50 protein-coding genes and 2 tRNA genes (2 of these 52 cut by a window edge) are annotated in these 57671 nt (G+C 36.5%); 17 read left to right on the forward strand and 35 right to left on the reverse strand.

Annotated features, from left to right (window positions below):
* The 3 genes in view from ACH2AZ_RS09425 to ACH2AZ_RS09435 are tightly spaced (at most 21 nt apart) and all read right to left on the reverse strand, a layout consistent with a single transcriptional unit that may run on beyond the window.
* A protein-coding gene (locus tag ACH2AZ_RS09425; protein ID WP_394907652.1) for a DUF4136 domain-containing protein crosses the window boundary here: on the reverse strand, positions 1-16 show its beginning. 512 nt of this gene lie to the left of the window's left edge; only the first 16 of its 528 coding nucleotides appear in the window; the start codon lies at positions 14-16; its stop codon lies beyond the left edge, outside the window.
* A 12-nt stretch (positions 17-28) separates the two neighbouring features.
* A complete protein-coding gene (locus ACH2AZ_RS09430) occupies positions 29-2014 on the reverse strand; it encodes a urocanate hydratase (RefSeq protein WP_394907653.1) in 1986 nt (661 codons plus the stop codon).
* 21 nt (positions 2015-2035) lie between these two features.
* Complete coding sequence (locus ACH2AZ_RS09435) at positions 2036-2194, reverse strand: DUF5522 domain-containing protein (RefSeq protein WP_187240747.1); 159 nt, start codon at positions 2192-2194, stop codon at positions 2036-2038.
* Between the two features lie 218 nt (positions 2195-2412).
* Here ACH2AZ_RS09435 and ACH2AZ_RS09440 point away from each other — a divergent pair, with 218 nt between their 5' ends.
* From ACH2AZ_RS09440 to hemL, 3 genes are read left to right on the forward strand one after another with little or no spacing between them, the layout of a single operon-like run.
* Positions 2413-3339 carry a 1-aminocyclopropane-1-carboxylate deaminase/D-cysteine desulfhydrase gene (locus tag ACH2AZ_RS09440; protein WP_394907654.1) on the forward strand — a complete coding sequence of 309 codons (927 nt, stop codon included), beginning with the start codon at positions 2413-2415 and terminating at the stop codon, positions 3337-3339.
* Positions 3336-4190 (forward strand): glucosaminidase domain-containing protein, encoded by an 855-nt coding sequence (locus ACH2AZ_RS09445; protein WP_394907655.1) that lies wholly within the window; start codon positions 3336-3338, stop codon positions 4188-4190. The genes ACH2AZ_RS09440 and ACH2AZ_RS09445 overlap by 4 nt, the downstream gene beginning before the upstream one ends.
* Before the next feature lie 14 nt (positions 4191-4204).
* Positions 4205-5488 (forward strand): glutamate-1-semialdehyde 2,1-aminomutase, encoded by a 1284-nt coding sequence (gene hemL, locus ACH2AZ_RS09450; protein WP_394907656.1) that lies wholly within the window; start codon positions 4205-4207, stop codon positions 5486-5488.
* 202 nt (positions 5489-5690) lie between these two features.
* Here hemL and ACH2AZ_RS09455 read toward each other — a convergent pair whose 3' ends face one another.
* Positions 5691-7211 carry a GH3 auxin-responsive promoter family protein gene (locus ACH2AZ_RS09455; protein WP_394907657.1) on the reverse strand — a complete coding sequence of 507 codons (1521 nt, stop codon included), beginning with the start codon at positions 7209-7211 and terminating at the stop codon, positions 5691-5693.
* A gap of 74 nt (positions 7212-7285) precedes the next feature.
* On the opposite strand from ACH2AZ_RS09455, the gene ACH2AZ_RS09460 reads away from it, so the two are divergent.
* Positions 7286-8080, forward strand: a complete 795-nt coding sequence (locus ACH2AZ_RS09460; protein WP_394907658.1) for a DUF2797 domain-containing protein — start codon at positions 7286-7288, stop codon at positions 8078-8080.
* 77 nt (positions 8081-8157) lie between these two features.
* Here the strand turns inward: ACH2AZ_RS09460 and rpsU are convergent, their stop codons facing one another.
* The 4 genes from rpsU to ACH2AZ_RS09480 all read right to left on the reverse strand — a co-directional run bounded on the left by rpsU (position 8158) and on the right by ACH2AZ_RS09480 (position 12768).
* Entirely contained in the window at positions 8158-8352 is a 195-nt protein-coding gene (gene rpsU, locus ACH2AZ_RS09465; protein WP_147861194.1) for a 30S ribosomal protein S21, read from the reverse strand.
* Between the two features lie 234 nt (positions 8353-8586).
* On the reverse strand, positions 8587-9450 hold the full coding sequence (locus tag ACH2AZ_RS09470) for an RNA polymerase sigma factor RpoD/SigA (RefSeq protein ID WP_394907659.1): 864 nt from the start codon (positions 9448-9450) through the stop codon (positions 8587-8589).
* Between the two features lie 40 nt (positions 9451-9490).
* Positions 9491-12130, reverse strand: a complete 2640-nt coding sequence (locus ACH2AZ_RS09475) for an AsmA-like C-terminal region-containing protein (RefSeq protein WP_394907660.1) — start codon at positions 12128-12130, stop codon at positions 9491-9493.
* On the reverse strand, positions 12127-12768 hold the full coding sequence (locus tag ACH2AZ_RS09480) for a queuosine precursor transporter (RefSeq protein WP_394907661.1): 642 nt from the start codon (positions 12766-12768) through the stop codon (positions 12127-12129). Before ACH2AZ_RS09480 ends, ACH2AZ_RS09475 begins: the two co-directional genes overlap by 4 nt.
* A 155-nt stretch (positions 12769-12923) precedes the next feature.
* Between ACH2AZ_RS09480 and folK the strand changes: the two genes are divergently transcribed.
* Positions 12924-14042: a 2-amino-4-hydroxy-6-hydroxymethyldihydropteridine diphosphokinase gene (gene folK / locus ACH2AZ_RS09485; protein ID WP_394907662.1), complete on the forward strand. Its 1119-nt coding sequence runs from the start codon at positions 12924-12926 to the stop codon at positions 14040-14042.
* A 10-nt stretch (positions 14043-14052) separates the two neighbouring features.
* Here folK and ACH2AZ_RS09490 read toward each other — a convergent pair whose 3' ends face one another.
* Entirely contained in the window at positions 14053-14589 is a 537-nt protein-coding gene (locus ACH2AZ_RS09490; RefSeq protein WP_394907663.1) for an RNA methyltransferase, read from the reverse strand.
* A gap of 203 nt (positions 14590-14792) precedes the next feature.
* Between ACH2AZ_RS09490 and mutS the strand changes: the two genes are divergently transcribed.
* From mutS to ACH2AZ_RS09505, 3 genes are all read left to right on the forward strand, one after another.
* On the forward strand, positions 14793-17372 hold the full coding sequence (mutS, locus tag ACH2AZ_RS09495) for a DNA mismatch repair protein MutS (RefSeq protein WP_394907698.1): 2580 nt from the start codon (positions 14793-14795) through the stop codon (positions 17370-17372).
* A 177-nt stretch (positions 17373-17549) separates the two neighbouring features.
* A tRNA-Gly gene (locus ACH2AZ_RS09500) sits at positions 17550-17622 on the forward strand.
* 35 nt (positions 17623-17657) lie between these two features.
* A tRNA-Leu gene (locus tag ACH2AZ_RS09505) sits at positions 17658-17741 on the forward strand.
* Between the two features lie 177 nt (positions 17742-17918).
* Here ACH2AZ_RS09505 and ACH2AZ_RS09510 read toward each other — a convergent pair.
* Together ACH2AZ_RS09510 and ACH2AZ_RS09515 are read right to left on the reverse strand one after the other, a co-directional pair.
* Positions 17919-18269 (reverse strand): hypothetical protein, encoded by a 351-nt coding sequence (locus ACH2AZ_RS09510; protein ID WP_394907664.1) that lies wholly within the window; start codon positions 18267-18269, stop codon positions 17919-17921.
* A gap of 118 nt (positions 18270-18387) precedes the next feature.
* A complete protein-coding gene (locus ACH2AZ_RS09515) occupies positions 18388-19635 on the reverse strand; it encodes a 3-deoxy-D-manno-octulosonic acid transferase (RefSeq protein ID WP_394907665.1) in 1248 nt (415 codons plus the stop codon).
* Positions 19636-19730: 95 nt separating this feature from the next.
* On the opposite strand from ACH2AZ_RS09515, the gene ACH2AZ_RS09520 reads away from it, so the two are divergent.
* Positions 19731-20861 (forward strand): DegT/DnrJ/EryC1/StrS family aminotransferase, encoded by a 1131-nt coding sequence (locus ACH2AZ_RS09520; RefSeq protein ID WP_394907666.1) that lies wholly within the window; start codon positions 19731-19733, stop codon positions 20859-20861.
* Positions 20862-20907: 46 nt separating this feature from the next.
* On the opposite strand, the gene ACH2AZ_RS09525 is transcribed toward ACH2AZ_RS09520, so the two are convergent.
* The 6 genes from ACH2AZ_RS09525 to ACH2AZ_RS09550 form a co-directional block, all read right to left on the reverse strand.
* A complete protein-coding gene (locus ACH2AZ_RS09525; protein ID WP_394907667.1) occupies positions 20908-23304 on the reverse strand; it encodes a hypothetical protein in 2397 nt (798 codons plus the stop codon).
* 50 nt (positions 23305-23354) lie between these two features.
* Positions 23355-24236, reverse strand: coding sequence for an ACP S-malonyltransferase (gene fabD / locus ACH2AZ_RS09530; protein WP_394907668.1), 882 nt, complete (start codon positions 24234-24236; stop codon positions 23355-23357).
* A 123-nt stretch (positions 24237-24359) separates the two neighbouring features.
* Complete coding sequence (locus tag ACH2AZ_RS09535) at positions 24360-24860, reverse strand: pyridoxamine 5'-phosphate oxidase family protein (protein ID WP_394907669.1); 501 nt, start codon at positions 24858-24860, stop codon at positions 24360-24362.
* Positions 24861-24938: 78 nt separating this feature from the next.
* On the reverse strand, positions 24939-25784 hold the full coding sequence (locus ACH2AZ_RS09540; RefSeq protein ID WP_394907670.1) for a fructosamine kinase family protein: 846 nt from the start codon (positions 25782-25784) through the stop codon (positions 24939-24941).
* A 6-nt stretch (positions 25785-25790) separates the two neighbouring features.
* Positions 25791-26273 carry a dihydrofolate reductase gene (locus ACH2AZ_RS09545; protein WP_394907671.1) on the reverse strand — a complete coding sequence of 161 codons (483 nt, stop codon included), beginning with the start codon at positions 26271-26273 and terminating at the stop codon, positions 25791-25793.
* A 4-nt stretch (positions 26274-26277) separates the two neighbouring features.
* Complete coding sequence (locus tag ACH2AZ_RS09550) at positions 26278-26730, reverse strand: 2TM domain-containing protein (protein ID WP_394907672.1); 453 nt, start codon at positions 26728-26730, stop codon at positions 26278-26280.
* Between the two features lie 60 nt (positions 26731-26790).
* Between ACH2AZ_RS09550 and ACH2AZ_RS09555 the strand changes: the two genes are divergently transcribed.
* On the forward strand, positions 26791-27876 hold the full coding sequence (locus ACH2AZ_RS09555; protein ID WP_394907673.1) for an aminotransferase class V-fold PLP-dependent enzyme: 1086 nt from the start codon (positions 26791-26793) through the stop codon (positions 27874-27876).
* Between the two features lie 5 nt (positions 27877-27881).
* Here ACH2AZ_RS09555 and egtD read toward each other — a convergent pair whose 3' ends face one another.
* The 8 genes from egtD to ACH2AZ_RS09595 all read right to left on the reverse strand — a co-directional run bounded on the left by egtD (position 27882) and on the right by ACH2AZ_RS09595 (position 35919).
* Positions 27882-28853: an L-histidine N(alpha)-methyltransferase gene (egtD, locus tag ACH2AZ_RS09560; protein WP_394907674.1), complete on the reverse strand. Its 972-nt coding sequence runs from the start codon at positions 28851-28853 to the stop codon at positions 27882-27884.
* 17 nt (positions 28854-28870) lie between these two features.
* A complete protein-coding gene (gene egtB / locus ACH2AZ_RS09565; RefSeq protein ID WP_394907675.1) occupies positions 28871-30037 on the reverse strand; it encodes an ergothioneine biosynthesis protein EgtB in 1167 nt (388 codons plus the stop codon).
* 243 nt (positions 30038-30280) lie between these two features.
* A complete protein-coding gene (locus ACH2AZ_RS09570; protein ID WP_394907676.1) occupies positions 30281-30679 on the reverse strand; it encodes an energy transducer TonB in 399 nt (132 codons plus the stop codon).
* A gap of 9 nt (positions 30680-30688) precedes the next feature.
* A complete protein-coding gene (locus tag ACH2AZ_RS09575; protein ID WP_394907677.1) occupies positions 30689-31513 on the reverse strand; it encodes a thymidylate synthase in 825 nt (274 codons plus the stop codon).
* Positions 31514-31740: 227 nt separating this feature from the next.
* Positions 31741-33432 carry a NupC/NupG family nucleoside CNT transporter gene (locus ACH2AZ_RS09580; RefSeq protein ID WP_394907678.1) on the reverse strand — a complete coding sequence of 564 codons (1692 nt, stop codon included), beginning with the start codon at positions 33430-33432 and terminating at the stop codon, positions 31741-31743.
* Between the two features lie 2 nt (positions 33433-33434).
* Positions 33435-34067 (reverse strand): bifunctional nuclease domain-containing protein, encoded by a 633-nt coding sequence (locus ACH2AZ_RS09585; protein WP_379042650.1) that lies wholly within the window; start codon positions 34065-34067, stop codon positions 33435-33437.
* Positions 34068-34167: 100 nt separating this feature from the next.
* A complete protein-coding gene (locus ACH2AZ_RS09590; RefSeq protein ID WP_394907679.1) occupies positions 34168-35136 on the reverse strand; it encodes an electron transfer flavoprotein subunit alpha/FixB family protein in 969 nt (322 codons plus the stop codon).
* Between the two features lie 36 nt (positions 35137-35172).
* Positions 35173-35919, reverse strand: a complete 747-nt coding sequence (locus tag ACH2AZ_RS09595) for an electron transfer flavoprotein subunit beta/FixA family protein (protein ID WP_394907680.1) — start codon at positions 35917-35919, stop codon at positions 35173-35175.
* A 163-nt stretch (positions 35920-36082) separates the two neighbouring features.
* Between ACH2AZ_RS09595 and ACH2AZ_RS09600 the strand changes: the two genes are divergently transcribed.
* From ACH2AZ_RS09600 to ACH2AZ_RS09620, 5 genes are all read left to right on the forward strand, one after another.
* Complete coding sequence (locus ACH2AZ_RS09600; protein ID WP_394907681.1) at positions 36083-37066, forward strand: pyruvate dehydrogenase complex E1 component subunit beta; 984 nt, start codon at positions 36083-36085, stop codon at positions 37064-37066.
* Positions 37067-37119: 53 nt separating this feature from the next.
* Entirely contained in the window at positions 37120-39612 is a 2493-nt protein-coding gene (locus ACH2AZ_RS09605; protein WP_394907682.1) for a DUF5686 family protein, read from the forward strand.
* Between the two features lie 86 nt (positions 39613-39698).
* Positions 39699-40208, forward strand: a complete 510-nt coding sequence (locus ACH2AZ_RS09610; protein ID WP_147861112.1) for an inorganic diphosphatase — start codon at positions 39699-39701, stop codon at positions 40206-40208.
* A gap of 109 nt (positions 40209-40317) precedes the next feature.
* A complete protein-coding gene (locus ACH2AZ_RS09615) occupies positions 40318-42555 on the forward strand; it encodes a sodium-translocating pyrophosphatase (RefSeq protein WP_394907683.1) in 2238 nt (745 codons plus the stop codon).
* Between the two features lie 30 nt (positions 42556-42585).
* The gene (locus ACH2AZ_RS09620; RefSeq protein ID WP_394907684.1) at positions 42586-43593 is read left to right on the forward strand and encodes a phosphatase domain-containing protein; all 1008 of its coding nucleotides are present in this window, start codon (positions 42586-42588) and stop codon (positions 43591-43593) included.
* Positions 43594-43626: 33 nt separating this feature from the next.
* Here ACH2AZ_RS09620 and ACH2AZ_RS09625 read toward each other — a convergent pair whose 3' ends face one another.
* Genes ACH2AZ_RS09625 through ACH2AZ_RS09660 form a run of 8 tightly spaced genes read right to left on the reverse strand, consistent with a single transcriptional unit; the run spans position 43627 to position 50508 of the window.
* Positions 43627-44304 (reverse strand): sterol desaturase family protein, encoded by a 678-nt coding sequence (locus ACH2AZ_RS09625; protein ID WP_147861109.1) that lies wholly within the window; start codon positions 44302-44304, stop codon positions 43627-43629.
* 11 nt (positions 44305-44315) lie between these two features.
* A complete protein-coding gene (locus ACH2AZ_RS09630; RefSeq protein ID WP_379042629.1) occupies positions 44316-44930 on the reverse strand; it encodes a deoxynucleoside kinase in 615 nt (204 codons plus the stop codon).
* 3 nt (positions 44931-44933) lie between these two features.
* Positions 44934-45704, reverse strand: coding sequence for a hypothetical protein (locus ACH2AZ_RS09635; RefSeq protein WP_394907685.1), 771 nt, complete (start codon positions 45702-45704; stop codon positions 44934-44936).
* 1 nt (position 45705) lies between these two features.
* Positions 45706-46047 (reverse strand): DUF6122 family protein, encoded by a 342-nt coding sequence (locus ACH2AZ_RS09640; protein WP_379042623.1) that lies wholly within the window; start codon positions 46045-46047, stop codon positions 45706-45708.
* Positions 46047-46373, reverse strand: coding sequence for a DUF202 domain-containing protein (locus tag ACH2AZ_RS09645; protein WP_147861105.1), 327 nt, complete (start codon positions 46371-46373; stop codon positions 46047-46049). Before ACH2AZ_RS09645 ends, ACH2AZ_RS09640 begins: the two co-directional genes overlap by 1 nt.
* Before the next feature lie 12 nt (positions 46374-46385).
* Positions 46386-48146 carry an SLC13 family permease gene (locus tag ACH2AZ_RS09650; protein ID WP_394907686.1) on the reverse strand — a complete coding sequence of 587 codons (1761 nt, stop codon included), beginning with the start codon at positions 48144-48146 and terminating at the stop codon, positions 46386-46388.
* A gap of 44 nt (positions 48147-48190) precedes the next feature.
* Positions 48191-49126, reverse strand: coding sequence for a 2-hydroxyacid dehydrogenase (locus ACH2AZ_RS09655; RefSeq protein WP_394907687.1), 936 nt, complete (start codon positions 49124-49126; stop codon positions 48191-48193).
* 20 nt (positions 49127-49146) lie between these two features.
* The gene (locus tag ACH2AZ_RS09660) at positions 49147-50508 is read right to left on the reverse strand and encodes an acyl-CoA dehydrogenase family protein (RefSeq protein WP_394907688.1); all 1362 of its coding nucleotides are present in this window, start codon (positions 50506-50508) and stop codon (positions 49147-49149) included.
* 139 nt (positions 50509-50647) lie between these two features.
* Here ACH2AZ_RS09660 and ACH2AZ_RS09665 point away from each other — a divergent pair, with 139 nt between their 5' ends.
* Complete coding sequence (locus tag ACH2AZ_RS09665; RefSeq protein ID WP_394907689.1) at positions 50648-52783, forward strand: Tex family protein; 2136 nt, start codon at positions 50648-50650, stop codon at positions 52781-52783.
* A gap of 521 nt (positions 52784-53304) precedes the next feature.
* On the opposite strand, the gene ACH2AZ_RS09670 is transcribed toward ACH2AZ_RS09665, so the two are convergent.
* Both ACH2AZ_RS09670 and metK read right to left on the reverse strand, forming a co-directional pair.
* On the reverse strand, positions 53305-53952 hold the full coding sequence (locus ACH2AZ_RS09670; RefSeq protein ID WP_379042607.1) for a MarC family protein: 648 nt from the start codon (positions 53950-53952) through the stop codon (positions 53305-53307).
* Between the two features lie 174 nt (positions 53953-54126).
* Entirely contained in the window at positions 54127-55383 is a 1257-nt protein-coding gene (gene metK, locus ACH2AZ_RS09675; protein WP_394907690.1) for a methionine adenosyltransferase, read from the reverse strand.
* 289 nt (positions 55384-55672) lie between these two features.
* Between metK and ACH2AZ_RS09680 the strand changes: the two genes are divergently transcribed.
* On the forward strand, positions 55673-57671 hold the start of the coding sequence (locus tag ACH2AZ_RS09680; RefSeq protein ID WP_394907691.1) for a GEVED domain-containing protein. It continues 2945 nt past the right edge of the window; 1999 of the gene's 4944 nt are visible here — the first part of the coding sequence; its start codon is at positions 55673-55675; its stop codon lies off the right edge, out of view.

Raw genomic sequence — 57671 nt, forward strand, 5'->3', positions numbered from 1 at the left:
TTAGAAAAGCTTTCATATTTAATAGTATTTAAAGATTATTCAGCAAATCTTCATCAACCATTTGGGGTAGAGTTACTTTAAGGTTAGGCTCATTTTCCATAGCTCTTTTAATGGCAAAAATAGCCCCCTCATTTCTGGCCCAAGATCTTCTGGCAATGCCATTATTTACATCCCAGAACAACATTGATTTTAAGCGATTTGCAGCTTCTTTAGAACCATCAAGAACCATACCGAAGCCTCCATTTATTACTTCGCCCCAGCCTACGCCTCCACCGTTGTGTATACTCACCCAAGTGGCTCCTCTAAAGCTATCACCTATTACGTTATGAATGGCCATGTCTGCCGTAAATTTACTTCCGTCATAGATATTTGAGGTTTCTCGATAAGGCGAATCTGTTCCAGAAACGTCGTGATGATCTCTACCTAAGATGACAGGACCAATTTCGCCTCTTTCTATTGCTTCATTAAAGGCCTCAGCGATTTTCATACGGCCCTCGGCATCTGCATATAAAATACGTGCTTGTGAGCCTACCACCAATTTGTTCTCTTGTGCGCCTTTAATCCAAGTTATGTTGTCTTGCATTTGTTGCTGAATCTCTTCCGGTGCGCCCTGCTTTAAGCTTTCTAACACTTGAGTGGCAATAGCATCTGTTTTTACGAGATCTTCTGTTTGGCCCGATGCACAAACCCATCTAAAAGGACCAAATCCGTAATCGAAGCACATAGGTCCCATAATATCTTGTACATAACTGGGATATTTAAAGTCAATACCATTTTTAGCCATTATATCGGCGCCCGCGCGGCTAGCTTCAAGTAAAAAAGCATTGCCATAATCAAAAAAATAAGTTCCTTTGGCGGTATGTTTGTTTACTGCATTTGCGTGCCGTATTAAACTGCGTTGAACTTCTTTTTTAAATTGGTCTGGGTCATTAGCCATCATTGCATTTGACTCCTCATAGCTTAGTCCTACGGGGTAATAACCGCCGGCCCACGGATTATGCAAAGAGGTTTGGTCACTGCCCAAATCAATATGAACATTTTCTTCATCAAATTTTTCCCATACCTCGACAATATTTCCAGCGTAAGCTATCGAAACCGCTTCTTTATTTTTTAAAGCATCTTTAACACGCTTTACTAGTTCATCTAAATCGCTTATTACCTCTTTAACCCAACCTTGCTCGTGTCTTGTTTTGGTGGCTTTTGGGTTTACTTCTGCGCAAACGCTAACGCAGCCTGCAATATCTCCTGCCTTAGGTTGTGCTCCACTCATACCACCTAATCCTGAAGTTACAAATAAACCTCCTTTTGGCGATTTTTTAATCTTTCTAAATCCGTTTAAAACGGTTATAGTGGTTCCGTGAACGATACCTTGCGGTCCTATGTACATATAGCTTCCGGCAGTCATTTGCCCGTATTGGGTCACGCCCAAAGCATTAAATTTCTCCCAATCATCTGGTTTAGAATAGTTCGGTATCATCATACCGTTAGTTACCACTACTCGAGGAGCTTCTTTGTGCGAAGGGAATAAACCCATGGGGTGCCCACTGTACATCACTAGCGTTTGCTCATCATTCATTGTGGCTAAATATTGCATCGTTAATCGGTACTGTGCCCAATTTGAAAAAACCCCACCGTTACCGCCATAAGTGATTAATTCGTGCGGGTGTTGGGCAACCGCGTGATCTAAATTATTTTGAATCATGAGCATTATGGCCTTAGCCTGTGTAGACTCACCAGGATACTCATTTATATCACGAGCGTATATTTTATAACTGGGTCTAAACCTATACATGTAGATTCGGCCATAATCTTCCAATTCTTGTTTGAACTCAGGTAGGAGCGTAGCGTGATGTTTTTGATCAAAATAGCGTAAAGCATTTTGCAACGCCAGAACTTTTTCGGTTTCGCTTAAAATTTCTTTCCTTTTAGGGGCATGGTTAATACTCGGGTCGTATGTTTTTACAGGAGGTAAATCGTCTGGGATTCCTTGTAGTATTTCTTCTTGAAAAGTCATGGTTATTTGGAGTTTGCTTTTTTAATCTCTGTTTTTATTAAATCCGTAAGGGCAATGCCTACAGCCGCTCTTGCAACAATACCCGCGTTTGAGGTGGTATTGCTCTGTAAAGCATTTATACCCTTGGGGCGTTAAGTAGTAGTCCCCTTCGGTTAAAGGTATTCGTTTCTTAATATTCATAATGCTCAAAAATACATTTTTTTAAATTGAAACTGAAATAGAATGCAAAGCCTAAATCTAATTTGTTTCATTAACTAGATCCGTAAAATTAAGTAAAATGCTTATTGGCTTCTTTTGAAGCTTAAAGCGGATTTGTAAACGATTTAATAAAAAGAATAACGGCTGTTTTTCATCTCATGACCTGTATAAAGGCTAACCGAATTTTATATTTTTGTAAAATGTTACACTGCCAAGAAAAATCGAAAAATCAATTTGTCTTTAAAGATGAAAAACGAAAAGTGGAACTCTATATAAAACGCGAGGACCTACTGCACCCACTTGTTTCTGGAAATAAGTTTAGAAAATTAAAGTATAATTTGAAAAGGGCGCAAAAAGAAGGTCACACGCAGTTGGTCACTTTTGGCGGTGCTTTTTCAAATCATATTCTGGCCACTGCTGCGGCTGCGAATGAACTTGGTTTTAAAAGTATTGGGATAATACGCGGAGAAGAATTGGGTAATGGAAATTTACCTAAAACTCTTGAAAGTAATAGTACTCTAAGACAGGCGGTAAACTTAGGGATGCAACTATATTTTATTTCGCGGCAGGATTACCGTAATAAAAATGAAAATGATTATTTAGAGAAGTTAGAACAAAAATTTGGTTCATTTTATCTAATTCCTGAAGGCGGTACCAATGAATTAGCGGTTCAAGGATGCGAAGAAATTTTAACACCCACAGATATACATTTTGATTATGTGGCCGTTGCCGTAGGTACTGGCGGAACCATAAGCGGAGTAATTAACTCCTCGTTTGAAAGTCAACAAGTATTAGGTTTCCCTGCTCTGCGCGGAGATTTTTTAAGAGCAGAAATACAACGGTTTGTTAAAAAAGATAATTGGCAACTTATACTAAATTATCATTTTGGGGGTTATGCTAAGGTAAATGAAGAACTTATTTCATTTATTAATACTTTCAAGCAAGATTATCAACTTGCTTTAGACCCTGTGTATACTGGTAAAATGATGTATGGACTTTTAGATTTAATCAAAAACAATTATTTTTCTAAAAATACCCGTATTTTAGCGCTGCATACTGGAGGTTTGCAAGGTATTTATGGAATGAACGTAAAATTAAAACAAAAAGGATTAAGCCAATTACAATGACAAAATCAATTCACATTAAGCTGCTTATTGCTGTGGCTGTAATTTTAAGTTCTTGCGGAACGCAAAAAAAAAGTGTAAACAATTCGCGTAAAAATTCGACTCAAGAAGTAGTTTCTAAAAAAGAAATAGATCAAAGTGTAAGCCGAAATCAGACAACCAAAAAGCTGCCTAACTACAAAAAACCTACAAGCCAAAAACCGGTTTTTAAAGATAATAATGAGCGTTATGTTTATGATTACGCACAAATAGCTAAAGATGAAATGGCACTTTATGGTATTCCTGCTAGTATTACTTTGGCCCAGGGTATTTTAGAGTCTTCTGCAGGCAATGGAGAACTCACGCTAAAAAGCAATAATCATTTTGGCATAAAATGCAACGGATGGCAAGGAGAAAAAGCATACCACGATGATGATGCTTTACAAGAGTGTTTTAGAAAATATAAAGATCCTAAATATAGTTTTAGAGACCATAGTTTGTTTTTGAAAGAAAGAAAGCGCTATGCTTTTTTGTTTGACTTGGATAAAGATGATTATAAAGGTTGGGCACACGGCCTAAAAAAAGCGGGATATGCTACAGATCCTAGATACCCGCAAAAGCTTATTAGTATTATAGAGCGTTACCAATTACACCAATATGACGACCATGTTCTTGGTAATGGAAGCCGCAAAGGCAATCGTAGAAAAGCCGTTCGAGCAGATCATACCAGTATACGTTACACCGTTCAAAAAGGGGACACCTTGTATACCATCGCAAAGCGATATGATTTGAGCGTAGATGAACTGAAGGCTTTAAATAAATTAAAAGACAATCATTTGAGTATTGGTCAAAAACTTTATGTAAAATCACTGTAAAACAATAAAATTTCATGTATAAACGTAGTAGTGCATTATTTGCTGAAGCTAAAAAGTACATACCTGGCGGGGTAAATTCTCCCGTTCGTGCTTTTAATGCTGTTGGAGGAGATCCTATTTTTATCAAGGAAGCCAAGGGAGCTTATTTATATGACGAAGATGGAAATGAACTCATAGATTATATAAATTCTTGGGGTCCTATGATCTTAGGTCATGCGTATCCTCCAGTGGTAAACGCAGTAATTGAGCGCACAAAAAAAGGAACTAGTTTTGGTACGCCAACAGAGATCGAAACTGAGATTGCTAAATTGGCAGTAGAAATGGTTCCCGGTATAGATCAAATAAGAATGGTAAATAGTGGTACAGAGGCGTGTATGAGCGCCGTACGTCTTGCACGCGGATTTACCAAGAAAGATAAAATTATAAAATTTGCGGGTTGTTATCACGGGCATAGCGATTCTTTTTTGATACAAGCCGGTAGTGGTGCGGTAACATTCGGTAGTCCTAATAGTCCTGGGGTAACCCAAGGCACAGCAAAAGATACGCTTTTAGCCACTTATAATAATTTAGATAGCGTTGAAGCTTTAATCAACGCTAATAAAAATGAGATTGCTTGTATTATTTTAGAACCAGTTGCTGGTAATATGGGGTGTATTCCTCCTCAAGAAGGTTTTCTAGAAGGCTTACGCAGTTTGTGTGACGATAACAATATCTTATTGATTTTTGATGAGGTGATGACTGGCTTTAGATTATCGGCTGGGGGGGTGCAAGAAAGAAAAAACATCTCTGCAGATATCGTTACCTTTGGTAAGGTAATTGGCGGTGGTTTGCCTGTTGGTGCATTTGCAGCAAGACAGGAAATAATGAATCACTTAGCTCCCTTAGGTAGCGTTTATCAAGCTGGCACTTTGAGTGGAAATCCATTAGCTATGTCTGCTGGTTTAGCTATGTTACAAAGCTTAAAAAACGAACCAGAAGTATTTAAACGTCTTGATGAAAAAACAGAATATTTACGAGATGGTTTATTTAAAGTGCTAGAGCAAAACCATATTGATTTCACAATCAATCAATTTGGCTCTATGCTTTCAGTTCACTTTTCAAAAGAACCAGTAGTAGATTTTGATTCCGCTGCTAAAGCTAATAATGAGAACTTTAAAAAGTTTTTTCACGGCATGCTTGACGAAGGGGTTTATATTGCTCCAAGTGCTTTTGAGACTTGGTTTATAACCGATGCCCTAACTTATGCAGATTTAGATAAAACTATTGCTGCCGCGGATAGCGTTACGGCCAACTGGTAAGGGTAGTTTACGGACCTTACCTCTATAGCTAAAGGGGAATTTGAAAAAACGAAGAGAAAATTAGTTTAAAAAATCAGCTGTAGTTATGATTACAGCTGATTTTTTTATTCAAAAATTTAAATTTTAATAAAAAAAGTGTTTTTATATAGCTAATTCGAAAATCAAATTTTGCTTATGGCTTCAAATCAGTGATATTTTGTTTTTACAAACTATCGTTTATACGTAAAAGCTCCTCGATATAATCACGTTTGTTTGATAATCTTGGTATTTTATGCTGGCCCCCTAATTTATTGTGCTGCTTACTCCAAGCGTAAAAAAGCTTTGGTTTAGCCGCGTGTAAAACAAGTGGATTCAGTGTAACATTATTTTTCCGCTTAGCTTCATAATCGCTGTTTAGACGTTGTAATTCTAAGTCTAATTTAGCTTTAAAATTGGTTAAACTATCTGGTAATTTATTAAATTCAATAATCCACTCATGGGCCCCTTGATCTTTACCTTTCATAAATACAGGGCCAGCGGTATAATCTACAATTTCGCAATGTAATTCTTGGCAAACGCGCTTTAATGCTGTCTCTGCATTTTCTATAATTAACTCTTCACCAAAAACATTAATATGATGCTTTGTACGGCCGGTCACTTTTATTCGGTAGGGGGAAAGGGATGTGAATCTTACCGTGTCTCCTACTTTATAGCGCCATAAACCAGCATTGGTGGTAATTACCACCGCATAGTTCTTGTTTAGTTCAACCCCGTCAAGCGGAATAATTTTCTCGTTTGCTGTACCATATGTCTCCATAGGTATAAACTCATAAAAGATGCCATAATCTAGCATCAATAGTAACTCTTTAGATTGATTTTGATCTTGTACCGCAAAGAAACCTTCAGAAGCATTGTAAATTTCATAATACCTGAATTGGTCTCTTGGTATTATGCTTTGGTATTGTTGCATGTAGGGTTCAAAACTTACACCGCCGTGAAAATAAACTTCTAGATCAGGCCAAATATTGATTAAATTGGTTTCATCTTTATAAGACAAAACACGATTAAGTAAAACCAGCATCCAAGAGGGAACGCCTGCTAAACTTGTTACATTTTCTTTTATTGTGCTTTTGACTGTAGCCAACATTTTGGCTTCAAAATTACTCATTAAAGAAATTTCATTATTAGGTGTTGAGCTGTATGACGCCCAAAAAGGCATATTGTCTATTAAAATCGCCGATAAATCACCAAATGAAGTGCCGTTTTCTTTGTACAGTTCTTTACTTCCGCCTAAGCGTAGACTTTTTCCTGTAAATAGTTTAGAGTTCGGATTGTTGTTAAGATATAGACACAATAGATCTTTACTTCCTGCATAATGACAATCTTCTAAAGATTCTGAGCTCACAGGAATAAACTTGCTTTTTGCGTTAGTAGTACCACTAGATTTTGCAAACCATTTTATAGGAGTAGGCCAAAATAGATTGTTCTCACCTCGTCTACTTCGCTCAATTAAAGGCTCGAATTCTTCATAAGTAATAATAGGAATACGCTCTTTAAATGTTTCATAGTTTTCTATTTCATTAAACCCATATTGTTCCCCTAAAACTGTATTTTTAGACTTTTGTACAAGATGGCTTAAAAGCTCGTGTTGTACTTCATTAGGATATTTTAAAAAAAGCTCCATCTGGTGAATTCTTTTTTTTAAAAACCATGAAGCTATAGAATTTACAATGGGAAAGGCCATGCAACGTGTCTTTTGTATCGTGTTGTAAAAATAGGATTTTATACGAAACAATGAACATACTAAATTAAAATACTATGCTAAGATTTGAAGGGGTACTACAAAAAATGCCTACTCATTTAAGAGATCAGGTTCATTATTATATGAATTTGGGGGTTGATTTAGTTCACTTTAATGAATTTTTAAACCGAGAAATTCAACTGCAATTTCTTAAATATGAATGCTTAAATTGTGGTAAAGACAAAAAAATATTTAGACAAGGTTTTTGTTATGACTGTTTTTATGCCATACCTCAAGCAGGAGATTGGATAATGAAACCAGAACTCAGTAAAGCGCATTTAGATGAAGAAGATCGAGATTTGGAATACGAGAAAAAAGTGCAGCTACAGCCTCATATCGTTTATTTGGCAAATTCCTCAAATGTAAAAGTGGGAGTCACTAGAAAAACTCAAGTACCTACACGGTGGATTGATCAGGGCGCACATGAAGCTTTAGAAATTCTAGAGGTGCCCAACCGATATCTGGCAGGAATCGCTGAAGTGGCTTTAAAAGAACATGTGGCCGACAAGACGAATTGGCGAACCATGCTTAAAAATGAAATCGAAGATGTTAATTTAGAAGTAACTAGAGATCAATTAAAGCAGTATTTACCTCAAGAAGTACTTCCTTATTTTTTAGATGCTAAAACTGAAACAAATATTAAATTTCCGGTATTGGCGTATCCAAAGAAATTAAAAAGTTTAAACTTAGAAAAGAAACAGCATTTCACTGGTAAACTGGTGGGAATTAAAGGGCAGTATTTAATATTTGAAGATTATACTGTTTTTAACGTGCGAAGCAATGAAGGCCTTTATGTGAGTTTGGAAGTTTAAAAAGGATATTCAACAGAAAAAGCGTTCTTTTCTACAAAGAACGCTTAGTTATACTTAAAAAACGGATAAATATCTGTTTATATATCTTCTTGATCTCTCAAATGCTGGATGTAAGCCGCTTTTTGCAGTTGCTTTCGCTTAGCAATAGAAGGCTTAGTATAATACTTATTATCCCTTAATATTTGAAGGGTTTTGGTGTCACGATATTTTCTTTTTAAACGCTTTAACGCACGCTCAATTTTTTCTCCGTCTTTTACTTTTACAATTAGCATATAAGATAGTTTAAATTTTTTTATTCAATATGGCGGTACTTTTTCAGTTACCAGGCTGCAAAGATAAAAATAAAAAGTGATAAACAAATAGAAACACGTAAAATTAATGAATAAATTTTGATGCAATTTTCGCTATTTGTGGGGATTAGGTTACTACTAATTAGGAGGTGATTGGATTTTGTTTGAGGAATTTACTTGTTTAAATCATTTAGTCAATTATGATTTGGTATGATTTCAACCCAAATAGTTTTTAAGCATTTTGTTCTTAGAGCTATCTTTTAATTTTCGTATTGCTTTTTCTCTAATTTGCCTAACTCTTTCTCGAGTTAAATCAAAAATTTCACCGATTTCTTCTAGAGACATTGGGCGCTGACCGTTTAATCCAAAAAAAAGTTTTAAAATATCAGCTTCTCTAGGTGGTAAGGTTTCTAATACCCGTGCGATTTCTATACTTAAAGAATCTTGCATTAGGTTTTGATCGGGAAAAGGTGATTCTTCGTGGTTCACCACGTCGTATAGGCTAGAGGTTTCACCATCTTTTAGTGGTGCATCCATAGAAAGATGTTTGCCAGAATTTTCTAAGGCCTGTTTTACCATTGCGATATTTAAATCCAGTTCCTTTGCTATTTCTTCGGGGGTAGGAGGCCGCTGATTGTTTTGTTCTAACTGGGCATAAGCTTTATTAATCTTATTTAAGGTTCCTATTTTATTTAGAGGTAAGCGCACAATACGCGATTGCTCGGCGAGTGCCTGCAAAATAGATTGCCTAATCCACCAAACTGCGTATGATATAAACTTGAAACCACGGGTCTCATCAAATCGCTTAGCGGCCTTTACGAGACCTAAATTACCTTCATTAATTAAATCTGGTAGCGTAAGACCTTGATTTTGATATTGCTTCGCTACCGATACTACAAATCTTAGGTTGGCTGTTGTTAATTTTTCAAGGGCAGCTTGGTCACCTTGTTTAATGCGTTGTGCTAGTTCTACTTCTTCTTCGGCCGTGATTAAGTCTACTTTACTAATATCTTGCAAATACTTGTCTAGAGAAACAGATTCTCTATTGGTAAGCTGCTTGGTTATTTTTAACTGTCTCATAATTTATTGGCCTAGAACAGCGTAATTTAATAAAAGAATTTTAATTCTCTTGATTATTTTTCTTTTTCTTACCCTTTAATATGTCTTTTATTAAATCGCCAGCTTTTTCTTTAATTTCCTCCTCTTTTGTTTTTTCTGGCGAGGTTTGCGAGCTGTTTGTGCTGTCTTTTTCTTTTTGATTCCCCTTAATTAGATCTGTAATTTTATCTTTCGCTTCGTTGATTACATCATCTTTCTTAGCATCTATAATTTGCTGACTTAAGTTCTTAACAGCAGTTTTAGTTTCTACCTGAACTTTTGGAGAGGTAAAACTACCCCCTATTTGAACTGGAAGTTTTACTTTGGTTTCGTTTAAATTATGTTCGGTTAAAGAGGCTAGTCCACCAGCGATTTCCTTACCTAGGTATTTCGCAGGCAAATCAATTTGTAATTGATAATTCATTTCATTGCTCAAACTGTGAGTTCCCTGTGCTTTTATAAGTATATCTTTTAGTTTTAATTCAAAGGGTTTTACCAATACTTGACCATTGTTAAACTCAAATTGTGTGGTTAAATTGTTTAAGTTTAGTTTTGTGAAATCTAAAAAGTCTAGTCTAGCGTTTAATTTTGATAGTAAGGGCAAATTGCTTTCTTGAACTTGCGCTTGTAAAATTTGCGCTAAAGCACTTCCGTCAAGGCTGCTTAAAATAGGCGTAAAATCACTTGTAAGTGCACCATTTAATTTTAATTGAGTAGTTAAAGTTCCTTCCAAGGCCTGAACAATAGGAGCGAATTGTTTAAACAATTCTAAACCAGCAAAAGACTCGGCTATACCTATTCTCTCTAATTGAATATCCATATCAAACGCCGGTGTATCGGCTTGGGTAGAAACACTCCCGCCAAGGTTAATCTGCCCACCAAAAATAGAGGCCTTAACCTGTTTAAGTTCGGCTTTCTCGTCCTTTATGTTTAAAGACCCGTTTACGTTTTTTAATTTTAAATTGTCATAAACTAAATTGTTGACTGTGAAATTAAGGTTAGCATCTAAAAAAGAAGGTATTTTTATGGCATCTTGCGTTTTGTTAACACGGGTTGGGGCGGCTTGTTTTTCTTCTTCTTTTACGGATTTATTTTCAGGAAGCTTAAAATCTTCGAGCACAAAATTGTTAGAGGCTATTGTAAAATCTCCTTTTAATTGCTGATTGGTAAATAGGAAACCTAATAAATTTTCAATTTTACCTTTGGCGTTTAAATCGGTTTTACCAGTAGTTAATTCTAATTCATTTAAGTTTACAATCCCTGGGTTAAAATTTATACCCGCTTTTTTTATGGCGATTTTATTGGGAAGCTCAGGAGAAGAGTACTCAAAATTTTGCAATAGCAGCTTTCCTTTACTTTTTATATTTTCATAATGCTCTTTCTCTATATCGTTCATAGCAAAAGCTAAACTTAAATCAGTTTCTACTAGTCCGTTAAGCTTTTGTTCTAGTTCGATTGGGTAGGCCTTCTCGATATTGGCTAAATTTATTTTTCCTGCCAATTGTGTGTTCACCAACATATTGGTCATAATGTTTTTGAATGTACCCGATGCAGCAAACCGATCCTGATCTATTCTAAAATTTAATTTTTCAAGATTTAAGTAGGTGTCGTCTAATTTACCGGTGTCATTTTTTAAATTGGCGGTAATGCTTATATCATCAACACCCTTTGGTAAGTCAGGATATTTAAACGATGCGTTATCACTAGCAACCCGAATATCTATTTGGGGTATAAGTTCATCGTTTATTATTCCTTTAATTTCTCCGTTAATAGAGAAGTCTCCAGTAGTTTTTACTTGATCAAGGTTTTTTGCATAGCTTTCAGGAATTACGGCTAAAAAGTTCTTAAAATCAGAGGTAGGTGTTTTAAAAGTGAGATCAATTTCACTATCCTTATCGTTTACCTGGAAAAACCCGTCAAATGAAAGTGGTAGTTGATTTATTAAAGCTTCATTTTCGAGGAAGCTATAGCGCTGCTTGGCTAGATCTAATTTAAATAGGGCATCAAGTGCGAGTTTATTTTTGTCTAGATATTTCTCCTTATCGAGCTCTAAAGAAATTAAAGTATTGGTTTGAGTGTCTAAATTGGTGATATCATTTTTAAAATCTCCCGACCCCGTGTGGTTAAACTCTTCTAGACGAAACAAAATATTGCTAGATTCGTCTAAGTATGAGATGATTGACTGGTTGATACTGTAATTTTGTAGGTCTAAGCTCAACGCCTGATTATTATTTGTGTCTGTCTTTGAATTTGTTTGGCTCGGTTTAGCGATATCATAATTAGCACGTCCTAAGCTATCTACTTTTATATTAATGAAGGCTTGGTCTGCGGTGAATTGAGTGATGCTAATAGGGTTTTCTCCTGAAGCAAATAACTGCATAATACCCATACTTAACCCGATGCTTTTTACCGCTGCTAAGGTATCACCGTCAAATGGTTCTTGGTTAATTACGCTTAAATTTTGCAATTGTACGTGCGCATTAGGAAAGTCTCTGTATAAACTAAGGTCTAGTTTTTCCCAATTAACTTGTGCAGTTAAATTGTTATTTACTGATTTTTTTATAGCCCTTTCAATAGGTCCCTTAAAGATTATCGGGGCAAGCAGAATTAAAATAAGTAAAACACCTATGGTGATCGCGAAAATTTTTATTGCTTTTTTCATATATAATCTATATTTAATTCTTGTTGGGGTTTTAATTTAAATTTTTTTCTAAAAAGGTATACACCTAAGTATAAAAATGGGGTGTCAATAGCAGCTATAAGAACTTTGAACAAAAATCCACTGACTAGGAGGCCGCCAAAAAGTTCCCAAGATATTTCTTTAAAAACGCAGAGCAAAAATACAACCGTAAAAGTATCGATAAATTGAGAAAAAAAAGTTGAAAAATTGTTTCGTAACCAAAGATGTTTGCCCTTCGTTTTTCTTTTCCAGAAATGGTATAGCTGTATATCTACCAATTGGGCAATTAAATAGGCGCTCATAGAGGCAAAAACGGCTAAGGTTGTGGCTCCAAATACCTTTTGAAATAAATCATCATCTATAGGCGACCACTGGGTCGCCGGAACGACGCTAGCCGTAAAGATAATTAAAAGTGAAAATACCGATGCAAACATCCCCGAAATTACTACTTGGTTGGCCTTCTTTTTACCGTAGATCTCACTAATTAAATCGGTTATTAAAAAAGTGACGGGATAGGGTAAAACTCCTACTGATATTTCAAAGGTATGCCAACCAAAAAAATCCCAGTAAAAAAACTTTTTAAATATTAAATTGCTTGCTACTAACGCGGCGATAAACAAAGCACCCAACCTTAGGTATATTTTATAAGCTAATGGATTAAAACTCGGTTTCAATAAAATAATAATTGTTAATACTCTTCGTCACAAATGTAGCTATATGTAAATTTGTTTTACTTAATTTGCTGTGAAATTGTAGAACTTAGCCTGTTAATTTTTTGAAAAATATAGCCTCATCCTACATCGCTCTGGGTAGTAACGCCCCTGATAAATTGCATTTTCTTCAACTTGCCCTAAATCAGATTCATCTAGAGGTGGGTACTATTGCTACCTGTTCATCACTTTATGCTACGCAAGCACAAGGGTTTTTGGGTGATGACTTTTTAAATCTGGTGATCCAGGTGCAAACGCGACTTTCTCCAGAAGAGTTACTTGATGCCTTGTTGAGGATCGAAAAGAAACTGGGTAGAGTTCGTGAAGGCGATTTTTTTTCAAATAGAACTATCGATTTAGATATTTTATTTTTTGAAGATGAAGTGATTCATAGTAAACATCTAAATGTGCCGCATTTGCAATTGCATAAACGCAATTTTGTACTGTATCCCTTAAACGAAATTGCGCCTGATTTTGTTCACCCTGAACTCAAAAAATCCGTAAAGCAAATGTATGCCGAGTTGGAGAGTTTACCCATTAAAAAAATAGATACCGTTTTAGACCAGCCTCAATTACCAGCTAACAAACGCAATTATTTAGCCATAGAAGGAAATATAGGAGCAGGAAAAACAAGTTTAGCTACCATGATTGCACAAGATTATGGGGCAAAATTAATTCCAGAACGCTTTAAAGATAACCCTTTTTTACCTAAATTTTATAAAGATCAAGCGCGCTATGCATTCCCTCTAGAAATGTCATTTTTAGCCGATCGGTATCAACAATTATTAGATGATATTGGGCAATATGATTTGTTTTCTGATTTTATGGTGGCCGATTACGATGTATACAAATCGCTAATTTTCGCCAAAGTCACTCTTCAAGAAGAAGAGTATGCTTTGTATAAAAAGCTGTTTGATATAATGTACAAAGATTTAGCCAAGCCAGATTTGTATGTGTATCTGTACCAAAATACCGAGCGCTTAATGCAAAATATTAAAAAACGGGGCAGAACTTATGAACAAAATATTCCCCAGGATTATCTAGAGAAAATTAATCAAGGATATTTAGGGTTTATAAAAAATCAGCATCATCTAAATGTGAAAATTATAGATATTTCTAAGTATGATTTTGTACAGAATAGAGCCGATTATTTGGCGTTGCTAGAACAAATAGCATCGGCATAAGCTAATGAGCTTAATGGGTTATCTTACTGAATAAATCCCAAACCACAATACCCGTACTAACCGATATATTAAGCGAGTGCTTACTGCCTATTTGCGGAATTTCAATCACATAATCACTAGCCGACACAACACTTTGTTGTACTCCTTTTACCTCGTTACCAAAAATTAAAACCAGATGCTCATTTTTTGTGGGAACATAATTTTGTAACGCCGTAGAATTTTCGGCTTGTTCAACTGCCAATATTTTTTTGTTTTCTGTTTTTAGTCGCTCAACTAAACTTAGCGTGTCTTCTACATACTCCCAGGCAACTGTTTCGGTAGCTCCTAATGCTGTTTTACGTATATCTTTATGTGGCGGTTGCGCCGTAATGCCGCACAGGTAAACCTTTTCAATTAAAAAAGCATCGGCTGTTCTAAAAACAGACCCTATATTATTTAGGCTTCTTATGTTATCTAAAACTATACTTATTGGTGTTTTAGTCGCTGTCTTAAATTCTTTTGGAGACTTACGAGCTAATTCTATATTTTTTAATTTTCTATTTTTCATAATGGAGCGCTAAATAATTTGGTAAAAAAATAACAACGACTTATGGCAATAATTATATTTTGCCTTAAAGGCGGATTTTTAAGCTGCAAATTTATAAAATTATGCTGCTAAAAGGGCTTTGTGAAGCAAAACTTGTATTTTTACCACCAACCTAAAAACCAATTAACGTGGCAGCAAAAAAGAAAGATAAAGTAACCCCGTTGATGAAACAATACAACGCGATTAAAGCTAAGTACCCCGATGCAATGCTTTTATTTCGTGTGGGTGATTTTTACGAAACTTTTGGTGAAGACGCGGTTAAAGCTGCTCGTATACTCGATATTGTGCTTACCAATAGGAATAATGGGGGAGAGCGAACAGAATTGGCCGGATTTCCTCACCATTCTTTAAACACCTACTTGCCAAAATTAGTTAAAGCAGGCGAACGAGTTGCTATTTGCGATCAGCTCGAAGATCCTAAACAAACCAAGAAAATTGTAAAGCGAGGAGTTACCGAGTTGGTAACACCAGGAGTGGCGCTAAATGATGAGGTTCTACAGCGAAAAACCAATAATTTTTTAGCGGCGATACAGGTTGGTAAAACCCATTTTGGTATTGCGTTTTTAGATGTTTCTACCGGTGAATTTTTAACAGCCCAAGGTAATGAGGAGTACATTGAGAAGTTGTTGCAAAATTTTTCGCCTAGTGAAGTGCTTATTTCTAAAAAACATAGATCTCAAGTTGAAAAACTGCTTGGCGAAGACTTAAATAATTTTTATTTAGAAGATTGGGTTTATCAAAGTGATTATGCCAAAGAAACATTAAAATCTCATTTTGATGTGGCTAGTTTAAAAGGTTTTGGCGTTGAACACTTAGAAGAAGGCATTATAGCTTGCGGAGCTATATTGTATTATTTGAGTGAGACACAGCACAGGCAATTAAAGCATATCACCGCTATACAACGCATTGCCACAGAAGAATTTGTTTGGATGGACAAATTTACCATCAGGAATTTAGAGCTTTATGAGGCCAATACACCGCAAGCAGTTACTTTGCTTGGCGTTATAGATAAAACCCTGAGTGCCATGGGAGGCAGAATGTTAAAACGTTGGTTAGCATTGCCCCTGAAAAACAAAGAACGTATTACAGATCGTCACGAGGCTGTAGATTTTTTTTATAAATCTTTTGCAGCTAGAGAAACCCTTCAGCAACAACTGCATAAAATTGGTGATTTAGAGCGGTTGGTTTCTAAGATAGCTACACAGAAAATAAATCCACGTGAAGTGGTACAACTAAAAAACTCGATTGCTGCGATTGAACCGATAAAAGCCCTGCTGCAAAATTCTAAAATAGAGGCACTGGCTAAGATGTCAGAAAATTTACAGCCATGTAACTTGTTACAGAATAAAATTGAATCTTGTTTAAAGGAAGAGGCTCCGGTTTCTATTCAAAAAGGAGGAGCTATTGCAGCTGGTTTTTCTGAAGAACTTGATGACTTAAGGAATTTAGCTTATACGGGAAAAGATCATCTCGATCAAATGCTTCAAAAACATATACAAGAAACAGGAATAAGTAGCTTAAAGATAGCAAGTAATAATGTATTTGGTTATTATCTTGAGGTTAGAAACACACATAAAGATAAGGTGCCTGAGCATTGGGTGCGAAAGCAAACTTTGGTTAATGCAGAGCGTTACATCACCGAAGAACTTAAAGAGTACGAAGCAAAAATACTAGGAGCTGAAGAAAAGATTTATCAAATAGAACAGCAATTGTTTGGGCAATTGGTAAACTGGCTAAGCGATTACATTAAAACAATACAACAAAACGCATTGGTTATTGGTCAATTGGATTGTTTGCAAGGATTTGCTCAATTGGCTCAAGAAAACGCCTATGTACGACCAAAGATTAATGATAGTTTGCAGTTGAACATTGAATCGGGTAGGCATCCTGTTATTGAAAAACAACTAAAGAGCGATCAAGTATATATCGCAAATGATTTGTACCTGGATTCTGAGTCGCAACAAATTATGATGATAACGGGCCCAAATATGAGTGGTAAATCGGCGATTTTAAGACAGACGGCTTTAATTGTTTTACTGGCCCAAATGGGGAGTTTTGTTCCCGCAAAATCGGCGGAAATTGGTTTGGTTGATAAAATTTTTACAAGGGTAGGGGCTAGTGATAACATCAGTTTAGGGGAATCTACCTTTATGGTTGAAATGAATGAAACCGCCAGTATATTAAATAATTTATCGCCACGCAGTTTAATTTTGTTAGATGAGATAGGCAGGGGAACCAGTACCTATGATGGTATTTCTATTGCCTGGGCGATTAGCGAGTATTTGCACGAACATCCTGCTCACCCAAAAACGTTATTCGCAACGCATTATCACGAATTAAATGAGATGACTCAAGATTTTACCAGAATTAAGAATTTTAATGTTTCGGTTAAAGAATTGAAAGATAAAGTTTTATTTTTGAGAAAACTGGTACCAGGGGGTAGCGAGCATAGTTTTGGAATTCACGTTGCCAAAATGGCCGGTATGCCCCAGCAGGTTTTGTATCGGGCAGGTAAAATATTAGGTAAGCTGGAAGCTTCTAGAGGAGAAGAAACTCAAAGAGATAATATAAAGAAAGCTACAGAGCAGGAACCCCAACTTAGTTTTTTTAAATTAGATGATCCTTTACTCGAAGAAATTAAAGAAATGATTACTTCTCTAGATATCAACACGTTAACACCAGTTGAAGCTTTGATGAAATTAAATGAAATTAAACGAAGTTTGGTGCAACAAGAAAAAAAGTAAAAAAACTTGGGATTTTACTTGTTTAAACTAAAAAAACATTTAAATTTGCATCCGCAATCACGATTGCACGTTCTTTTGAAAACACACCACGATAAGGCCTTAGTAAGAAAATCATTTCTTAGAAATGTTTAGGTAATTGCCCAAAGTTTAGTTTGGTTTTATTGTCAACGATAAAACGCGAAAATAGCTCAGTTGGTAGAGCGCCACCTTGCCAAGGTGGAGGTCGCGGGTTCGAATCCCGTTTTTCGCTCTGTATATATTATACCTATCGGTAAAAAATAGTATGCTCGGGTGGTGGAATTGGTAGACACGTTGGACTTAAAATCCAATGAACATTTGTTCGTACGGGTTCAAGTCCCGTCCCGAGTACTTTAACCCTCAAGATCTTCTGATTTTGGGGGTTTTTTTGTTTTATATTTTATGTGCCATTATAAATTAGGTGGCTAAAATAGTCTAGTATTAAAGTTGATTTGCGTCTTTTGCTGTGATTATAGCATAAAAAAAAGCTCTTGGAACAAGAGCTTTTTTTTAGAAGTTTATGACAGTTTATTTATCTCCGTCTACAGTTTCTTTAACTTCTTTAGCCGCTTTATTTACAGCCTCGCCAGTTTCGTTAGCAGCGTTTTCGATAGCATCGCCAGTTTCATTTGCAGCGTTTTCGATAGCGTCACCGGTTTCGTTTACTGCATTTTCTAATGAGTTCTCGGTGTCTTCTGCTGCATCTTCCATGTCGTTAGCCGCGTCCTCAGCAGCGTCTTCCATATCCTCTGCCGCATCCTCCATGTTCTCTTCAGCTTGTTCCATCTGGTCTTCAGCTTTTTTAGCTTCTTCTCTACAAGAAACAAAAGAAGTAGAAAGGGCAAATAACATTGCTAATGTAAATACTGTTTTTTTCATAATTTTTAGGTTTTTGTGTTACTGTTTAATTTAGTTTTATTCTTTGTTTCAATGGGCTAAAATACTAAACTCCTGAGATATGCAAAATAAAATAAGAAAATTTTTACATTTTAATAAATCAATTTTCTAGATGCTTTGCAATTTTATTTAGTATTCGTTTAGTGGCTCCAGCTTGTTGGTTTACAATATTTTGAGTTTTTTCACTTAGCTGTCTATGGTAGATTTCGTCATTTGTCATTCGATTAATTGTCTTTTTAAAGTCAGTTGTGTTTTCGATAATTTGTAGCGCCCCAGCGGCTTTAAACAAATTGGCTTCCGGGTATTTATGATAATTCGGACCAATACAAACGGGAACTCCAAAAACGGCTGGTTCTAAAATATTATGTAATCCGGTTTCTCCTAAAGCTCCCCCAACGTAGGCCAAATCCGCGTAAGCGTAGATGCGGCTTAAAATGCCAATATTATCAATAATTAAAAGCTTAAAATCAAAATCGCTTTTTAAATCAATTTGAGAGTAACGCCGATAAGGAAGATTTAGCACAGACTCTATTTTACGGATATGATTTTCATCTACTTGATGCGGTGCAATAACTATTTTGAGTTCCTTAGGTAAATCATTTAAAGAGGAAAGAATAACTTTTTCGTCGGCGGGCCAGGTACTGCCGGCCACAAAAAGTTTATGATTTTGTTTAAAGGACTTGATAATTGGTAAATGGTTGTTTTGTTGTAATTGCTGAATAACACGATCATAACGAGTGTCTCCTGCCCAACTAGCCCTAAATGATCCATTTGCATTTAAAACAGCAAGTGAATTTTGATCTTGCACAAATATATGAGTGAATGAACTTAAAGTTTTGCGGATAAATCCTCCCAACTTCGTAAATAAGAATTGATTTTTCCTAAAAACAGCTGAAATTAAGTAACATGGCAAATCGTTTTTGGCAATGGCTTCTAAATAATTGGGCCAAATTTCATATTTAACAAAAAGGATAAGATCTGGATTTACAATTTTGAGAAAAGCTTTAGCGTTTTTTGAGGTGTCCAGCGGCAAATAGGTGGTGCATAAGGCTAGCTCGTTATTTTTTCTGATTTCATAACCTGAGGGAGAAAAGAAGCTAACTATAATTTCAAGATTAGGGTTTTTCACTTTAAGTGCGAGCATAACTGGTAAAGCTTGTTCATATTCACCTAGCGAGGCCGCATGCAACCAAACGCGTTTATTCTTTTTTGGCGGAATCTTTTTTTCAAGCCTGGTCAAAAGATTTTTTCTTCCTGAAACAAATAGTTTCATTTTTGGGCTGAACCACGCCAAAATAGGTAAAAGGCTTTGGAGAAGGTGAATGAGTAAATCGTATAGAAATTTCAAAATATAAACTTTTTGCTAAAATAGTAGATTCTGTGTTAAGGTTTGAGGACTAGGCGCGTATTATTTCTTATTTTTGTAATCGTTAAAACAAGCTTATGAAAAAAATACAAATGGTTGACTTGAAAGGTCAATTTCAAGGAATAAAAAATCAGGTTAACAGCTCTTTTGAACAAATTTTAGAAAATACAGCTTTTATTAATGGACCAGAGGTACATAACTTTCAAAGCGAATTAGAAGCCTATCTAGGGGTTAAACACGTGATACCTTGTGCTAATGGTACAGATGCTTTACAAATTGCAATGATGGGGCTGGGTTTAAAGCCCGGAGATGAGGTGATAACAACAGATTTCACTTTTGCGGCGACAGTAGAGGTTATAGCGTTATTGAATTTAACTCCCGTGTTGGTTGACGTAGATGCCGAGAGTTTTAACATAAATCCTAAGGCCATTGAAGCTGCCATTACACCCAAAACAAAAGCTATTGTTCCTGTACATTTATTCGGGCAATCGGCCGATATGAACGCCATAATGGCAATTGCAGAGAAGTACAACTTATTTGTGATTGAAGATAATGCACAAGCAATTGGGGCAAACCATTACGATAAGAACGGACATGTCTCTAAAACAGGTGGCATTGGTCACGTAGGAACAACCTCTTTTTTTCCTTCAAAAAATTTAGGTTGCTACGGTGATGGTGGAGCTTTATTTACTAATGATGATCAATTAGCGCATCGGCTAAGAGGGATTGTAAACCATGGTATGTATGAGCGTTATCATCATGATGTGGTTGGGGTTAATTCTAGATTAGATAGTTTGCAAGCAGCTGTTTTACGTGCTAAACTACCACATTTAGACGAGTACAATGCTGCTCGCCGTGCAGCAGCTAAGAAATACTCTGCTGCGTTAAGTCAAAATAAAAACTTAATTACTCCAAAAATTATTGAAAGCGATGACACCCATGTCTTTCATCAATATACCTTACGTGTGATGAACGGTCAGCGGGATGCTTTAATCAAGCATTTGCAAGCTCAAGATATACCTTGTGGGATTTATTACCCAATACCTTTGCATAAGCAAAAAGCCTATTTAGATGATCGTTACCACGAGAAAGATTTTGCGGTGACCAATCAATTGGTGAAAGAGGTAATTGCACTTCCTATGCATACCGAATTAGAAGAGGATCAAATTGCCTACATTACCAAAACTATAAATGATTTTATTAAATAGGCAATAGTAGATTATCAAAAAAAAAGCAGCCCACGGGCTGCTTTTTTTATTCGTTATTGGTTGGTAAGGTGTTGAGTTCTATAATTTCTGAAATAAATTTACCATCGCTAGATATCCCTTCAATAAATAGATTGACTTTTCGGTTCCAGGTGTTTTCAATGAGAAAATTTGCTTTCTGTTTATTCTTATCTAGAATAAGTTGATCTACCCATTCAATAGCACCATATTTTTTGAACAAAGGGTTTAGGAAATCTTTAAAGGGAGGGCGATAGAATTCTTTTGCAGGGTGGTATCCATTGTTGCTTACATATTCGTAAAATAAATCGTTAGGGCGTTTTCTCTCTCGGTAATCGAGCTTTGTTTTAATTTTTATAATTCCGTTAAAACCAGTTACTCCAAAACTACTACCTTGTTTGTTAAAAGCAATGTATTCTATATCTTCCATGAATAACTGATTCAAGTAAAGATCAGCTGTTTCTGGATCCCTTACTTGAAAATTGTCAATTATCAAAAGTACTTGTCGGTCACCTTTCCCAGAGATGTTTTTTCTTATGTTGGAGAGAATCACCAATTTTCCAATATTTTGTTTAACCAGATAGCCCTTTGACCGTATAAAATTGGTCACCAATACGTGATTTTGATTAATGTCTTCGGTGTAAATTACATCATTGAATCTACGCGGTTTCTCCCTTTTGGCTTTTTTAGCTTGAATAACAATAGAGTCGAGTTCTTCTGTACTAAAAATAGATTTGTTTAAATTCTTTAAAGAAAAATCGGGACTACCTTCAAATATAGGATCGGTATTTTTCCATTGGTAATTTTTGAAAGCTGTATTTTTCACCTTTACAGGAAGTATTCTAGCCGTAATTTTTGGCTTTTTTAATTTCTCAGATCTTTCATTTACGGTGCCCAATGATATTTTGGCGCTATCTTGTACATATATGTTTTCAGCAATAAATTCACCGTTCGCATTTACATCAAAAACTTGTGAAAACCCTGGTGTTTTTAAAAATATAGTGGTTTTTCTACGCTCATTATGATTCAGTATTTTTCCCTTAATAGTAAATCCATTTTCTGCAGCATATTTTAAATTTTTAGCGCCCAATTGATTCCAATCTATTTTTCTCCAGCCTTGAGTACATAGCAGTAAATCTATTAAGTACTCTCTTTTACGGCTCGAAATATCAGGATTAAAATAATAACTAGGTTGGTCTAAATGGCCACGAACATACGGTTTTAAAACATTTGCAGAGATAATTGAGTGGGCAGGTTCATAAGCTTCGCTGGCAATTGGTAATACAGATATACTCATTTGAGATAAAGTGTCTATGCGCTTTGCACTAAAAATCTCTACTTTTAAACTATCTAATAAATCTTCTTTAACTTTCGCTTGAAGCGGAATTCTATTTACTCCAAAACTATTGTAAAAGAGACGTTCTAAAATCGGTTCAAACTGATCATTAAAAACCGTAGCCGTATTTACTCCGGCAGGAAGCGCCTTTTTAGGGATTCTAATCTCTAGATTATTTCTTCCTTCTTCGAACCTAAACTCCTGAGAAAAAAGCTTTCCATCTTTATGAATCAAGAGATAAAAGGGTTTGTTTTTAATTTTATCATACGAACTTTTGTTGGTATTAACTTGAATGGCAGCATAATTTTGCGGCATAGTATTAATGGTTAGGTTTATGCCAATTGTTTTTACAGTGCTTAAATTATGTGTATAGCTTGCCCCATTTTCTGTTTTGATGTGTATTGTATACTGCCCTTCTTGTGGTACAAAGTTAAATTTACTCGTACCCAATTGATTCGATTTAAAATGCAACAAAGTGTCTTTGCTTTGATTTACTAAGACGGCTGTATAATTTTTAACAGGGCTACCATTGTCGTAATTAGCTTTTAAAGCAACAACATTGGCTGTGTTTTTTAACAAATGGCCTCCCTCAGGGAAATCCTGAATAAAAATTTTAGGTTTAACAGTCTTTGTTGGTTCGGCAACAGCAATTTTTTCGTTACTAAGCATTTCCAACTCTTGGGTGTAAGAATAGTTGGAATTGAAGTTTTTAAGGTATTGCGTTGAAATTACAGCTACATATTTTCCAGGTTTAAAAATAGCTTTGTTTAGCTTTACAAAACTGGAGCCGGTACCATTTTCTATATAAATTTGATAATTGCTCAGTACACTTTGATTGTCTTCATTGTATATGCTTAAAAGGGCGTTACTGGTAAGCTGTCTAGGGGTTCCCGTGTGAGAGCTATTAGCGTAAACGGTTAGCCATAAATCTTCACCTGGAAGAAACTTGGTTTTATTAAAGTGTGCGAACAAGACTTCGTAGTCGTTTTTTTCATTTGCCAGGTAATCGCTTTTTAATTGTTTAAGAGATTGAAATTGAGCAAAGCTTGTTGTGGCCCAAAAAAGGGCTAAAATGAAAAAAGTAGCTTTCATAAATGTTAATTTTATGCAAAGCTACTTCTTTTAATTGTTAAAATAAAATTTTATAGTTCAGCGGCGAAGGTTGGCATCTTTCGATCTACTTTTTTAATAAGCCCCTGCAAGACTTTACCTGGTCCCACTTCGGTAAATTGTGTCGCTCCATCATTAATCATTTGTTGAACACTTTGCGTCCATTTAACCGGTGCGGTCAGCTGAAAAATCAAATTTTTCTTTATTTCATCTGGATTGGTTACCCCAAATGTGGTAACGTTTTGATATACTGGGCAAGTAGGCGTATTGAACTGTGTCTCTTCTATGGCTTGCGCTAGTTCTTCGCGTGCGGGCTCCATAAGTGGCGAGTGAAAAGCGCCTCCTACGGGTAACAAAAGCGCTCGTTTAGCTCCTTTTTCTTTAAGTGCAGCACAAGCCTCCTCTACTGCCTTTGTTTCTCCAGAAATCACTATCTGTCCTGGGCAATTGTAGTTAGCAGCTACTACTGTTCCTTCTATGTTTGCGCAAACGGCTTCAACCATTTCATCTTCTAAACCTAAAACAGCGGCCATTGTAGAGTCTTGGAGCTCACAAGCTTTCTGCATTGCTTGCGCACGCTTAGCTACTAACTTTAAAGCATCTTCAAAACTCAAAGTGTTGTTAGCTACAAGTGCAGAAAATTCCCCTAAAGAATGACCTGCAACCATATCTGGTTTTCCTGCTTCGCCTAAAATCTTATGCATAATTACCGAATGCAAAAATATAGCCGGTTGTGTTACTTTGGTTTGCTTTAAATCTTCAGCGCTACCCTCAAACATAATATCGGTAATAGAAAATCCTAATATCTTATTCGCTTTGTTGAACAAATCTTGTGCTTCAGGATATTTTTCATATAAATCTAATCCCATGCCGGGATATTGAGCTCCTTGTCCTGGAAAAACATATGCTTTCATAGTCATGTTATTTAGTTGGGGCAAAAATAAGAAAAAAGATAGCTTGTAAAAATTAACTTTTTATAACGCGAAATTAATTTTCCTTGCATTGTCTATTTTGGTGTCTAGTAATAAGGAACTGACTTATAAATTTAGATGTCCTTTGTTTCCTATATCTTGTTTTTCACCAGTTATGCTACCCTTTGCTATTTTTAAGAAGCTAATGAATTTATTGGTTTTGGTATCCCAATAATAAGCGTTAGTAGGCGTAAACTTAAGCGCAGTTAAATTAGGATCATCTACACCATTAAACCAATTATCAGAAATACTTGTGTATAATTCGTTTAAAATGGTATCCTCCAACACAATTTTCGTTTCGCCATAAACCGATACAAAGGTATTGGCTTGGGTATCGTTGTAGATGAGTTGTGTGTTTCTGGATTGAGTGATGTTTTTATTGTGCTCACTGTCACCAGGACTTAAAAACCAAATATTCCCTTCTTCGTCAATCTTTTTTTGTGTCATAGGATTAGCATGAATGGGGCGCTTATCTAATCCCGTAAGCATCATGCAAGTTTCTATTGAGTTTGTTAGTTTTTTTAATTTTTCAAGGGCTTCTTGATTGTTTTTGTTTACAGTACTCATGTTTTTTCTTTAAAGTTACAATCGAAAGCGACAGCCTACTGTTTAAAAATTATTAAAAAAACGACTCTATTTGTTAATTTACCTGTATTTTGTTATTATTTCTTGGCAAGGATTGTAGTATGATTTGCCAAAAATATTTAAATGAACCAGCAAGTAATAAAGTTTCCAAATAGCTAAATCTTTTTTCCAACTTGTGGGCATGGGGTAAACTTCATCGTAACTATCTACCCAAGACGAATCAAATCCGCCAAATAACTCCATCATAGCCCAATCCATAGCACGTGGACCAAAGCAACAAGCGGTGTCAATTACACTAGGACGCCCTTTTTCATCAGATAGTAAATTTCCGTGCCACAGATCGCCGTGAATCAAAGCCGGCTTTTCATCTGGAATAAGATTCTCTATATTCTTATAAAAACCATCGAGAGCGTTAAAATGAAATCCTTTTTTACGCGCTAACTCAAATTGTGGTTCTAATCGATTGTGAATAAAAAAATCGACAGTCTTTTGTTTTTTCGGAGCGTTCGACTGCTTTAACTGCCCTATATAATTATCAAAATGCAATCCGTATAAATCCTTAGTTGTCAAGTGAGTTAAAGCGAGCTGCCTACCAAATATTTCCCAAAAATCACTACTTTTAATTTGGTTGGGCATATATTCCATCAAATAATAATGAGCCTTTTTTATCTTGTTAATTTGAGTGATCTGTGGCGTTTTTAATGCAGCCTTTCTTCCATAAAAGCGGAGCGAATCGGTTTCTTGTTGGCATTGCTGCAGAGCGCTTTTACCGGTAAAGACTTTAAGCACAAATTTAACCTGATTGATGTCGGTAATAAGATAAACTCCAACTTGTTCGTTTTGGCTAATGCAAGTTTGGTTGCCTAATCTAAATTGTTCTTTTTTTGCGATCTGACTGATCAACATTGGAGTTTAAATTTTGATATAACTGGTGAAGTAGAAACTATATGCATGTTTATCGTCTGCCGGGTGGAAATTTTGTTTTGTGATTCTCCAATTTTGTTTATTAAAACGAGGAAAAAAGGCATCTGCTTCAAAGGTGGCGTTTACCCAAGTTAACTCTAAGCGATCTGCTTTTTCTAATCCTAAAGCATAAATCTCACCTCCTCCAATTATAAAGCAATCTTCTTCTTTAGGAACTTGTTCTAGCGCTTCTTCTAAAGAATGTACCACTAACGCACCTTCCTTTTGATAGTCTTTTTGTCGAGTAATTACCAAGTGTCTTCGATTAGGCAGTGGTTTTGGGAATGATTCAAAGGTTTTTCGCCCCATTATAATAGTATGATGTGAGGTGATTTTCTTAAACCTTTTAAAATCATCTGGTAAGTGCCAAAGAAGCTCATTGTCTTTTCCTAAAGCAAAATTCTGCCCAATTGCGGCAATCATAGTAATCATAAAATTATTGATTATAGGGTTTGATGCGGTCTAAATCGTCATCCTTACTTAAATCATCAGTATTACTTGTTTTAAAATGAGGCAAAGGATATTCCTTATCTACTCTTTCTTGAAGCTCTGCAATGCGCTCTTTTTGCTTGGCTACCAATAACTCTAATTGTTTATTCTCCCAATCCTTGTCCATAAACTTACTCATCAATAACACATTTATAGTGTGAATTAATAAAATAAAAAGCCACAGCACAATCGCCCAAACAAACCAGTCGACGTCAAAAAGCCTGAAATCTTTGCCAAAACCAAGAACTAAGTTTAGTAGAATGAATAAAATGCTACCTGCCAAGAAAAACACGAAGTGTCGAGATAAGTTTTTCTTTTGTTTAATGCGGTGTTGTGCATTCTCTATAAGCTGTTTTTGCTCAGGATCGATACTGGGTTTTTTTGTCGATGAAGGAGCCATAATGTTTAGATTAATTTGATTATATTCAAATGTACTATTTTTCTATATAAAACAAGAGGCATGAACAATTTAGACCAACTTTTTCCTGGGCTTTCAAATAGCGTTTATCTCAACACCCCGGCTATGGGTCTTATTCCTCAAAATGTTTATAATTATAAGAAAGATATACTTGATTTACACCTGCAGCATCCGACAAGGTATTTTGAAAATTATGATTCCCAATTGAACCAAGTAACTAATTATTTAAAACGCTTGCTACGAGTTAAAACAGGGAATATTGCTTTTACCCCTAACTTTTCATTCGGATTTCACGGGGTGTTGAGTGGTATTTCGCCTAAAAGCAAAATTCTGGTTATTGAAAATGAATACCCATCAATTTCCTTAGCCGTTAAAAAATGGGGTTTTCAATTTTGTGAGGTAGCGCTTAAAGCGGATGTTGAAGAAAGCATCATTGATGCCTTCAATAAAGAACAACCTGATGTTTTTATATTTAGTATCATCCAATATTTGAATGGTTTAAAGTTAAACGCAGCTTTAATTAAAGACTTAAAGCAAACCTTTCCTAAAACCCTTTTTATAGCCGATGGTACTCAATTTTGTGGTACCGAATTTTTCAATTTTGAGGAATCAGGTATAGATATCTTGGGTGTTAGTGCTTATAAATGGTTACACGCCGGTTGGGGGAGCGCTTTTTTTATTTTCCGTAAAGGATTAGAAATGCGTGTACAGCCAAAAACTATAGGCTCAAATGCTGTAAATAAAGAGAGCTCTTTGCAAGCTATACCTCTACATAAAAAATTAGAACCTGGGCATTTAGATTTAATGCAGCTGGGTTCATTGGCGCCTGCTTTAGAGACTTTTTTTGAAATCGGCGAAAAAAAAATCTACAAAAAAATTGAGAAAATTAGTCGAACCGCAAAATCAGCCTTTGCTGAGTTGAACTTATTAGAAAATCAAATTCTAAAACAGAGAACATCTTCTCCCATATTTAATTTGCAGATAGATACTAGAAATTTAGCCTATTTAAACAACCAAAATATTATTTGTGCGCAGCGTGGTCAAGGAATTCGTGTTGGTTTTCATTATTATAACAGTATTCAAGACTTAAACTATTTGCTAAAGGCGCTTAAAACTTTACCTTATTAAGCAAATCATGCTTTTTTCTTGAAAATATAATTCTTATAATAAGCGCGTTGATCGGTAAAAGTATTGACTATCTCTAAGCCAGCTTTATTTGCAAGCCAAGCTACGGTGGCATCGTCATACTTTTGACTTATTTCGCAATGTATGCTTTCATAAGCTTCAAAATTTACGGCAAGATCTAATTTTTTAATGTGCACTTGTTGTGCTTCTTGACAAACTAAGAAGCTTTTGGCGGTACCGGTTTCTGGGTTATAAGTCTCCCAATGTTTAAATTGATCTACATTAAAATTTGCATCCAACTGTTTATTGATGCGGTGCAATAAATTTTTATTGAATTCAGCGGTAATACCGGCAGCATCGTTGTAGGCATTAAGTATTACTTGAGGGTCTTTTTTTTGATCAAATCCCATAAATAGCAAATCGTCTTTTTGCATAGACTTTTGAATATTCTTCAAAAAAAGAATTGCTTTTTTATGGTTTAAATTGCCAATATTTGATCCTAAAACAAGGAGAACCTTTTTACGTTTTATATAGCGCTTTAAGCGCTTTAAAACTTTGAAATAACTTCCCTGTAAAGGTTCTATATGTAAGTCTGGGAGTTCTAGTAACAACCTCTCTTGCAAGTCTTCTAAACTATGAAGGCTAATATCAATTGGTAAATAGGAGAAATTTGCATCCGCTTTAAGCAAGCCTTCTAAAATAACTTTTGTTTTTTTTCCATCGCCTGCGCCAAGCTCAATTAAATCAAATCCTGCCTTGTTGTCAAAAATTGAACATAATTCTTTTTGATGAGTGTTTATAATTTCATGCTCGCAGCGGGTCAAATAATACTCGGGCATATGCATTATTTGTTGAAATAACTTATCGCCTTTTTGGTCATAGATATATTTACTGTCGAGATATTTAGGATAGCTGCTTAATCCTTTTAAAACATCTTTTTCAAAATCGCTTTTTAAGGATTTTATTTTGGTTTTTTTCATAGTGTTTAGTCCTGTTGTTATTTTGCGAGTCTTAAGCCTGTATATTGCCAGCGCAGTTGAGGATGAAAGAAATTACGATAAGTTTTTCGCGTATGATTTTTTGCGGTGGCAATAGAGCCGCCACGCAGTACCTTTTGGTTGACCATAAATTTACCGTTATACTCGCCTAAGGCACCTTCGGCTTTTTTATATTTAGGATAGGGTAGGTAGGCACTTTCTGTCCACTCCCAACGCTGACCCCAATTAAAAAGGTGTTGGGCTACTTCCCATTCAAATTCGGTAGGTAGGCGTAAGTTTTTCCATTGGGCAAAAGCAAAGGCTTCATAATAAGAAATATGGGTAAGCGGAGCCTGTAAATCAATGGGTTTTAAACCGGCTAAAGTATATTGGTACCATTCTTCATTTATTAAATGCCAATAAGCTGGGGCGGTAATTTTCTCTGCTTTAAGCCAATCCCAAGCTTCGGCATGCCAGAGTAGGACGTTTTGGTACCCGCCACTATTAATAAAAGCTAGGTAATCTTGATTGGTAACCAATTTGTTAGCGATGAAGAAATCTTGTAAGAAAACGCGATGTTCTGCTTTCTCATTATCGTAAGCAAAATCTGTGCTGGTCTCAGGCAGACCTATTTTATATAAGCCTTCAGGTACTTGTAACCATTGCAGCGATTGATTTTCTGTAGCATTTTCGATGAAATCCTTGTCATAAGCGGGTAATAAAGGATTATTACCTAAAATATATTTTATGTCTGTGAGCAGTAATTCTTGATGTTGTTTTTCGTGATGTATTCCTATTTGAAAGACAGCATCTAGATCTTTATTTATTGCATGTTGTTCTAGAAACGCGCAAATTTCTTTAGTCACATATTTTCTATAGTTGTACACTTCTTCTACGGTTGGCCGCGATAAATTACCTCGATGGGTGCGGATAACCTTTTCGCCCACACTCTCATAGTAACTGTTAAAAACAAAAGCGAAATCTTGATCATAAACTTCATAATCTGGTTTATGCTTTTTTAAGATAAATTCTTCGAAAAACCAAGAGGTATGACCCAAATGCCACTTGGGCGGAGATACAAATTCAACAGGCTGTATGACATAGTCTTCCACTTGAAGCGGACTGCAAATTTTTTCAGATTGTTGGCGAGTGTTTTTAAAGAGTTGGAGTAAAGCGTCGTTTTGCATGCCAAATGTATCTTTTTAAGGTCTTTCTCAAAGTTACAATTTAAAATGAATCAGAATGTTGTTAATGTGTTAAGGGCTTGCTAAAACTGGCTCAATTTAAGCTTGCTTACCTCCATTAGGCAATAATCCCTATGTTTTCAAATAAGGCAAGTCATTTTTTTATTTCAGTAATAATTAAAAACCAAATCTCTTATGACTTAGCTGATAGGGTCTTTAAAAAAGTAAAAAAAATCCGCTTTAAGTTTAAAAATTAAAAGGTACCGCGTAGCTAATTGCTCGGGGTTCGCCGTTAAGGCTTCCAGGTTGCATTTTAGGAATGCTAAGAATTATTTTTTTAGCTGCTTCTTGCAAATAAGGCGCACCGCCAGAAACTTTTTTTATAGCCGGTTGGCCTTGTTTGTCAATAATAAAACGAACTATTACTTTGCTGCCTTTATCAGCTGAGGTATATTCTTCAGGGAAGGTGAAATTTTGTTGAATATGCTTGCTCAACATTTTATTAAAGCAATCGGCTTTAGCCTTTACTTCTTCACACCCCGGCCAGATAGGAGCGATTTCTTTGCTCGAAACCGTGTTGCCGTTCACCTGAGAAAAAGCAAATGGAGATGAAAGAATAAAAAGAAGTAAAATAAAGCGTTTCATAGTATAAGTTTAAATAGCAACCTTTGCTTTTATGCCAGGATGCGGATTGTAGTCTTCTAATGTAAAATCAGAATAAGTAAATGAGAAAATATCTTTAACCTCTGGATTAAGAATCATTTTAGGGAGCGGTCTTGGTGATCTGCTTAATTGAAGTTTTACCTGCTCTACATGGTTGTTATAAATATGTACATCGCCAAAAGTATGAATAAAATCTCCCGGTTCATATCCGCACACTTGAGCCATCATAAGTGTTAAGAGCGCATAAGAAGCAATGTTAAATGGCACACCCAAGAACACATCGGCGCTGCGCTGGTACAATTGGCAAGACAACTTGTTATTGGCTACATAAAATTGAAAAAATGCATGGCAGGGTGGTAATGCAGCTTTATTTTGGGCTACATTCTCGCTAAACGATAAATTAGTATTAGGCATAACACTCGGGTTCCAAGCACTTACCAGCATACGCCTGCTATTCGGGTTGTTTTTTAACGTATTTACTACTTCTTTGATTTGATCTATTTCTTCGCCGTTCCAATTGCGCCACTGGTGACCATAAATGGGTCCCAAATCACCATTTTCATCGGCCCACTCATTCCAAATTCGCACACCATTTTCTTGTAAATATTGAATATTGGTGTCGCCATTTAAAAACCACAACAATTCGTGAATAATTGATTTTAGGTGTAGTTTCTTGGTGGTTACCATAGGAAAACCTTCACTTAAATCAAATCGCATCTGGTATCCAAAAACAGATTTTGTACCCGTACCCGTTCGATCTCCCTTTTGGTGACCCTGAATTAAAATGTGCTCTAATAAATCGTGGTATTGTTTCATAGTTTAATAAGTTGGGCGTTCACACGCCTAAAAAAGTCGTGTGGCAGGCTTTCGTGAGTCGCTTTTTTTGTGTTTAAGGGTAAAAATAATAAATAATCACTACAAAACATCTTCTAGATGCTTAAAAAACATCGGTACAAAAAAGAGCTCCAACAATCACTCAATCCTTAACGCAAGCAGGGTTTTATGAAAATCTATGAAGAAAATTTAAACTTTAAAAAGTGATTTTAGCCAATTATCATTCCAGCAATGGTAGCCGAAAGCAATGAAGCTAAAGTTCCTCCTATAACCGCTTTGATACCAAATTTAGATAAGGTTTCTCGTTGCCCTGGCGCTAATGAACCAATACCACCCAATTGAATACCGATAGAAGCAAAATTAGCAAAACCACAAAGCATATAAGTAGCCATAATGATTGATTTTTCATAGGTAAGGCTTAATCCCGTTGTGGCATCTTTCAATTCGGCCAATTGAATATAGCCCACAAATTCACTTGCTGCTAATTTAATACCTAGTAATTGCCCCATAAGCATAATATCTTCTTTGGCAATACCAATGAGCCACATTAACGGCGCAAAAACAAATCCAAGTACCGCTTCAATTGAGAAGCTTTGATAGGGGGTGTTTTCTGCTAAAAAAGCATTGAGGTTTGTCCATTCCCCAATTTTTCCAAAACCATAATTTACCATCGCAATAAGCGCTACAAAAACAAGTAGCATTGCGCCCACATTGGCTGCTAATTTAAGCCCTTCTGTAGTCCCGTTAGCTATGGCGTCTAGGATATTGGTACCTATTTTATCTTGAGAGACTTCAACTCGAGTATCTATTTTTTCTTGTTGCGGATATAAAATTTTAGAGATGATAATGGCACCTGGAGCAGCCATTACCGATGCAGCTAATAAGTGTTTTGCAAACTGCAAACGAACTACGGGGTCATCACCGCCTAAAAAACCAATATAAGCCGCTAAAACTCCACCAGCAACTGTGGCCATACCGCCTACCATCACCAATAAAATTTCAGATTTGGTCATGCGCTCCAAATAAGCCTTAATCATTAAAGGTGCTTCGGTTTGTCCTAAAAATATATTACCGGCAACGCTTAGGCCTTCGGCACCAGAAACCCCTAGTAGCTTGGTAAGCATCCAGGCTAATCCTTTTACGATAACTTGAATTACACCTAAGTAGAATAATATTGAGGTAAGCGCTGAAAAGAAAATTACTGTTGGCAATACTTGAAACAAGAAAATAAACCCGTAACTATTTACATCCATAAGACCGCCCAATAAAAATTCGCTACCAGCAGCTGTAAAATCAAGAATTTTTACGAATATTTCACCAACAAATTCAAAAGCAACTTGAACCCATTTTACTTGTAAAACCCCATAGGCTAATAACAATTGAGCACTAAGCCCAGCGCCAACGGTTTTCCAGTTTATAGCTTTACGGTTACTGCTAAAAAGAAAGGCGATAACTAGTAAAGAGAACATCCCTAGTATACCCTTCCAAAGACTTTCAATAGAGAATCCTTGACTGGGAATAGCTGTTTTTTGAGGCGGTGCTACAATAGTTTCTTTGGCTTTTTGGCGAGTAATATAGGTGTATTCTCTATTGTTTGTTTTTAGGGTGAGTAAACTATCAGATAGTTGCTTTACTCTATATTTCTGGATTTTTTCTGAATTGTTTTCGGGGATAAAGAGCAGAAGAAGGTCGTTTTGATATAGAAAATCCCCTTGCTGACTAGTTTTTAATTTTTTCTGCTGATACTCAAATAAGCCATCTTTTAAATTTAAACGGTCAATAGCTAAGCTGTCGTTTTGATGGGGGGCAAGCAATTCCCATTGCTTCTCAATCGATTGGGCGTTTATTCCTAGTACACCTACCCAGAAAAAAAGCAGGCTTATTACAATATGGCGTTTCATAATTATTGTCTTTTAGAGATCTCGTCGCGCAGTCTAGCTGCCTTCTCGTAGTCTTCTTTTTTTACCGCTTCTTCTAATTCTTTCTCGAGCTGTGTAATACTTTTATGCGCAAAATCTCCTTTTGGTTTTGAGGCAGAACTTTGTTCTTCTTCTGTGTCTTCTTGATCTTCATCAAAAATAAAATCAGCAGAGGTCGATTTTTCTTCTGGGGTTTGTTGTTCGGGTTTTAAATAAATGCCTGCTTTGTCTAAAATATTTTCATAAGTAAAAATAGGTGCATTAAAACGAAGTGCCAGTGCAATGGCATCACTGGTACGCGCATCGATAATCTCTTCAATTTTATCGCGTTCGCAAATAAGGCTGGAGTAAAACACTCCATCTACCAATTTATGAATTATGACTTGTTTAACTTGAATATCAAATCTATCTGCAAAAGTTTTGAATAAATCGTGGGTTAGTGGTCTTGGCGGTTTAATATCTTTTTCTAAAGCAATGGCGATTGACTGGGCTTCAAAAGCTCCAATCACAATGGGTAATTGACGCTCGCCATCAAGCTCGCTTAATAGCAACGCGTAAGCGCCGTTTTGGGTTTGGCTATAGGATATTCCTTTTATGGTTAATCGCACTAAACTCATAGATTTTGCAATTTAAATGCTTTTCAATAAAAAGGCGGTCTAAACAAGGACAAAAACCTATTTAGACCGCCCTTTAAATAGGGGCACAATTTATAAAAAATTATGCGTTATTCGCTTTAAATTCTTTTAATTTTTCGGTTAGCTTTGGTACAACTTCAAAAGCATCACCTACAATACCGTAGTCTGCTGCCTTGAAAAATGGAGCTTCTGGATCATTGTTGATAACCACCTTTGTTTTTGAAGCGCTAACACCTGCTAAGTGCTGTATGGCACCAGAAATACCTATTGCGATATAAAGGTTAGAGGCTACAGGTTTACCGGTTTGTCCTACGTGCTCGCTGTGGGGTCTCCATCCCATATCACTTACGGGTTTCGAACAAGCCGTTGCCGCGCCTAAAACATCGGCTAAGTCTTCAATTAAGTTCCAGTTTTCTGGACCCTTTAGGCCACGTCCGCCAGATACAACAACTTCGGCATCTGCGATGGTAACTTTATCTGTTGCTTTATCTACGCTGGCTACTTCAATATTAAAATCTTCTTCTTTTAGGTTGGGTGAGAAGCTGGTTTCCTCGGCTGCGGCCGAATTTTCTTTTAAGCCATAAGCGTTTTTAGAAACTCCAATAATTTTTTTATCGGTAGTTATAGCGGTATGATTAAAAGCCTTATTGGTAAAAACGCTTCGCTTCACCGTAAAACCGTTTTCTATTCCAGGTAATTCAACAACATTTGAGGCATAACCGGCTTGTAATTGAACAGCCAAAAGCGGAGCAAGATATTTATCGTTTGCCGTTTGGCCTAATACCACAACATCGGCGCTTGCTTCTTGAGCGGCTTGCGCAATAGCATCGGCGTAAGCTTCTGCGTTAAAGGTTTTTAATTTATCGTTCTGTATGTGTAAAACTTTAGCTACGCCATAATCACCTAAAGCTTTTGTGTCTTCGGCATTAAAGGCAACTGCAGTAACATCGGTTCCCATTTTTTCAGCTACTCCTTTAGCATAAGAAGCGGCCTCGAATGAGGCTTTTTTAAATTTTCCGTTTTCGGTTTCGGTATATACTAAAATTGACATTTTTTTAATTTTTTAATTCAACAATTACGCGGGGTTTTAGATTACTTTTGCTTCGTTATGCAATAGATCTATTAATTGGTCTAGATTGTCTTCTTCAATTATTTTAACCTCTCCTTTTGGTGCTGGCTTTTCAAAACTTTTAGTTTGGGTAAAGCTTTCGGTAGAACTAGGCTCAACCACGTTTAATGGTTTCTTTCTAGCCATCATAATACCACGCATATTTGGTATTTTTAAATCGCTTTCTTCTACAAGACCTTTTTGTCCGCCTATCACTAAGGGTAAACTAGTTTTTAGGGTTTCTTTTCCTCCATCTATTTCTCGAATAGCGGTGGCTTGCTTTCCTTCTACTTCCAAGCTCACGCAGGTGTTCACAAAGTTAGCTTTTAAGATTTGCGCCATCATTCCGGGAACCATACCTCCGTTATAATCGATAGATTCTCTTCCTGCAATGATTAAATCGTAACTGCCATCTTGTGCTACTTTAGCCAGCTCTTTGGCTACTTGGTAACCGTCTAATGCTGGTGTGTTTACGCGAATGGCGTTGTCTGCCCCAATTGCCAAAGCCTTACGTAGTGTAGGCTCTGTTTCTGGTCCGCCTACGTTTACAACGTCTACGCTAGCTCCTTGTTTTTCTTTGAACCACATAGCGCGTGTTAAACCAAATTCGTCATTCGGATTAATGACAAATTGAACGCCATTGGTGTCAAATGCTGAATTGTTATCGGTAAAATTTATCTTTGAAGTAGTATCGGGTACGTGACTTATGCATACTAAAATTTTCATGCTTTCAAGTTTTTTTAATTTATGCGTTGCGAATATACAAAAAAACTGTAAAAAATACTATGCGTGCATAGTAAAAATTTAATAAAATGCAGTAGTTTTATGACGTAGATATACCTACTTTTGCTTTTTTTAGAAAGAACACGAAATAAATTGTAATTAGATTATGAGAACAATACAATTCAGAGAAGCGATTGCCGAAGCTATGAGTGAGGAAATGCGTCATGATGAAAGCATTTATTTAATGGGGGAAGAAGTAGCAGAATACAACGGTGCATATAAAGCTTCGAAGGGAATGCTTGATGAATTTGGACCAGAACGCGTTTGGGATACCCCAATCTCAGAGGCTGGTTTTAGTGGTATTGGTGTAGGCTCTACCATGACAGGTACAAGGCCTATTATAGAGTTTATGACCTTTAATTTTTCGCTGGTAGGAATAGATCAGATTATCAATAATGCGGCAAAAATTAGACAAATGTCTGGCGGGCAGTTTAATTGCCCTATAGTTTTTAGAGGACCTACAGCTTCGGCGGGTCAATTAGCAGCAACACACTCTCAGGCCTTTGAGAGTTGGTATGCCAATTGTCCTGGTTTAAAAGTTATTGTTCCTTCAAATCCTTACGATGCTAAGGGACTTTTAAAGTCGGCTATTCGCGATGACGATCCGGTTATTTTTATGGAAAGCGAGCAAATGTATGGTGATAAAGGTGAGGTTCCAGAAGAAGAATACACCATTCCAATCGGGAAAGCAGATATTAAAAGAGAAGGAGAAGATGTAACCATCGTTTCTTTTGGGAAGATTATAAAAGAGGCTTATCAAGCGGCAGAAGAGCTAGAAAAAGAAAATATTTCTTGTGAGATTATCGATTTGAGAACGGTACGCCCTTTAGATTATGAAGCAATCATCAAATCCGTAAAGAAAACCAATAGATTAGTTATTCTAGAAGAAGCTTGGCCTTTTGGTAATGTTTCTACAGAGATTACTTACCACATTCAAGAAAATGCTTTTGATTATTTAGATGCGCCCATTTTAAAAATTAATACCGCAGATACTCCAGCGCCGTATTCGCCAGTTTTGTTAAAAGAATGGTTACCAAATAGTGAAGACGTTGTTAAAGCAGTAAAAAAAGTTTTGTATAAAGACGCATAAATAAATTATAGATTTATATTTGAAACTTCATCTTCAAAAGATGAAGTTTTTTTATGTCTAAAATCACAGTTTTTTTATGCTGTTTGTGTACTGTTTTTACTTATGCACAAACAAAGGTAGGAGGTAAGGTAACCGATGAACAGGGAGAGCCTATACCCTTTGTAAATGTTGTTTTTACAGATTCTAGTGAGGGTACCATAACCAATGATGATGGCACTTTTTATTTGCAATCTGAAAACACATATTCTAGCGTAGTGTTCTCTTTCGTAGGCTTCGAGACTAAATCGTTAACCTTAAACAATGCCGTTAACTATAAGCTAGATATCGTGTTAAAAGAGGAGGCCAGTGCATTATCTGAAGTGGTCATTTATCAGGGAAAAACCTCAAAAAAGAACAATCCTGCTATTGATATCTTACGTAAAATATGGGCCAATAAACGTAAAAATGGCGTTAAACTTTTTGATCAATACCAATACAAAAAATACGAAAAACAAGAATTTGATCTAAATACTATTGATAGCAACTTGATTAAAAGTCCAATTTTTAAAGGTATGGAGTTTATCTTTAAAGAAACAGACACCAATGCGGTAACTGGTAAAACCTATTTGCCAATTTTTTTAAATGAGGCCGTGTATCGCGTTTATGGGGATAATAAATTAAACAAAGAAAAAGAAATTTTGCTTGGCAATAAAAATTCTGGTTTTAGCGATAACCAAACCTTAATTGCCTTTGTTAAAGATTTGTATGCCGAGTATGATGTTTATGATAATTACCTTAAATTTTTCGATAAAAGCTTTGTTAGTCCGCTAAGCACAACGGGTATTGATAACTATAATTACGTCTTGGCCGATAGTGCCTTTGTAGATAATAAGTGGTGTTACAAAATTGTCTATTATCCTAGAAGAAAAAATGAACTTACTTTTAAAGGTGATTTTTGGGTAAACGATACTACTTGGGCGATTAAAAATATCAAGTTACAAGTTACCAAGAGCGCCAATATAAATTGGGTAAAAGAAATTTATATTGAGCAAGATTTTAAGGTGCTAAATGATTCTGTATTTTTAATTACACGAGATCATTTTATGTCTGACTTCTCCTTGAATAAAAAACAAGAATCACGTGGTATTTATGGCAAGCGTACAACACTGTATGACGAATATGTATTTGACCAAGAGAAAGGAGCGCAATTTTACAAATACCAGCCGCAATATTATAACGATCACGTTTACAATCGTGAATCTAACTTCTGGGAAAACAACCGTTTGGAAGAGCTAAACAAAGATGAGCGCCAAGTGTACGTAATGTTAGATACGCTTAAAACCGTAAAAGCTTTTCAGCGATTGTATAATGTGGGCTCTATTTTAGCCTCAGGTTATGTCGAATTTGATAATTTTGATTTTGGTCCCATTTTTTCAACCTTTGGCTATAATGATGTCGAAGGCTTGCGATTGCGTGTAGGCGGACGTACCTATTTTGGCAGGAACGATCCTTGGCGAATCGAAGGTTACACTGCTTACGGATTAAAAGATAACAAATTTAAGTATGGTATTTCGGGAAAGTGGTTGCTTGATAAAAAAATGCGGCTTATAATTTCGGGTGGTAACCGGCGAGATGTGGAGCAATTGGGGGCTAGCCTTACTAATACTAATGATGTTCTAGGGCGTAGCTTGGCTTCTTCATCGTTAATTACCATAGGGGCCAATACTAGTCTAACCAATATCAATCTAACTACGGCGGCACTCTCTTTTGAACCATTTAAAAATTTTAATGTTCGCTTTGGCGGATCTTTTCGCACACTAGAGTCGGCATCAAATCAATTTAGTTTAGCCTACTTTACGGATGAAGCTAGAACACAGATTGAAAATAAAACACGTCAAACGCAATTTTCAACCATGTTAAAATACACTCCCAAACGCAAAACAACAGGTTATGGTGTAGAGCGAATAGTGGTGAATGATGGTGATTATCCTGAGTTGTTCATGAATTATTCATTAGGTTTAAAAGATGTGCTTTCAAGCGATTTTGATTATAAGAAATTGCAGTTTTATTACAGACATCCTTGGCAGTTGGGAGGCTTTGGTAAGTTAACAACAACTTTAGAAACTGGTAAAACTTATGGTGAGGTGCCATTGAGTTTACTTAATGTGGTGCCGGGAAATCAAACCTTATTTTCTATATACGGCAGTTTCCCGCTTCTAGATTTTTACGAGTTTGTAACCGATGAGTATGCAAGTTTGCACATCGAGCATAACTTTAACGGTCGATTTTTTAGCCGAATTCCTGTGGTGCGCGACTGGAACTTACGAGAAATTATTAGTGTACGAGGAGTTTACGGCACACTATCGCAAGCCAATCGAGATTTAAACGCCAGTGCTTCTAATCCTATTTTGCTGGCTCCAGATCAAGACCCTTACTGGTCTTGGAGTGCGGGTATCGGTAACATTTTTAAGATCTTTCGAATCGATTTTCATTTCCGTGGAAACTATTTTCAGAACCCAGAAGCACGCTCTTTTGGAGTTACGGGAGCCTTCGGTTTTTATTTCTAAAAAAGTACTACAGAACGAGTTATATTTCTTAAATTTGCAATCTTGAATTTTTTGAAATAAATCTAATTTTTAAAAATAAACGAAAAATGACCTTTGATGTATTGATTGAAATCCCAAAAGGGAGCAGAAATAAATATGAATACGATTTTGAGTTAAAGAAAATTCGTTATGACAGAATGATATTTTCATCAATGATGTATCCTGCAGATTACGGTTTTGTTCCTGAAACATTAGCATTAGACGGAGATCCATTAGATGTTTTGGTTTTGGTTACTGAGCCTACCTTTCCAGGCTGCGTAATGGAAGTTGCTCCTATTGGTGTATTTCATATGGCCGATGAAAAAGGTCCCGACGAAAAAATTATATGTGTGCCAGTTAGCGATCCTATTGCAAACAAAGTAGATGACCTTTCTGGATTAAACCCTCACTTAATCAAAGAGATTGAGCATTTCTTCCGTGTGTATAAAGATTTAGAAGAGAAGAAAGTTGATGTAGGCGGTTGGGGAGATGCCCAAGAAGCTAAAGAAATTGTACGTAAATGTGTAGAAAGATTTAAAGAAAGCGACGTGCCAACAGCCGAAGTAAGTATTAAATAACAGTATAATTTATATTATTAAAAAAGCAGCATTTTGTAAAAAGTGCTGCTTTTTTTGTTATTTATTAAAAAGAAAAACTTAGATTTAGTAAATTAAAAATCAATAATTTATGAAATCTTTGGTCTTTTATCTGCCTATTTTGTGTGCTGTTTTAGGTATTGTTTTTATGCTATTTAAAGCCGTTTGGGTTAAGAAACAAGCGCGGGGAGATGCAAGCATGCAGCGCATTTCTAAGAACATTAAAGCAGGTGCTTTGGCTTTTCTTCACGCAGAGTATCGTTTACTATTAATTTTTGTGATAATTGCCGCAGCGGCCTTATTTTTTGTCTCCACGCAAGTAAGTTCAACTCATTGGATGATTGTTCCCGCTTTTGTTATAGGAGCTTTTTTTTCTGCATTAGCAGGAAACATAGGAATGCGTATAGCTACAGAAGCCAATTCTAGAACCGCCGAAGCAGCCAAAACAAGTCTGCCTAAAGCTTTACAAATTTCGTTTAATGGAGGTACGGTTATGGGCTTAGGGGTAGCAGGCTTAGCCGTCTTGGGGCTAAGTTTATTATTTCTTTTTTTTATCAACCAATTTTTAGGAGATACAAGTAGTTTCTACTATGATATGACCCTTGTTTTAGAAACCCTAGCAGGTTTTTCTTTAGGTGCCGAGTCTATAGCATTATTCGCACGAGTTGGCGGCGGTATTTATACTAAAGCAGCCGATGTAGGTGCGGATTTGGTTGGGAAAGTTGAAGCTGGAATTCCCGAAGATGACCCAAGAAATCCGGCTACAATTGCCGATAATGTTGGCGATAACGTAGGAGATGTGGCAGGTATGGGTGCCGACTTATTTGGTAGCTATGTAGCTACCGTTTTAGCGGCTATGGTATTGGGTAACTATTTGATTCGAGATATGTCTATCTCTACTAGCTTTACAGACGATTTTGGTAATATGGGACCTATTTTACTGCCGCTACTAATTGCAGGGGTTGGTATTCTCGCCACGATTTTAGGAACTTTCGTTGTAAGAATTAACAGCAACAAAGCTAAAGAGCCCCAAGTTCAAGCCGCTTTAGATCGTGGCAATTGGATAGCTATAGGTATTACGTTACTTGCTACTTGGTTTTTGATAGACTGGATGCTTCCCGAAACGCTTGAAATGTTGTTTTTTGGTCAGGGAATGCAACGCATACCTGCAACGCATGTTTTTTGGGCAGCAGTAATTGGGCTGGCAGTAGGAGCACTTATCTCGGTGGTTACGGCATATTATACCAGCCTGGGTAAAAAGCCAGTTATGAGTATCGTGAAAAATAGTTCTACAGGCGCAGCCACTAATATCATTGCAGGTTTGGCGGTTGGGATGAAATCTACTTTTGCTTCCGTTTTGCTTTTTGCGGTGGCTATTTTTAGTTCTTATGCACTAGCAGGATTCTATGGGGTAGCTCTAGCCGCTTCAGCGATGATGGCAACAACGGCTATGCAGTTGGCTATCGATGCATTCGGACCCATTGCCGATAATGCTGGAGGAGTAGCTGAAATGAGCCAATTACCAGCACAAGTGAGAGAAAGAACAGATATTTTAGACTCTGTAGGAAACACAACTGCTGCAGTAGGTAAAGGTTTTGCAATTGCTTCGGCTGCCTTAACTGCCCTGGCTCTTTTTGCAGCTTATGTTACCTTTACAGGTATTCAGGGTATCAATATCTTTAAAGCAGATGTTTTAGCTACTTTGTTTGTAGGCGGTATGGTTCCCGTTGTTTTTTCGGCTCTAGCCATGGAATCTGTGGGTAAAGCGGCCATGCAAATGGTTAAAGAAGTGAGAAGACAGTTTAGAGAGATACCGGGAATTTTAGAAGGTACAGCCGAACCCGAACACGCAAAATGCGTCGCTATATCTACGCAAGCGGCTCTAAAAGAAATGATTTTACCAGGGGTATTAACACTCATCAGCCCTATACTTATAGGTTTATGGCTGGGTGCAGAACCGCTTGGTGGTTATATGGCAGGGGTTTGTGTTTCGGGAGTAATGTGGGCTATTTTTCAGAATAATGCGGGTGGAGCCTGGGATAATGCTAAAAAATCTTTTGAGGCAGGAGTGCTTATCGATGGTAAGAAAATGTACAAAGGCAGCGATGCACATAAAGCGGCCGTGACAGGAGACACGGTAGGCGATCCTTTTAAAGATACTTCTGGCCCTAGTATGAACATTCTTATTAAACTTACATGTCTTGTAGGCTTGGTTATGGCACCTCTAATTGCCGAAGTACAGCATGAAGAGCCGCGTAAGGCTCAATTAGACAAAAGCTTGAACAATCAAAAAGAAAATATTATTTTGGTAAAAACAAAATCCAATTAAGCGTCAACAGGCGTTTTAAAATATTTTACCTTGAAACAATTTCTTAAATTTCTTCGGTTGTCTAAACAAGTCGATCACTTGTATATTCAGTCGTTTTCAGGTTATGCTTCCGCGGATGGCTTAAGGGTGGCGGGAAGAGTGTTAAATCATAAACCGAGAAATAGTAAAACAGATATTTCACCTTCTGCTTGGCGGGCTAGTTTTGCCAATTTTAATACCTATGAAGTTGAAAATGTTCAAGTAACGCTTTGGTATAATGAGAAACCTTTGGCTTGTTGTTTAACCAATAGCGAAGGATACTATTTTTTTGAAGTTCAAGTGCCGTGGGAAGAAGCAATAGAAAAGCAAACAAAATGGCTGCCCTATAGAATACAATGCGTGTACCAAAAAATTGCCCAAGAGAAGAAATGTTGGTTTTTACAGCCTAATTCTAATTTTGATTATGGAATTATTAGTGATATAGACGACACACTTATTCATACTGGGGTGAATTCCTTTTTAAAATGGGAACTGATAAAAAATTCTATTTTTACTCTTGCAGAAGAAAGAGTGCCTATTGACTATGCGAGTCAATTTTATCAAGCTTTACGAGCCCAATCTAAAGGGGTAGATCGACCATTTTTCTATTTAAGCAATAGTCCATTTAATTTATATAGTTACTTGCAAGTTTTTTTACGCATTCATAAATTCCCCAAAGGGGTATTATTATTACGGGATTTTCCTAACCTATGGCGGCAAATGGTTAACCGAGAAAAACCGCATAAACAAAAAGAAATTTTACGCATCTTAAACGCATTTCAAGATAAAACTTTTGTTCTTATTGGTGACAGTGGCGAGCATGACCCTAGTATTTACACTGAAATAGCACAAATATATCCAGATAGGATAGAGGCTATACTATTAAGGCGAGTAAAAAGTAAATCTAAAATGAGGCTCGCCAGTCGCATTGTAAGTAAATTTAAATCCACTCCTGTGGTCTTTTTCTCAAATGGAGAAGAAGCTATTACAGCGGCAAAAAAAATGGGCTTAATTCAATAAAATTAAGCCCTATAAGGTAATTTCTCAATGAAATTAGGTTGTTTCTGGATCTATATATACATTGGTTTTTTGTTTTCTTTTAGCTTTAATATCCTTTCTGGGCATAGTGCCAAAAATATGATCCCAAAGGGTAGAAGACACTCCAAAAGCTCGGTCTGGTTCACGGTAGTGATGAATGCTATGGTGGTGCCATAAAACCTTTAAAAAGTTATTGGGTACCTTAAAAGCATGAACCGAATAATGCACCGCTAGATATGCAGCATAGCCCATTAAAAAACCAGCCAGAAATCCAAAAACAAATTCACCTAAAAACACACGATACACAATAAAGAGTACTGTGGCGATAATCAGGCTTAAAACGGGTGGCATGGCCAACCTAGACTTATCTTTTGGGTAATCATGATGCACTCCGTGCATGGTATAACTAATTTTCTTCTTTCGTTCGCTAGTAGCAGGAATATGATATAAGTATCGGTGCATGATATACTCAATAAAAGTAAAAAAGAATAATCCTGCAAAGAACAATAAAACCATTGTAGGGGTTTCAAATCCTTTTTCTACAATTCCATAATAGATAAGAGCCGCAGAAATTACCGAAAAGATAATCAGGGGCAAAGATATATGGGTATGCGTTAATTTTTCTAAAATAGGATTTTTAAATAATTTAGGTGATCCTTTGTGCTTAGGTCTTTTTAATTTTGTTGATTCCATAGGGCTGTTATTTAAAAGAGACCGTTGATTTCGGCATCTATTTTATTAATAATTTCTCCAAGATCTTCAGGGTTGTCTACAAAGTTAATGTTATCTACATCAATAATCAATAAATTGCCTTTGTCGTAAGTCGCAATCCAAGCTTCATAACGTTCATTAAGTCGGCTCAAATAATCAATAGAAATGCTGCTTTCATAATCTCTTCCGCGTTTATGAATTTGAGCAACAAGATTGGGTATACTGCTACGCAAATAAATCAAAAGATCTGGTGCCTCAGTAACGCGTTCCATCAAGTTAAATAACGAACTATAATTGTTGAAATCACGATTGGTCATAAGTCCCATTGCGTGTAAGTTGGGAGCAAAAATAAAGGCATCTTCATAGATGGTTCGATCTTGAATAATGTCTTTTCCGCTTTTGCGGATATCTAAAATTTGTCTGAACCGCGAGTTCAAGAAATAAACCTGTAAATTAAATGACCAGCGCTCCATTTGATTGTAAAAATCTTCTAAATACGGATTTTCTAATACATCTTCAAATTGCGCTTCCCAATTAAAGTGTTTGGCTAAGAGTCTGGTTAGGGTTGTTTTTCCCGCGCCTATATTTCCGGCTATGGCTACGTGCATAGATTAGTCTGTGTTTATTTGGTAATAAATTAGTTTGTTTTGCTTGTAAATATAAAGGTTTTCCTTACTCACATAAAAATCTTTAACGTCATTTTCATAAAGATCAAGTTCTAAAACCTCCTTAGTTTTTAAGTTGAAACGATAAAAATTACCTTTTGCATATGTATACAAGTAATTGGCTGTAGCCATAAGTTGCTCAGTACCTTTAAAATAAAATTCTTGGGTGATGTTTCCATAGACATTTAAAACCCGAATTTTATCTTCTTGGGCCTCAAAAAAGTGCGTTAAATTTGCCGTATAAAGCGCTTGGTTTGATAAAATAGGAGGCGACTGGTGCAAGGTTTTTTGCTGGGGGTAATTAAAAAAATCAAGAATACCTTGTTCAGTATTTACCAGCCATAAACTATTGTTTTGAGCGGTGTAAGCCGCATTTAAAATCCGTAAAGGCGATAAGTTGTTAAAGTTGATTTGTGTTATGGGGTTCAATTGATTGTCTAATATAACCACCGTGTTGAAGTCTTGATAAAATAAGCTAATGCGTAGCGGATTGCTAATATCTACATGGCTTAAATCTCCCAAATTCAAATTAATGTACTGTTTTAAGTCATTTGGGCTTTTTTTATAAAAAACTTGGTCTTTTATAAAATAATACCGATCAAATGCATCTACTCCCACAAATTTATCTGCTTTAAGCGGACTTAATAAAGTGCTTTCTTGTTTTTGTGCATGAAGTAAATTAATGCTTAGTACAAAGAAAAATAAAATCAATTTCATCTTACAAAAGTACTTTAAAATCCCAATTATAGCTCCATAAACAGTCGATAGCATCTGTAAAAAGATGAAAGCTTAATCCAATTGCAAAAGTTTTTATCATTTTATTTTTCGCTAAAAAGGCTACTAACAAGTACAATGCCCATGCCCAATAAGTATGCAGCAGGTGGAAATTAATACTGCAACGCTTTGGATCAAATATAGGATCGGCTAGCAGATGGTCTAAATCGACTAACATGCTGGCTAATAAAATTAAATAAACTTGCTTAATATTATTCTTATCTATTAAATAAGCGATGAGAAAAATAAAGCCAAAATGTAAAAAGTAGTGGGTGAAAGTTTGCATCAATCTGGCTTTTCTATGTCGTCTTCATCGGGTAAAAGTAAATCGTTGAGGCGGCGTTCTAATGATATATAACGGCCAATACCAATCAATAAGAATACCACGCAAATAAACAGTGCGATATACCCAATGATTTTTAAATTTGTGTATTCTTTTACTTGCAGCAGGGCTATACCGCCTAACAGTAGGTAAAGGGAAGCTCTAATGTAAGAAAGCAAAGTGCGCTCATTGGCTAGTTTGGTTCTTTCAAGCGCCAGATGCTCGCGCAAGTTTTTCTCATCGGTTATGCGAGGTTTAAATGGGTTATGTAGTTTTAATCTCTTTTTCATGATAGTCAGACTTTAAAAGGGAAAGAACAAAGGTATGATAATAGAGGCAGCAATCCAGACAACAAGATTAAGAGGGGTGCCTATTTTTAAATAATCGGTAAATTTATAATTACCTGGAGCGTAAACCATGGTGTTAGTAGGGTAACTTACGGGTGTCATAAAAGTGAGAGAACAAGCAAACATAACCGCAATTAAAAAAGGTTTTTCGCTTACTTGCAAAATTTGGGCAAACTCTATCACAATTGGAGTCATTAGCACAGCGGTTGCTTTACTCGATAATACATTGGTTGCTAGAAAGGTAAAAAGGAATATAAGGCTTAACATAATTTGTGGAGGTAGGCCGCCTAAATTTTCAAAAAGAAAATTAGATATTAACTCTGAGCCACCTGTTTTTTCTAAGGCTTTACCCATAGATAAAACTCCGGCAACCATAAAAATCACTTTCCATTCTATTGCTTTATAAGCTTCATTAGGCTTAAGTATAGCGGTGGTCACAATAAGTAAACTCCCTACCAAGGCGCTTATGAGTATTGAAGTGATATTAAAAGCGGCGGCCAAAATTACACCCATTAAAATGAGAATTGCCGGTATAGCCTTTTTGTAGTTTATTTTACGGTCTTCATATTCAGATAAAGCCACAAGCATTTTGTTGCGTGTTAAAGCTTGTATATTATGGCGCGCTGTATAGATAAGCAGCATATCTCCCTCTTTTAGCGAAACGTTAGCTACGTTTTTAGTAATGGTCTCTTTGCGTTGCCTAATAGCCAAAACCGAAGCATAATAGTTGTTTCTAAATTTGGTTTGCGCTAAAGTTTTTCCCGAAAGCGAAGATCCGTGAGGGATCATAACCTCAAAGATGCGCTTTTCACTATCGTCTTCGCTAATTTCTCCTATACCGCTAAACTTATAGTATTTACTTTCTCTTATTTTACTGATTTTGCTCGGATTCATAAGTACCTTGAGCACGTCTCCTTCTCGTAAAATAGTTTCTTCATTAAACTCATAAAACCGAAGATGATTTCGCTTTATCATTAAAATTTGCACTTGTAAATCACTAATCAAAAAGGTTTTACCGATAGCTTTATTGATGTCTGGATTTTTGGGCAAAATTTCGATTTCTGCCATATAATCCTCGGCTTCATGTTGTAGGGTCTCAGATTTTTTTATGCGTTTAGGCAGAATCAAGGGAGCTACGATAAAAATATAAATGAGTCCAGCTGCTGTAATACCCAAAGCCGCAAGTGAAAATTCAAACATCTCAAATCCAGTACTGCCTAATTCTTGAGCATAACTACTAACCAAAATATTGGTTGAAGTACCTATTAGCGTACAAGTGCCTCCAAACAGAGCCGAAAAGGAAATAGGAATAAGCAAACGCGAAGGCGCAATACCGGTTTCTCGTGATACCATTAGCGCCATAGGAATAAGCATAGCGACCACGGCCGTATCATTAATAAAGGCAGAAAAAACAGCAGCCGTAAGACAAAAAACAATTAAAGCCAATACGTAGTTTACCCGCGCTATTTTTACAATTTTTGAGCTTAAGCCATTAATAATACCCGATTTAAACACTGCAGCACTTAGCACAAACATACAGCCTAAGGTTATAGTGGCGGGATGATTAAAACCGGCAAAACCTTCTTCAGGATTTAATACACCAGAAACAATAAACAAAGACATTATGAGTATAGAAGTGGTGTCTATACTAAAATAGTCTTTCACAAAAAGAAAGATGCCAATGCCTATTATTATAAAGGTGATGGTTAAATACATAAAACCTTTTCTTTATGAAGGGTTATAAAGTTAAAACATAATGTTTAATATTCTCGATTTTGATCAATTCGGTTTTTCATTGCTCTACCTTGTTGCAGTCGTTCTAAATTAGATACAATCTGCTGGCTTACCACCTTAGGGTCGGTAGCACTAGCCATATGCGGTGTAATTTGAATATGTTCGTGATCCCAAAAAACATGATCCTGAGGCAAAGGCTCCTCTGTAAATACATCAAGGCTAGCCCCACTTAACTGTCCGTTTTGTAAAGCCTCTAGCAAGTCATTTTCTTTCAAGTGCGCACCACGTCCTACATTTATTAAATAACAACCAGGCTTAAGCTGATCAAAAAGCGTTTTATTAAGAATACCACGGGTTTTAGATGTTAAGGGTAGAAGACACACTAAGATATCACAAGACTGCAAAAATTGAGGCAGTTGTTGTTCAGAATGGTAGGTGGTAATATTTTCGTGTGTTTTTGCGGTAGAAGAGTAGCCTAAAACCTGAAAATTATTTTTAATCAAAAGCTCCCCCACCGATTGACCAATTTGACCAAAACCTAATATACCTACGGCGGTTTCTTCTGGGCGTTTGTATTTAATGGGACGCCATTCTTTTTTTTGCTGAAGCTTAGGGTAGGTATATAAATCACGAATGTGCATCAAGCAAAGCGATAGCACAAACTGACTCAAATCGGTTGACAAACGCGGGTGTTCAATTTTGGTGACTTGTATATGCTCTTTTATGCTGTTCTGGGAAAAGATATGATGTACCCCTGCTCCCATAGAGGCGATTACTTTTAAATTAGGGTATTGGTCAAAAACTCCCGCTGGAGGCCGCCAGGTTAAGATAAATTCGGTTTCTTCTCGTTGGGTATCATCTGGATAAATTTCTATGGTCAAATTCTTATTTTCATCCTTTAAGGCTTGAACCCATTGGTCTAAACTTCTATCAGGAGCGATGATAACAATCTTGTTATTCATTTTAAGGTGTTTTTTATGGATTAAACAAACGCACTATAGCCTGTTATGGCCCTACCAACGATTAATGTATTGATTTCTTTAGTGCCTTCATAGCTATAAATTGCCTCGGCATCTGCAACAAAGCGTGCTACATCATGCTCGAGCAAGATGCCATTGCCACCTAGCACTTCTCGTGCTCGGCTTACCACATCACGGGTGCGCAAACTGCAAAACACCTTAGCCAGGGAGGCATGCTCATCGGTTAAAATTCCTTCGTCTTGTAATTCAGACAAGCGAAAAACCATGGTTTGCATAGCGGTTAAATTGGATAGCATTTCTACCAAATGATTTTGAACAAGTTGAAAACTAGCGATGGGTTTGCTAAACTGTTCTCGTTTTTTAGTATACTTTAAGGCACTTTCATAGGCTCCTCGCGCACAACCAACGGCTTGCCAAGCCACGCCCGCTCGGGTCATTTTTAAGACTTTGGCAGTGTCTGCAAAAGAGTTAGCTTTTTGCAATCGATCGGTCTCGGGAACTTTACAATCGGATAAGGTGATCAAGGCATTTTGCACGATGCGCAGAGCCATCTTATCTTCCATCTTTTCGGCTTTAAAGCCAGGATTTTCTTTTCGTACCAAAAATCCTTTCACCTGCTTTGAGTCGATGTCTTTGGCCCATATTACAATCACATCTGCAAAAGTGGCATTACCAATCCATTTTTTTTGACCGTTTAAAATCCAGTGCTCACCATCAAAACGGCAAGTGGTTTCCATACCTTGCGAAACAGCCGAACCTACATTTGGTTCGGTTAAACCAAAAGCTCCAATCGTTTTTAATTTTTGCATTTTAGGCAACCATTCTTGTTTTTGAGCCTCGCTTCCGCAAAGGTATATTGAACCCATAGCCAATCCGCTATGCACACCAAAAAAGGTAGAAATAGAAACATCTACACGAGCAATTTCTTGAGCAATAATACCCTCCATTAAAAAAGGCATAGCCGCGCAACCGTAGCCTTTATAGGCAATACCCGCAATATCCAATTCTCCTAATTTAGGGATGATGCCAAAAGGAAATTTTGCTTTGTTCCAATAATCGTTGGCAATGGGACGTACTTCTTTTTCCATAAATTGTCGCACTCGCAGTTGTAAATCGCGTTGAGTATCGGTTAGTTTGAGATCTAAATTATAAAAATCTCCATCGATAGGCGGTAATTGATGCTGCCCGCGTTTGCCTTGATGATGCAACAACTTGAGTATATTTTTTATTTGCCGGTCATCTAACTTTCCTAAAGTTGCTAGGGTTTGCTTTAAATCGATTTTCTCGTTAATTTGAGTTAATTGATCTAAATCGACCTCTTTTAAAAGATTAATCGTTTGTTTTATTTTTTGAAAGAAGGTCATAGCGTTTAATTTATAGTTAGTTTAAAATTATTGAATTAATTTTTCTCTCGCTGTTAAAGAATTGCGAATTAAAAAGAATTTGATAAGTGCGTTTTTTTTAAATAAATAAGAATGCTTTTAATTTACTACTTTCGCTTTTATGCAAGTAATCCAATATATAGAACAGCACACTAAGCTAGGAAGTCTTCGTATAGAGAAGGCATTACAACTTTTTTCTGAAGATGCCACCATACCTTTTATCGCTCGGTACAGAAAAGAATTTACTCAGCATTTAGATGAGGTTAACCTAGAGCAAATCCGTAAAGCACAAGAAGACTATATAGCACTAGAAAAGCGACGAGAATCTATTTTAAAACGCTTGGAAGCGGATGAGGTACTAACGGCAGACTTAAAAAAGCAATTGAATGAGGCCCAAGATTTAACAAGGCTAGAAGATTTGTATTTGCCTTATAAGAAAAAGCGAAAAACCAAAGCCGATGAAGCAAAGGCACTAGGACTTGAGCCGCTGGCCAAACAAATTATGGCACAAAAACGTACAGACCTGCATAATTTATGTAAGTCTTATTGCTCGAACCAAGTAAAAACCGGTCAGGAAGCGCTCACTGCGGCCGGATATATCATTGCGGAGTGGATAGCTGAACGAATTGATTTACGGAATTATTTGCGTTTTCAATTGCAAGAATTTAGTTTTTTAAAGGCACGAGTAATTTCCAGTAAAAAAGAGGAGGAAAACGCTCAAAAGTATAAGGATTATTTTGATTGGGAAGAGCGATTGAAAAACCTGCCATCTCATCGATTTTTGGCGATTTCAAGAGCCGAACAGGCTGGTGTTATACGAATAAAACTGGTGATAGACGAACAAGCTTTGTTGGCGAAGTTTGAAAGTAAATTGATAAAAACACAAGGAGTAATTGCCTCTTTTTTAAAAGATGTTATTAAAGACGCTTATAAACGTTTGATGTATCCTAGCTTGAGTAAAGAAATTTTTCAAGAAGCTAAGCAAAGAGCAGATGCTACCGCTATAAGTGTTTTTGCTAAAAATTTAAAACAGTTGTTATTGGGTGCGCCACTGGGGCAAAAAAGAGTTTTGGCGCTAGATCCTGGTTTTAGAACAGGTTGTAAACTGGTTTGTATAGATGAACAAGGCGATTTAATGCATAATGAAACTATTTTTCCGCATCCGCCACAAAAACAACACAAAGAAAGTATCAAGAAGATAAGTACTTTATGCGAGGCTTATAAAATTGAGGCAATTGCCATTGGTGATGGGACTGCATCGCGAGAAACCGAAGCTTTGGTTAAGCGCATACAGTTTAAACATTCTATAGAAGTTTTTGTGGTGAGCGAGGCGGGTGCTTCCATTTATTCGGCTTCATCGATTGCTAGAGAAGAATTTCCTAATTATGATATTACGGTTAGAGGAGCAATATCTATAGGAAGAAGACTACAAGACCCCTTGGCCGAACTGGTTAAAATTGATCCTAAATCAATTGGTGTGGGCCAATATCAACACGATGTAAATCAAATTGAATTGCAGCGGAGTTTAGATAGAGTGGTAGAGCACTGCGTGAACACGGTTGGAGTTAATTTAAATTCGGCGAGTAAGTCTTTATTACAACATGTATCGGGTATTGGTGAAAAACTAGCCGAAAATATTGTGACGTTTAGGCAAGAGCATGGTGCATTTGGCAAAAGAGCAGACCTTAAAAAAGTTCCGCGCTTAGGAGCAAAAGTTTATCAACAGGCCGCTGGGTTTTTACGAGTGAAGCAAAGTGAAAATCCGTTAGATGATTCTGCTGTACACCCAGAGCAATATGAATTGGTAAAAAAAATAGCGCAAGAAGAAGGGGTTGAGGTGATTGATTTGATAGGCAATGATGCTTTATTAAACAGCATTGATTTAGAGCGATATTGTACAACAAAGTTTGGTTTACCAACCCTCGAAGACATAAGAGAAGAGATGAGAAAACCGGGCAGAGATATAAGAGAAAAAGCTAAGGCTTTTAGCTTTAATCAGAATATAAAAACCATTGCCGATTTAGAAGTAGGTATGCGTTTACCTGGAATAGTAAATAATATTACCAATTTTGGTTGTTTTGTATCGATAGGAATAAAGGAAAGTGGCTTGATTCACGTGTCTAACCTAGCCGATGAATTTGTAAGTGATGTAAATGAATATGTACACTTACACGAACAAATATTGGTGAAAGTACTCGAGATAGATCTTCCGCGAAAGCGTATACAACTCAAAAAAATAAAATTGAACGAAAAGTAAAAAAAACTGTCCCACTAGCTTAACTTGTTGAATAACATTTTGGCTAATGGCAAATAAAACAAGAATATAAAACCATAATTTTATATCGCTTTAACGCGGGACAGTAAATTAACACTAATATTTATGTTTAGATAGATTTTTATAATCTACTTAATAAAGCCAACCTTTTCAATTTCTATATCATAAATCGAGCCAATTTTTTTATTTCGTCATTTTTATATTGATTTTTTAAAACTGGATTTAAATTTCTTAAAGTGTTGACCTTTTTAATTACATTTTCACGTATAGCTGAGTCTAAAATTTCCTTTTCGGATTTATTATAGGTGTTTGCTTTTATTAGAGTAGTAGCAATCTCTTTTATTAAGGTGTCAAATGATTGAGAGGTAAATATTTCTACTTATAAATAGTAAGTTAAGCGTGAGCTACCGCTAATATGTAGTGGTTTAGTTGATATCGGATCCACCTTTTTATATAAACTTATAGTTACTAAGTAGCAATTAACGCTTAAAAGCTGAAAAAATCTATAAATTCGAACTATTGAGAATATCTATTAATATGGGTTTTAATCCGCTAAAGAAAAATTCTACTGCAATAACCATTACTATTAACCCCATTAAACGCATCAAAACATTTTTTCCTGTATTGCCCAGTATTTTTAATATTTTAGAAGAACTAAGCAATATTAAATAGGTGAGTAATAAAACCAAGAATATAGCTCCTATTAAGGCTATTTTGGACTGAATGGTTTTAGCGTCTTCCATCATTATGATAGCATTGGTAATTGATCCTGGTCCAGAAATCATAGGTATTGCCAGTGGGGTAATTGAAATATCTTCTACATAGCTTTTCTTTTCTGATTTGGTCTTTACTTTTACACTGGCTAATCTTGCTTGAAGCATGTCCATACCCATAAGAAAGAAAATAACCCCTCCCACCAATCGAAAACTATTTACCGATATACCGAAAAATTGAAAAAGAAGTTGCCCTGAAAAAGCAAAAGCTACAATAGTTAAAAAAGCAGCAATGGTTGCTTTTCTCGCCGTTTTATTCCGGTGTTCTGCATCTAGCTCAGAGGTCATGCTCATAAAAACGGGCATGGTGCCTATAGGATTAATCAGGGTGAAGAAAGAAGTAAATGCTAATAATCCAAAACCAAGTAAATCGCTCATAACGGCCAGTTAAATTTTATTGCAAGAATACAAAAAAAAATTAATCAACAAAATTCAGATGCATTTGGTGTTATTTAAATAAAAATGAACTCCATAAATTAGATCCAAGAGGGTTAAAAAACCGCCCTTCTAAATCGTATTTAGAAGGGCGGTTGGTGATATATCAAGTGTGTTTTATATTTCAAAAACCTCTTTAATTTTCTCTACATAATCTAATTTTTCCCAAGTAAAGAGTTCAACTTCGTGCTTTACCACACCAGAGTAAGGGCTTTCAAAAACTTTAGTAACTGTTCTTGGGGTCTTACCCATATGGCCGTATGCAGAGGTTTCTCTATAAATAGGGTTGCGTAGTGCAAGACGTTTTTCTATAGCAGCAGGGCGCATATCAAAAATCTTAGCTACCTTTTTTGCAATTTCTCCATCCGAAATGTTTAAATGACTGCTCTTGTAGGTGTCAACAAAAATAGACGTAGGTTCTGCTACACCAATAGCATAGGATACTTGTACTAAAATTTCATCGGCAACACCAGCTGCAACTAAATTTTTAGCAATATGTCTTGCGGCATATGCGGCACTTCGATCTACCTTGCTAGGATCTTTACCCGAGAAGGCACCACCACCGTGGGCGCCTTTTCCGCCGTAGGTGTCAACAATAATCTTTCTGCCGGTTAATCCTGCATCTCCGTGCGGCCCACCAATCACAAATTTTCCTGTAGGATTAATGTGGTAAATAATATCATCTGTAAATAAATCTTGAAGCTTTTCAGGAAGTTGATTTTTTATGCGCGGAATTAAAATTTCTTGAATGTCTTTTTTAATCGTAGCCAACATGTCAGCCTCATTTTCATCAAACTCATCGTGCTGGGTAGATAAAACAATAGCTACAATTTTTTGAGGTACGTTTTCGTCGCTATATTCAATGGTAACCTGACTTTTTGAATCGGGTCTAAGATAGGTCATTTCTTTGCCTTCTCGCCTAATTTTGGCCAACTCAATAAGCAGTTTGTGTGAGATGTCTAATGCCAGCGGCATATAGTTTTCAGTCTCATTGGTAGCATATCCAAACATCATTCCTTGGTCTCCTGCTCCTTGTTCTTCTTGAGTAGCTCGATCTACTCCTTGATTAATATCGGGTGATTGTTCATGAATTAAGGAGATGACTCCGCAAGAATCTCCGCTAAAGCGATATTCTCCTTTGGTATATCCTATATCATTTATCACTTCTCTAGCAATTTGTTGTACATCTATATAGGTATCTGATTTTACTTCACCGGCCAAAACTACTTGGCCAGTAGTTACCATGGTTTCGCAGGCAACTTTTGAAGATTTATCAAAAGCCAAGAAATTATCTAGCAAGGTGTCGCTAATTTGATCGGCTATTTTATCCGGATGTCCTTCAGAGACACTTTCAGAGGTAAATAAGTAAGGCATGTAATTCAATTATTTAGAAAGATTTGAGCCACGCCACTAAAGTAGAATTTCTGCTTTAGCATTTTTTAAGGGTTGCAATCAGTCAAATCTTTCCCTGTTCAACAGGAGCAAAGATAGAAAAATACGTGAGTCTATTGCAGAAATATAATTTTTTAAGATTTATTTACGAAAATTAAATTCTATCTATTTGTTTTAAAAAGCTATCACATAATTAGGATTTAAACCTAAAAAGTATATATTTGTTAAGTTTTTGTAAACCATTTAATCAACATATTCAAAAATAATAATTATGAAAAAAAACTACTTAAGCTTTTTTTTAACATTCTGCCTAGTGGTATTGGGCGTAGCAAGCATTTTTGCGCAGTCTACGGTTTCTGCTACTTATAGTTTAGGAGATATACCTACTTCTTATGGCAGTTACGATGCTAGTTGTACAGGGCCTAGCACGACTTTAGATATTACTTTGCCTGCTGGAGGGCCTTGGCAGGTAACCGGATTTGACGTGGCCTACGATATGACGGCTGCCTCTAGTGCGTGGATGAGCGAGCAACGCTCCCAAATAGCAATAAATGGTATAGAAGAGGCGGTTGTTAATGGCTCAGGTTCCTCGGCAGGGACTCAAAATTATAATAGAACCAATATCGCAATAGCAAACGGTTTTTATAACGGAGGGGATGTTTTGACTTTTGAAATGAAGGCTTGGAGAACCTGGGGAGGTTCTCTATGTGATACACAATATAATAAAGTAGATGACAACACCTGGACCATTACAGTAAATTATCAAACTGCACCTACTTGTATTGCACCGAACAATCTTCAGGTTTCAAATAAAACCAATACAACTTTAGATTTGTCTTGGAGTCAAACCGGAACGGTTTCTTCTTGGGAAGTAGAATACGGTGCACCTGGTTTTACACCAGGCACAGGAACTACCGTAGTGGTAAACACAAATCCAAATACTACCATAACCGGACTTACAGATAGTACAACTTATGACTTTTATGTGCGGGCAAATTGTGGTACCAATGGTGATTCTGCCTGGGTGGGTCCTATTTCAGGTACCACAACTATTGATTGCGGACCATTGAATTTAGGGATTAGCTCAACTACAGATGGATCTATTACTTGCGCAGGTAGTACCATTTTGACAGCAACGGCTAGTGGTAACGGTAGCGATATTTTTTGGTATGACGCAGCGGTAGGCGGTAACCTTGTTGGTGCTGGTTCTAGTTTTACTACTCCGTACCTAACACAAACCACCACTTATTATGCCTCGGAAGTAGCTTTTTCTGGAGGGAGTTCAGGAGGGTCTAGTTTACCCACCTATTGTACGCCTACTTACAGTATAGGTTGTACTTCTTCAGATGATATTGATGACTTTATTATGAGTGATGCCGGAATAAATCATTTAGGTTCAGGTTGCTCAACGGGTGCTTATGGCGATTTCACAAATGATTCTAGCTTGATAGGTACCTTATCGGTTGGTGCAACCTATAATTTTAGTGCTACGCACAATTTCTCAAGCCATCATTTGAGAATTTATATAGATTTAAATATGGACGGTAACTTCGATCCGTCAGAAATGCTATTTGATTCTCCAAACGGAGGAAGTACAACAAATGGAAGCATTACGATTCCTGCATCTGTTGGTGGGGCAACAGTGATGCGTGTAATGGGGAAATATGGCTCTTTTGGAAGTGGTGCAACCGCATGTGATGCCGGTGGTTCTTTTGGAGAAACACATGATTACCAAGTGATTATTGCAGATTTAGAATGTGAGTCTCCTCGTGTAGCAGCAACAGCAAACGTTTCGGCTGCTGGTGATTTAGCAGTTACAGCACTACCTTATAACAATAGTAATGATACCGCTAATTATGGAGATCCGTTTGAGGGTACCCCTGGCACAAATTGCGGGGCTGGATCTGAAAATTACCTAAGCGGTAACGATGTGATTTATAAATATACTGCAGCCAATACCGAGTTGGTAGATATTTTAATGTCCAACTTGTCAGGTTACTATGCAGGGGTTTTTGTTTATGAAAGCTGTGGCGATTTAGGGGTTAACTGTGTGGCTGGCGCTGTGGCTGGTCCAAGCGATGATGATTTTGGAATCGAAGATTTTCAAATGACAGCCGGTCAAGACTATTTTATAGTAGTATCGAGTTGGTTAACTTCAACAGTAGGCTATACCTTAGATATTATACCTTTTTCTTGTGCCAGTTTAGCCAGCCCAGTAGCAGATCCCCTTCAGGATTTTGTAGCGGGAGACACCTTAGCGGATTTAGAAG

This window comes from uncultured Mesonia sp. (assembly GCA_947499595.1).
Lineage (GTDB): Bacteria > Bacteroidota > Bacteroidia > Flavobacteriales > Flavobacteriaceae > Mesonia > Mesonia sediminis.

Excerpts from the sequence above, each read along its gene's own strand:
- egtD (WP_394907674.1), bottom strand. The coding sequence starts at position 28,853 with ATGAAAAAAACCAAAATAAAATCCTTAAAAAGCGATTTTGAAAAAGAT.
- ACH2AZ_RS09525 (WP_394907667.1), bottom strand. The coding sequence starts at position 23,304 with ATGAAAGCTACTTTTTTCATTTTAGCCCTTTTTTGGGCCACAACAAGC.
- ACH2AZ_RS09610 (WP_147861112.1), top strand. The coding sequence starts at position 39,699 with ATGACCTTTGATGTATTGATTGAAATCCCAAAAGGGAGCAGAAATAAA.
- ACH2AZ_RS09605 (WP_394907682.1), top strand. The coding sequence starts at position 37,120 with ATGTCTAAAATCACAGTTTTTTTATGCTGTTTGTGTACTGTTTTTACT.
- ACH2AZ_RS09670 (WP_379042607.1), bottom strand. The coding sequence starts at position 53,952 with ATGAGCGATTTACTTGGTTTTGGATTATTAGCATTTACTTCTTTCTTC.
- ACH2AZ_RS09550 (WP_394907672.1), bottom strand. The coding sequence starts at position 26,730 with ATGGCTCCTTCATCGACAAAAAAACCCAGTATCGATCCTGAGCAAAAA.
- egtB (WP_394907675.1), bottom strand. The coding sequence starts at position 30,037 with ATGCAAAACGACGCTTTACTCCAACTCTTTAAAAACACTCGCCAACAA.
- ACH2AZ_RS09595 (WP_394907680.1), bottom strand. The coding sequence starts at position 35,919 with ATGAAAATTTTAGTATGCATAAGTCACGTACCCGATACTACTTCAAAG.
- ACH2AZ_RS09630 (WP_379042629.1), bottom strand. The coding sequence starts at position 44,930 with ATGCACGTAGCCATAGCCGGAAATATAGGCGCGGGAAAAACAACCCTA.
- mutS (WP_394907698.1), top strand. The coding sequence starts at position 14,793 with ATGAAACAATACAACGCGATTAAAGCTAAGTACCCCGATGCAATGCTT.
- ACH2AZ_RS09570 (WP_394907676.1), bottom strand. The coding sequence starts at position 30,679 with ATGAAACGCTTTATTTTACTTCTTTTTATTCTTTCATCTCCATTTGCT.
- ACH2AZ_RS09585 (WP_379042650.1), bottom strand. The coding sequence starts at position 34,067 with ATGAGTTTAGTGCGATTAACCATAAAAGGAATATCCTATAGCCAAACC.
- ACH2AZ_RS09440 (WP_394907654.1), top strand. The coding sequence starts at position 2,413 with ATGTTACACTGCCAAGAAAAATCGAAAAATCAATTTGTCTTTAAAGAT.
- ACH2AZ_RS09535 (WP_394907669.1), bottom strand. The coding sequence starts at position 24,860 with ATGAGTACTGTAAACAAAAACAATCAAGAAGCCCTTGAAAAATTAAAA.
- ACH2AZ_RS09655 (WP_394907687.1), bottom strand. The coding sequence starts at position 49,126 with ATGAATAACAAGATTGTTATCATCGCTCCTGATAGAAGTTTAGACCAA.
- ACH2AZ_RS09455 (WP_394907657.1), bottom strand. The coding sequence starts at position 7,211 with ATGGCCTTTCCCATTGTAAATTCTATAGCTTCATGGTTTTTAAAAAAA.
- ACH2AZ_RS09635 (WP_394907685.1), bottom strand. The coding sequence starts at position 45,704 with ATGAAATTGATTTTATTTTTCTTTGTACTAAGCATTAATTTACTTCAT.
- hemL (WP_394907656.1), top strand. The coding sequence starts at position 4,205 with ATGTATAAACGTAGTAGTGCATTATTTGCTGAAGCTAAAAAGTACATA.
- ACH2AZ_RS09430 (WP_394907653.1), bottom strand. The coding sequence starts at position 2,014 with ATGACTTTTCAAGAAGAAATACTACAAGGAATCCCAGACGATTTACCT.
- ACH2AZ_RS09660 (WP_394907688.1), bottom strand. The coding sequence starts at position 50,508 with ATGACCTTCTTTCAAAAAATAAAACAAACGATTAATCTTTTAAAAGAG.
- ACH2AZ_RS09520 (WP_394907666.1), top strand. The coding sequence starts at position 19,731 with ATGAAAAAAATACAAATGGTTGACTTGAAAGGTCAATTTCAAGGAATA.
- ACH2AZ_RS09640 (WP_379042623.1), bottom strand. The coding sequence starts at position 46,047 with ATGCAAACTTTCACCCACTACTTTTTACATTTTGGCTTTATTTTTCTC.
- ACH2AZ_RS09460 (WP_394907658.1), top strand. The coding sequence starts at position 7,286 with ATGCTAAGATTTGAAGGGGTACTACAAAAAATGCCTACTCATTTAAGA.
- ACH2AZ_RS09510 (WP_394907664.1), bottom strand. The coding sequence starts at position 18,269 with ATGAAAAAAACAGTATTTACATTAGCAATGTTATTTGCCCTTTCTACT.
- ACH2AZ_RS09665 (WP_394907689.1), top strand. The coding sequence starts at position 50,648 with ATGCAAGTAATCCAATATATAGAACAGCACACTAAGCTAGGAAGTCTT.
- ACH2AZ_RS09545 (WP_394907671.1), bottom strand. The coding sequence starts at position 26,273 with ATGATTACTATGATTGCCGCAATTGGGCAGAATTTTGCTTTAGGAAAA.
- ACH2AZ_RS09490 (WP_394907663.1), bottom strand. The coding sequence starts at position 14,589 with ATGAAAAATAGAAAATTAAAAAATATAGAATTAGCTCGTAAGTCTCCA.
- fabD (WP_394907668.1), bottom strand. The coding sequence starts at position 24,236 with ATGAAAGCATATGTTTTTCCAGGACAAGGAGCTCAATATCCCGGCATG.
- ACH2AZ_RS09645 (WP_147861105.1), bottom strand. The coding sequence starts at position 46,373 with ATGAAAAAGAGATTAAAACTACATAACCCATTTAAACCTCGCATAACC.
- ACH2AZ_RS09575 (WP_394907677.1), bottom strand. The coding sequence starts at position 31,513 with ATGAAACAATACCACGATTTATTAGAGCACATTTTAATTCAGGGTCAC.
- ACH2AZ_RS09615 (WP_394907683.1), top strand. The coding sequence starts at position 40,318 with ATGAAATCTTTGGTCTTTTATCTGCCTATTTTGTGTGCTGTTTTAGGT.
- ACH2AZ_RS09650 (WP_394907686.1), bottom strand. The coding sequence starts at position 48,146 with ATGTATTTAACCATCACCTTTATAATAATAGGCATTGGCATCTTTCTT.
- metK (WP_394907690.1), bottom strand. The coding sequence starts at position 55,383 with ATGCCTTACTTATTTACCTCTGAAAGTGTCTCTGAAGGACATCCGGAT.
- ACH2AZ_RS09540 (WP_394907670.1), bottom strand. The coding sequence starts at position 25,784 with ATGTTGATCAGTCAGATCGCAAAAAAAGAACAATTTAGATTAGGCAAC.
- ACH2AZ_RS09475 (WP_394907660.1), bottom strand. The coding sequence starts at position 12,130 with ATGAAAAAAGCAATAAAAATTTTCGCGATCACCATAGGTGTTTTACTT.
- ACH2AZ_RS09555 (WP_394907673.1), top strand. The coding sequence starts at position 26,791 with ATGAACAATTTAGACCAACTTTTTCCTGGGCTTTCAAATAGCGTTTAT.
- ACH2AZ_RS09470 (WP_394907659.1), bottom strand. The coding sequence starts at position 9,450 with ATGAGACAGTTAAAAATAACCAAGCAGCTTACCAATAGAGAATCTGTT.
- ACH2AZ_RS09590 (WP_394907679.1), bottom strand. The coding sequence starts at position 35,136 with ATGTCAATTTTAGTATATACCGAAACCGAAAACGGAAAATTTAAAAAA.
- ACH2AZ_RS09445 (WP_394907655.1), top strand. The coding sequence starts at position 3,336 with ATGACAAAATCAATTCACATTAAGCTGCTTATTGCTGTGGCTGTAATT.
- ACH2AZ_RS09625 (WP_147861109.1), bottom strand. The coding sequence starts at position 44,304 with ATGGAATCAACAAAATTAAAAAGACCTAAGCACAAAGGATCACCTAAA.
- ACH2AZ_RS09600 (WP_394907681.1), top strand. The coding sequence starts at position 36,083 with ATGAGAACAATACAATTCAGAGAAGCGATTGCCGAAGCTATGAGTGAG.
- ACH2AZ_RS09580 (WP_394907678.1), bottom strand. The coding sequence starts at position 33,432 with ATGAAACGCCATATTGTAATAAGCCTGCTTTTTTTCTGGGTAGGTGTA.
- ACH2AZ_RS09435 (WP_187240747.1), bottom strand. The coding sequence starts at position 2,194 with ATGAATATTAAGAAACGAATACCTTTAACCGAAGGGGACTACTACTTA.
- rpsU (WP_147861194.1), bottom strand. The coding sequence starts at position 8,352 with ATGCTAATTGTAAAAGTAAAAGACGGAGAAAAAATTGAGCGTGCGTTA.